Origin of the sequence: Rhodoluna sp. (assembly GCF_036721215.1) — a bacterium.
GTDB lineage: Bacteria > Actinomycetota > Actinomycetes > Actinomycetales > Microbacteriaceae > Rhodoluna.
This window is the reverse complement of the sequence record NZ_DAIMLM010000001.1, coordinates 170541-228211: the sequence shown is the minus strand read 5'-3', so window position 1 is coordinate 228211 and position 57671 is coordinate 170541. Positions and strand designations below refer to the sequence as shown.

56 protein-coding genes (1 of these 56 only partly in view) are annotated in these 57671 nt (G+C 47.6%); 30 read left to right on the top strand and 26 right to left on the bottom strand.

The genetic code is table 11. The features are described from left to right. Positions 1 to 43: 43 nt before the first annotated feature. Positions 44 to 994, bottom strand: coding sequence for a prephenate dehydratase (gene pheA / locus AC9UCN_RS01195; protein ID WP_509523011.1), 951 nt, complete (start codon positions 992 to 994; stop codon positions 44 to 46). A 227-nt stretch (positions 995 to 1221) separates the two neighbouring features. Between pheA and AC9UCN_RS01190 the strand changes: the two genes are divergently transcribed. The 3 genes from AC9UCN_RS01190 to AC9UCN_RS01180 are packed head-to-tail and all read left to right on the top strand — an operon-like array spanning position 1222 to position 4560. Continuing rightward, positions 1222 to 2181 carry a thiamine ABC transporter substrate-binding protein gene (locus AC9UCN_RS01190; protein WP_509523010.1) on the top strand — a complete coding sequence of 320 codons (960 nt, stop codon included), beginning with the start codon at positions 1222 to 1224 and terminating at the stop codon, positions 2179 to 2181. A 16-nt stretch (positions 2182 to 2197) separates the two neighbouring features. Further along, positions 2198 to 3763 (top strand): ABC transporter permease, encoded by a 1566-nt coding sequence (locus AC9UCN_RS01185; protein WP_509523008.1) that lies wholly within the window; start codon positions 2198 to 2200, stop codon positions 3761 to 3763. 38 nt (positions 3764 to 3801) lie between these two features. After that, positions 3802 to 4560 carry an FkbM family methyltransferase gene (locus AC9UCN_RS01180; protein ID WP_509523006.1) on the top strand — a complete coding sequence of 253 codons (759 nt, stop codon included), beginning with the start codon at positions 3802 to 3804 and terminating at the stop codon, positions 4558 to 4560. Here AC9UCN_RS01180 and AC9UCN_RS01175 read toward each other — a convergent pair. Continuing rightward, positions 4545 to 5405, bottom strand: coding sequence for a DNA-methyltransferase (locus AC9UCN_RS01175; RefSeq protein WP_509523004.1), 861 nt, complete (start codon positions 5403 to 5405; stop codon positions 4545 to 4547). The two genes, AC9UCN_RS01180 and AC9UCN_RS01175, sit on opposite strands and share 16 nt — an antisense overlap. Here AC9UCN_RS01175 and AC9UCN_RS01170 point away from each other — a divergent pair. Further along, positions 5404 to 5739, top strand: coding sequence for a GNAT family N-acetyltransferase (locus AC9UCN_RS01170; RefSeq protein WP_509523002.1), 336 nt, complete (start codon positions 5404 to 5406; stop codon positions 5737 to 5739). The two genes, AC9UCN_RS01175 and AC9UCN_RS01170, sit on opposite strands and share 2 nt — an antisense overlap. Here the strand turns inward: AC9UCN_RS01170 and AC9UCN_RS01165 are convergent. The 4 genes from AC9UCN_RS01165 to rfbH form a co-directional block, all read right to left on the bottom strand. Next, entirely contained in the window at positions 5736 to 6599 is an 864-nt protein-coding gene (locus tag AC9UCN_RS01165; protein ID WP_509523000.1) for an alpha/beta fold hydrolase, read from the bottom strand. The genes AC9UCN_RS01170 and AC9UCN_RS01165 overlap by 4 nt on opposite strands. Positions 6600 to 6648: 49 nt before the next feature. Beyond that, positions 6649 to 7575, bottom strand: coding sequence for a transketolase family protein (locus AC9UCN_RS01160; RefSeq protein WP_509522998.1), 927 nt, complete (start codon positions 7573 to 7575; stop codon positions 6649 to 6651). Next, positions 7575 to 8393 (bottom strand): transketolase, encoded by an 819-nt coding sequence (locus tag AC9UCN_RS01155; RefSeq protein WP_509522997.1) that lies wholly within the window; start codon positions 8391 to 8393, stop codon positions 7575 to 7577. The genes AC9UCN_RS01160 and AC9UCN_RS01155 overlap by 1 nt, the downstream gene beginning before the upstream one ends. A 115-nt stretch (positions 8394 to 8508) precedes the next feature. After that, positions 8509 to 9816: a lipopolysaccharide biosynthesis protein RfbH gene (gene rfbH / locus AC9UCN_RS01150; protein WP_509522995.1), complete on the bottom strand. Its 1308-nt coding sequence runs from the start codon at positions 9814 to 9816 to the stop codon at positions 8509 to 8511. Positions 9817 to 9957: 141 nt separating this feature from the next. Between rfbH and rfbG the strand changes: the two genes are divergently transcribed. Beyond that, positions 9958 to 11037, top strand: a complete 1080-nt coding sequence (gene rfbG, locus AC9UCN_RS01145) for a CDP-glucose 4,6-dehydratase (protein ID WP_509522993.1) — start codon at positions 9958 to 9960, stop codon at positions 11035 to 11037. Between the two features lie 9 nt (positions 11038 to 11046). After that, on the top strand, positions 11047 to 11817 hold the full coding sequence (gene rfbF, locus AC9UCN_RS01140) for a glucose-1-phosphate cytidylyltransferase (RefSeq protein ID WP_509522991.1): 771 nt from the start codon (positions 11047 to 11049) through the stop codon (positions 11815 to 11817). A 99-nt stretch (positions 11818 to 11916) separates the two neighbouring features. On the opposite strand, the gene AC9UCN_RS01135 is transcribed toward rfbF, so the two are convergent. Continuing rightward, positions 11917 to 12465 carry an acyl-CoA thioesterase gene (locus AC9UCN_RS01135; protein ID WP_509522989.1) on the bottom strand — a complete coding sequence of 183 codons (549 nt, stop codon included), beginning with the start codon at positions 12463 to 12465 and terminating at the stop codon, positions 11917 to 11919. After that, entirely contained in the window at positions 12466 to 14430 is a 1965-nt protein-coding gene (locus AC9UCN_RS01130; RefSeq protein ID WP_509522988.1) for a M13 family metallopeptidase, read from the bottom strand. A gap of 40 nt (positions 14431 to 14470) precedes the next feature. Between AC9UCN_RS01130 and trhO the strand changes: the two genes are divergently transcribed. Beyond that, on the top strand, positions 14471 to 15382 hold the full coding sequence (gene trhO, locus AC9UCN_RS01125; protein ID WP_509522986.1) for an oxygen-dependent tRNA uridine(34) hydroxylase TrhO: 912 nt from the start codon (positions 14471 to 14473) through the stop codon (positions 15380 to 15382). A gap of 29 nt (positions 15383 to 15411) precedes the next feature. Here trhO and AC9UCN_RS01120 read toward each other — a convergent pair whose 3' ends face one another. Next, complete coding sequence (locus tag AC9UCN_RS01120) at positions 15412 to 16377, bottom strand: O-fucosyltransferase family protein (RefSeq protein WP_509522984.1); 966 nt, start codon at positions 16375 to 16377, stop codon at positions 15412 to 15414. Positions 16378 to 16502: 125 nt separating this feature from the next. On the opposite strand from AC9UCN_RS01120, the gene AC9UCN_RS01115 reads away from it, so the two are divergent. Genes AC9UCN_RS01115 through pknB form a run of 7 tightly spaced genes read left to right on the top strand, consistent with a single transcriptional unit; the run spans position 16503 to position 25013 of the window. Beyond that, complete coding sequence (locus AC9UCN_RS01115; protein WP_509522983.1) at positions 16503 to 17171, top strand: FHA domain-containing protein; 669 nt, start codon at positions 16503 to 16505, stop codon at positions 17169 to 17171. Beyond that, a complete protein-coding gene (locus AC9UCN_RS01110) occupies positions 17168 to 17656 on the top strand; it encodes an FHA domain-containing protein FhaB/FipA (protein ID WP_509522981.1) in 489 nt (162 codons plus the stop codon). The genes AC9UCN_RS01115 and AC9UCN_RS01110 overlap by 4 nt, the downstream gene beginning before the upstream one ends. Positions 17657 to 17659: 3 nt before the next feature. Further along, positions 17660 to 18904, top strand: a complete 1245-nt coding sequence (locus AC9UCN_RS01105) for a PP2C family protein-serine/threonine phosphatase (protein WP_509522979.1) — start codon at positions 17660 to 17662, stop codon at positions 18902 to 18904. Further along, positions 18905 to 20281 (top strand): FtsW/RodA/SpoVE family cell cycle protein, encoded by a 1377-nt coding sequence (locus AC9UCN_RS01100; RefSeq protein ID WP_509522978.1) that lies wholly within the window; start codon positions 18905 to 18907, stop codon positions 20279 to 20281. Beyond that, positions 20278 to 21732, top strand: coding sequence for a peptidoglycan D,D-transpeptidase FtsI family protein (locus AC9UCN_RS01095; RefSeq protein ID WP_509522976.1), 1455 nt, complete (start codon positions 20278 to 20280; stop codon positions 21730 to 21732). The genes AC9UCN_RS01100 and AC9UCN_RS01095 overlap by 4 nt, the downstream gene beginning before the upstream one ends. Continuing rightward, entirely contained in the window at positions 21729 to 23126 is a 1398-nt protein-coding gene (locus tag AC9UCN_RS01090; RefSeq protein WP_509522975.1) for a protein kinase domain-containing protein, read from the top strand. The genes AC9UCN_RS01095 and AC9UCN_RS01090 overlap by 4 nt, the downstream gene beginning before the upstream one ends. Positions 23127 to 23174: 48 nt before the next feature. Next, positions 23175 to 25013, top strand: a complete 1839-nt coding sequence (gene pknB, locus AC9UCN_RS01085; RefSeq protein ID WP_509522973.1) for a Stk1 family PASTA domain-containing Ser/Thr kinase — start codon at positions 23175 to 23177, stop codon at positions 25011 to 25013. Positions 25014 to 25016: 3 nt separating this feature from the next. Here the strand turns inward: pknB and AC9UCN_RS01080 are convergent, their stop codons facing one another. Further along, the gene (locus tag AC9UCN_RS01080) at positions 25017 to 25652 is read right to left on the bottom strand and encodes an anthranilate synthase component II (protein ID WP_509522971.1); all 636 of its coding nucleotides are present in this window, start codon (positions 25650 to 25652) and stop codon (positions 25017 to 25019) included. Between the two features lie 32 nt (positions 25653 to 25684). Between AC9UCN_RS01080 and AC9UCN_RS01075 the strand changes: the two genes are divergently transcribed. Next, entirely contained in the window at positions 25685 to 26002 is a 318-nt protein-coding gene (locus AC9UCN_RS01075) for a cell division protein CrgA (protein ID WP_509522970.1), read from the top strand. A 4-nt stretch (positions 26003 to 26006) separates the two neighbouring features. On the opposite strand, the gene AC9UCN_RS01070 is transcribed toward AC9UCN_RS01075, so the two are convergent. Genes AC9UCN_RS01070 through hutU form a run of 5 tightly spaced genes read right to left on the bottom strand, consistent with a single transcriptional unit; the run spans position 26007 to position 31577 of the window. Beyond that, positions 26007 to 26660: a rhomboid family intramembrane serine protease gene (locus AC9UCN_RS01070; RefSeq protein ID WP_509522969.1), complete on the bottom strand. Its 654-nt coding sequence runs from the start codon at positions 26658 to 26660 to the stop codon at positions 26007 to 26009. 9 nt (positions 26661 to 26669) lie between these two features. Further along, complete coding sequence (locus tag AC9UCN_RS01065; RefSeq protein ID WP_509522967.1) at positions 26670 to 27200, bottom strand: peptidylprolyl isomerase; 531 nt, start codon at positions 27198 to 27200, stop codon at positions 26670 to 26672. 42 nt (positions 27201 to 27242) lie between these two features. Next, positions 27243 to 28733: a histidine ammonia-lyase gene (hutH, locus tag AC9UCN_RS01060; protein ID WP_509522966.1), complete on the bottom strand. Its 1491-nt coding sequence runs from the start codon at positions 28731 to 28733 to the stop codon at positions 27243 to 27245. After that, positions 28730 to 29908, bottom strand: a complete 1179-nt coding sequence (hutI, locus tag AC9UCN_RS01055; RefSeq protein ID WP_509522964.1) for an imidazolonepropionase — start codon at positions 29906 to 29908, stop codon at positions 28730 to 28732. Before hutI ends, hutH begins: the two co-directional genes overlap by 4 nt. A gap of 4 nt (positions 29909 to 29912) precedes the next feature. Beyond that, positions 29913 to 31577: a urocanate hydratase gene (gene hutU / locus AC9UCN_RS01050; protein WP_509522962.1), complete on the bottom strand. Its 1665-nt coding sequence runs from the start codon at positions 31575 to 31577 to the stop codon at positions 29913 to 29915. Positions 31578 to 31671: 94 nt separating this feature from the next. Between hutU and AC9UCN_RS01045 the strand changes: the two genes are divergently transcribed. After that, positions 31672 to 32556: an arginase family protein gene (locus AC9UCN_RS01045; protein ID WP_509522960.1), complete on the top strand. Its 885-nt coding sequence runs from the start codon at positions 31672 to 31674 to the stop codon at positions 32554 to 32556. 11 nt (positions 32557 to 32567) lie between these two features. Here AC9UCN_RS01045 and AC9UCN_RS01040 read toward each other — a convergent pair whose 3' ends face one another. From AC9UCN_RS01040 to AC9UCN_RS01030, 3 genes are all read right to left on the bottom strand, one after another. Beyond that, positions 32568 to 33926 carry an aldehyde dehydrogenase family protein gene (locus AC9UCN_RS01040; RefSeq protein ID WP_509522959.1) on the bottom strand — a complete coding sequence of 453 codons (1359 nt, stop codon included), beginning with the start codon at positions 33924 to 33926 and terminating at the stop codon, positions 32568 to 32570. 94 nt (positions 33927 to 34020) lie between these two features. Next, complete coding sequence (locus tag AC9UCN_RS01035; RefSeq protein ID WP_509522958.1) at positions 34021 to 34272, bottom strand: hypothetical protein; 252 nt, start codon at positions 34270 to 34272, stop codon at positions 34021 to 34023. A gap of 71 nt (positions 34273 to 34343) precedes the next feature. After that, complete coding sequence (locus tag AC9UCN_RS01030) at positions 34344 to 35828, bottom strand: APC family permease (RefSeq protein ID WP_509522956.1); 1485 nt, start codon at positions 35826 to 35828, stop codon at positions 34344 to 34346. 167 nt (positions 35829 to 35995) lie between these two features. Between AC9UCN_RS01030 and AC9UCN_RS01025 the strand changes: the two genes are divergently transcribed. Beyond that, positions 35996 to 36808: an acetoacetate decarboxylase family protein gene (locus AC9UCN_RS01025; protein WP_509522954.1), complete on the top strand. Its 813-nt coding sequence runs from the start codon at positions 35996 to 35998 to the stop codon at positions 36806 to 36808. A 12-nt stretch (positions 36809 to 36820) separates the two neighbouring features. On the opposite strand, the gene AC9UCN_RS01020 is transcribed toward AC9UCN_RS01025, so the two are convergent. Further along, complete coding sequence (locus AC9UCN_RS01020) at positions 36821 to 38173, bottom strand: glutamine synthetase family protein (RefSeq protein ID WP_509522952.1); 1353 nt, start codon at positions 38171 to 38173, stop codon at positions 36821 to 36823. Between the two features lie 120 nt (positions 38174 to 38293). Here AC9UCN_RS01020 and AC9UCN_RS01015 point away from each other — a divergent pair, with 120 nt between their 5' ends. After that, positions 38294 to 39001 carry a type 1 glutamine amidotransferase gene (locus AC9UCN_RS01015; protein ID WP_509522950.1) on the top strand — a complete coding sequence of 236 codons (708 nt, stop codon included), beginning with the start codon at positions 38294 to 38296 and terminating at the stop codon, positions 38999 to 39001. Here the strand turns inward: AC9UCN_RS01015 and AC9UCN_RS01010 are convergent. Continuing rightward, the gene (locus AC9UCN_RS01010) at positions 38994 to 40229 is read right to left on the bottom strand and encodes a cytochrome P450 (RefSeq protein ID WP_509522948.1); all 1236 of its coding nucleotides are present in this window, start codon (positions 40227 to 40229) and stop codon (positions 38994 to 38996) included. The two genes, AC9UCN_RS01015 and AC9UCN_RS01010, sit on opposite strands and share 8 nt — an antisense overlap. Positions 40230 to 40383: 154 nt before the next feature. Here AC9UCN_RS01010 and AC9UCN_RS01005 point away from each other — a divergent pair, with 154 nt between their 5' ends. From AC9UCN_RS01005 to AC9UCN_RS00980, 6 genes are all read left to right on the top strand, one after another. Further along, the gene (locus AC9UCN_RS01005; protein WP_509522946.1) at positions 40384 to 40884 is read left to right on the top strand and encodes a MarR family winged helix-turn-helix transcriptional regulator; all 501 of its coding nucleotides are present in this window, start codon (positions 40384 to 40386) and stop codon (positions 40882 to 40884) included. A 92-nt stretch (positions 40885 to 40976) separates the two neighbouring features. Next, positions 40977 to 42443 (top strand): aldehyde dehydrogenase, encoded by a 1467-nt coding sequence (locus AC9UCN_RS01000; protein ID WP_509522944.1) that lies wholly within the window; start codon positions 40977 to 40979, stop codon positions 42441 to 42443. A 3-nt stretch (positions 42444 to 42446) separates the two neighbouring features. Continuing rightward, a complete protein-coding gene (locus AC9UCN_RS00995) occupies positions 42447 to 43355 on the top strand; it encodes a DODA-type extradiol aromatic ring-opening family dioxygenase (RefSeq protein WP_509522943.1) in 909 nt (302 codons plus the stop codon). Next, positions 43348 to 44226 carry a fumarylacetoacetate hydrolase family protein gene (locus AC9UCN_RS00990; protein ID WP_509522942.1) on the top strand — a complete coding sequence of 293 codons (879 nt, stop codon included), beginning with the start codon at positions 43348 to 43350 and terminating at the stop codon, positions 44224 to 44226. Before AC9UCN_RS00995 ends, AC9UCN_RS00990 begins: the two co-directional genes overlap by 8 nt. Next, entirely contained in the window at positions 44223 to 44414 is a 192-nt protein-coding gene (locus tag AC9UCN_RS00985) for a ferredoxin (protein ID WP_509522940.1), read from the top strand. The genes AC9UCN_RS00990 and AC9UCN_RS00985 overlap by 4 nt, the downstream gene beginning before the upstream one ends. Position 44415: 1 nt before the next feature. Then, entirely contained in the window at positions 44416 to 45615 is a 1200-nt protein-coding gene (locus tag AC9UCN_RS00980; RefSeq protein ID WP_509522938.1) for an NAD(P)/FAD-dependent oxidoreductase, read from the top strand. Here the strand turns inward: AC9UCN_RS00980 and AC9UCN_RS00975 are convergent. The 5 genes from AC9UCN_RS00975 to AC9UCN_RS00955 all read right to left on the bottom strand — a co-directional run bounded on the left by AC9UCN_RS00975 (position 45612) and on the right by AC9UCN_RS00955 (position 52331). Continuing rightward, positions 45612 to 47735, bottom strand: coding sequence for a 3-hydroxyacyl-CoA dehydrogenase NAD-binding domain-containing protein (locus AC9UCN_RS00975; protein ID WP_509522936.1), 2124 nt, complete (start codon positions 47733 to 47735; stop codon positions 45612 to 45614). The two genes, AC9UCN_RS00980 and AC9UCN_RS00975, sit on opposite strands and share 4 nt — an antisense overlap. Continuing rightward, positions 47735 to 48925 (bottom strand): thiolase family protein, encoded by a 1191-nt coding sequence (locus AC9UCN_RS00970; RefSeq protein ID WP_509522935.1) that lies wholly within the window; start codon positions 48923 to 48925, stop codon positions 47735 to 47737. The genes AC9UCN_RS00975 and AC9UCN_RS00970 overlap by 1 nt, the downstream gene beginning before the upstream one ends. Beyond that, a complete protein-coding gene (locus AC9UCN_RS00965; protein ID WP_509522933.1) occupies positions 48925 to 50895 on the bottom strand; it encodes an acyl-CoA dehydrogenase family protein in 1971 nt (656 codons plus the stop codon). The genes AC9UCN_RS00970 and AC9UCN_RS00965 overlap by 1 nt, the downstream gene beginning before the upstream one ends. A 152-nt stretch (positions 50896 to 51047) precedes the next feature. After that, positions 51048 to 51833, bottom strand: a complete 786-nt coding sequence (locus AC9UCN_RS00960; protein ID WP_509522932.1) for a crotonase/enoyl-CoA hydratase family protein — start codon at positions 51831 to 51833, stop codon at positions 51048 to 51050. Between the two features lie 15 nt (positions 51834 to 51848). Beyond that, the gene (locus AC9UCN_RS00955; RefSeq protein WP_509522930.1) at positions 51849 to 52331 is read right to left on the bottom strand and encodes a glutathione peroxidase; all 483 of its coding nucleotides are present in this window, start codon (positions 52329 to 52331) and stop codon (positions 51849 to 51851) included. A 61-nt stretch (positions 52332 to 52392) separates the two neighbouring features. Here AC9UCN_RS00955 and AC9UCN_RS00950 point away from each other — a divergent pair, with 61 nt between their 5' ends. From AC9UCN_RS00950 to AC9UCN_RS00940, 3 genes are all read left to right on the top strand, one after another. Beyond that, positions 52393 to 53592 carry a glycosyltransferase gene (locus tag AC9UCN_RS00950; protein WP_509522928.1) on the top strand — a complete coding sequence of 400 codons (1200 nt, stop codon included), beginning with the start codon at positions 52393 to 52395 and terminating at the stop codon, positions 53590 to 53592. Positions 53593 to 53689: 97 nt separating this feature from the next. After that, positions 53690 to 54661 (top strand): sodium-dependent bicarbonate transport family permease, encoded by a 972-nt coding sequence (locus AC9UCN_RS00945; protein WP_509522926.1) that lies wholly within the window; start codon positions 53690 to 53692, stop codon positions 54659 to 54661. Further along, entirely contained in the window at positions 54661 to 54957 is a 297-nt protein-coding gene (locus AC9UCN_RS00940) for a DUF3240 family protein (protein WP_509522924.1), read from the top strand. The genes AC9UCN_RS00945 and AC9UCN_RS00940 overlap by 1 nt, the downstream gene beginning before the upstream one ends. 117 nt (positions 54958 to 55074) lie before the next feature. On the opposite strand, the gene AC9UCN_RS00935 is transcribed toward AC9UCN_RS00940, so the two are convergent. Then, positions 55075 to 55248, bottom strand: a complete 174-nt coding sequence (locus AC9UCN_RS00935; protein WP_509522922.1) for a hypothetical protein — start codon at positions 55246 to 55248, stop codon at positions 55075 to 55077. A 74-nt stretch (positions 55249 to 55322) separates the two neighbouring features. On the opposite strand from AC9UCN_RS00935, the gene AC9UCN_RS00930 reads away from it, so the two are divergent. The 3 genes from AC9UCN_RS00930 to AC9UCN_RS00920 all read left to right on the top strand — a co-directional run. Then, positions 55323 to 56114 (top strand): glycosyltransferase family protein, encoded by a 792-nt coding sequence (locus AC9UCN_RS00930; protein WP_509522921.1) that lies wholly within the window; start codon positions 55323 to 55325, stop codon positions 56112 to 56114. A gap of 103 nt (positions 56115 to 56217) precedes the next feature. After that, on the top strand, positions 56218 to 57018 hold the full coding sequence (locus tag AC9UCN_RS00925; RefSeq protein ID WP_509522920.1) for an FkbM family methyltransferase: 801 nt from the start codon (positions 56218 to 56220) through the stop codon (positions 57016 to 57018). A 35-nt stretch (positions 57019 to 57053) separates the two neighbouring features. Further along, positions 57054 to 57671, top strand: partial view of an NAD-dependent epimerase/dehydratase family protein gene (locus tag AC9UCN_RS00920; protein WP_509522919.1) — the 5' portion only. The gene runs 303 nt beyond the window's last position; 618 of the gene's 921 nt are visible here — the first part of the coding sequence; the start codon lies at positions 57054 to 57056; the stop codon falls past the right edge of the window.

The window sequence follows — 57671 nt, the reverse complement described above, 5'->3', positions numbered from 1 at the left end:
CAAGAATACAAGCCAAGGGGCAAAGCTAGTTTAGGTTGCGTTACTAACGAGCTTTGCGAATGGCTTCCAGCCACTTCTTAGCTTCACCGTATTGCCCATTTGAGTTATTTCCAGATGGAGCAGTCTGTTGTTTGTCTGCTCTGGGGTATGAACCCAAGAAAATGACTTTAGGGCTGAATCTGTGAAGACCAGCCAAAGCCTCGCCAACTGAGTCATCCAACACGTGCCCTTCGGCATCGATGTTAAATCGATAACGACCTAGCCTGTCCCCAATTGGCCGTGATTCAATTCTCGTTAGGTTTACACCCCTAGTAGCAAATTGCTCAAGCATCTCAAGAAGCGATCCTGGTCTATCGGTAGGTAGCTCAACAATTACAGAGGTCTTATCGGCTCCGGTTGGTTTAGATAAATCCCCCGCAAGGCCAATTTGAATGAACCTGGTCTGTGCATTTTTGTTCTCACCGATATTCTTCGCGAGAGTAGTGAGCTTGAAGTGGTTCGTGATTGTTGGTGCGGCTATTGCCGCATCAGCGTAGGCGCTTTGCAAAAGATCCTTGGCCGCAGAAGCAGTCGAAGTAGTTGGAAGGTGCACGTGACCTGGAAGTTTCTCGAGTAACCACTTTCTGCTCTGTGCATAGGCAACCGGGTGGGTGGCTATGGTCTTTACGCTAGAAAGTTTTGTTCCCGGCCTGGCTACCAAGTTGAAGGTAACTGGCACTAGGTATTCTCCATAGATTCGAATCAGTTCTGTTCCAGCTAGGGCATCAAGCGTTGCTGATACCCCACCCTCAATCGAATTTTCAACTGGAACAACCGCTCTGGTTACTTTTCCAGACAAAACAAGTTCAATTGCGTCGGCGACATGGTTCACAGGAACCTGCTTTGCTCCCTTTGCCTGCTTGATCTGCGAAAGTGCGATTTCGGTGAAAGTTCCTGCTGGTCCAAGGAAGGCGTAGGAAGCTTTCGCTGGTTGCTTGTTGCGCTCAGGTGACATGTATAAAGGTTAATCCCCAAGCACCGCCTTGGGTAGGTCGCTACGGAAAAAAAGCTACCGCGAGCAAAAATGACTCTAGAATTGGAGTCAACACGGGAGTTTGGTGAAACCAGACTGAGAGGGAGACTTTATAGTCTTCGACCGTCGAACCTGATCTTGGGTAATGCCAGCGCAGGGAGGACACTCATAAATCCCGTGCCCAACTAGTTACACGTAAGGGGCACGAAATGAAAAGAATCGCACTTCTAGCACTAAGCGCAGTCTTGATCTTCACAGGCTGCGCACCAACCACACAGGCCCAGGTCGTGACCCTGGTGGCCCACGACTCATTTGCTATCTCGGATGAGTCAATAGCAGAGTTTGAACAGCAATCAGGCTTCAAGCTCGAGATCGTTAGAGCCGGTGATGCAGGTAGCGTAACTAACCGGCTTGTATTGACCAAAGACTCTCCTATTGGAGATGTGGTGTTTGGAATAGACAACACCTTCCGGGGTATAGCCGATGAAAACACCCTCATTTACGGGTCTCTATCGGAAGTGACCTATTCGGATGTTTGCTTCAATTACGACAGGGTTTGGTTTGAAGAAAACAATCTAACTCCACCTACTAGCTGGAGAGATCTAACTTTGCCGGCCTATGAAGGTCTGACGGTAGTTAGTAATCCGCTGACTTCTTCCCCGGGTCTTGCTTTTCTGGCAACCACAGTTGCTGCTTTTGGAGAAGACGGTTTCGAGGCTTTCTGGCAACAGCTAAGAGATAACAAAGTCAAAGTTGCTACTGGTTGGGAAGAGGCTTACTTTACTGAGTTCTCTGGTTCCGCAGGTAAAGGAAACTACCCTGTTGTTCTTAGCTATAGCTCCTCACCAGCTGCAGAGGTTAGAGAAGATGGGATCTCTCAAACTGTGCCGCTTCTAGATGAGTGCTTCCGACAAATTGAGTACGTTGGCATCTTGCAGGGTGCAAGCAATCCTGCGGGAGCAAAAGAACTTGTTGAGTTTTTACTGTCGGTTTCTTTTCAGTCAACAATGCCGGGACTCATGTATGTGTATCCAGCGAATCCCGAAGCAGTTGTACCTACCGAATGGGCGCAGTTTGGTCCACCAGCTAAATCCACGATTGGTAAAAGTTTGGATATTGCAAATAACAGAGTTAGCTGGCAGGACAAGTGGTCTGTAATCTTTGACTAGAAAAATACTGTGGTTGGTGCCCCTCGTTTTTGTCGGGCTAGTTTTCTACTGGCCGGTCACTGAAGTTTCGCTGCTTGGATTATCTGGTGACTGGTTAGCGAGACTGGTTGAGCCAAAGATATTAGAGGTTGTTTGGTTCACAATCTGGCAGGCTGCATTGTCGACGGTCATTACCGTAGTAATCGCGATCCCCGGTGCATACCTTTTATATAGAAGGTCTTTCCCTGGGCAGCAACTTGTTAGAGCCCTGATAACCGTGCCCTTTGTGCTGCCAAGCATCGTGGTGGCGGTTGGGTTCACGGTGTTTCGAAATTTCCATGAGTTTTACCAAGGGCTTGGGCTTACTTTCCTTGCAGATCCGGTCTATTGGATTATTGCGGCCCACGTATTTGTGAACTACTCCATAGCCGTCAAGACCATAGGCGGGGTCTGGGCAACCATTGATGCTGACATCGAAGCAGCCGCTGAGCTTGATGGAGCCGGAAGGGTCAAAACACTCGTCGCGATATCTCTGCCCCAGCTCAAGCCAGCCATCTATTCGGCAACAGCTTTGATTTTTCTTTTTTCAGCAACATCTTTTGGCATTGTTCTGGTTCTTGGAGGTGGGCAAGTACAAACCATTGAAACTGCGATCTACTTTGCCGCAACCCAGAGACTAGATCTTGAGCTAGCTGCCGCGTTGGTCTTAGTTCAGACCCTGATAACCGCTTTCGCTTTCTTGGTGGGTACCAAACTTGCCAAGGGTAGCTTTGGTCTCGAGCAGGTATTTGAGGGGTCACGAAAGCCAAAGGTTGATCGCAGAGATTTGTTGGCACTTGCAACAAGCGTTGTCATCTGGGTGGGTTTATTAGCAATGCCCTTGTTGCTTGTGCTAGTTAGAGCCTTTGAAGTTAGTGGCAACTTTGGTTTTGATAATTTTGTGAATCTTGGAACTCGGGGAGCCAGGAATCTTCTAAACATTACTTTTATTCATGCGGCCGCGAATTCATTGCGAAACATGGCGGTTGCAGCCGTAATCGCTTTTGTGTTGGGAACACTTATTTCCTGGTTACTTACTAGAACCGGATTCCGCTCACTGGATCTAGTGTTTCTACTTCCGCTTGGTGTTTCAAGTGTTGTATTGGGGTTTGGGTTTTTGGTGTCATTTGATGCTTCGTGGTTTCCCTTACGTTCGAGCTGGCTAATTGTTCCTCTAGCTCAAGCGCTTATCGCTCTTCCTATGGTCATTCGTTTAGTTCACCCAGCACTTGTGTCTCTTGGAAGAGAACCAATTGAGCAAGCTCAGTTAGACGGGGCAACAAGCTGGCAGAGTTGGAGATTTATCGAATCAAGAATGATACGAAGTGTTCTACTTACATCTCTTGGCTTTGCGGCAATTATTTCAATTGGGGAGTTTGGTGCAAGCAGTTTCCTAGCCAACGGTTCGCAGGCAACAATTCCCACTTTGCTCTTTAGGTTGATTTCTAGGCCAGGGGATCAAAACTACGGAATGGCAATGGCGGTCTCCGCGATCTTGATTGTTCTAAGCGCTGTTGTTGTGTTTTTAGTCTCTAGGGTTCCGAAAGAGAAGCTGTCGTCGTAAGGACTATGTAAATTATCTGCGGCTGGTAGATTCTTCTGGTGCCTATAATCAAAGAGCTTGCCGCCAAGGTCCTTCTGGCACTTGGCTATTCAATTAGCTCCAAGACCAAGAAGACGCTCATTCAAAGAATCTGGGGCTCGGGGCAGGAAATCTCAAGGGCTCAGGTTAACAAGCTCCTTCGACACTCAAAGAGTCAACTTGGACAGGATATTCTCGCTCTATCTGTCACGGGCTTGAAAAATCCCGGATTCTTTGTTGAGTTTGGAGCCGCAGACGGGGTGGCGCTAAGTAATAGTCATATTCTGGAAAAACAGTTCGGCTGGTCGGGAATTCTTTGTGAACCGAGTAAAAGTTGGCATCCGGCCTTAAGGAAAAATAGAAACTGCACAATAGACACTCGTTGTGTTTACTCGGCCTCTGGCCAGAAGATTAGCTTTTCAGAAAATTATCTAGGCGAGTTATCAGCAATTAGTGAGTATGCGGAACCGAATAGTCACGGGCTACTAAAAAGAACTACTTCTTCTTACGAAGTAGAGACAATTTCACTGCAAGATCTCTTGGTATCACATGGTGCCCCAAAATACATTGAGTTTCTTTCAATTGACACTGAAGGCAGCGAGTTTGAAATCCTGAAAAACTTTGATTTCCAAAGCTACCGGTTTGGTGCAATTTGCGTTGAGCACAATTTTGCAGACACCCGAGAAAAGATCAACAGTTTACTGTTGGCTAACGGATACCAGCAAATTCATGCAGATTTGTCAGATTTTGACGATTGGTACATTCAGCCCACAAACTGAAAGCTGCTTTTAGGTAGGCGGTCTTTTATAACCTGAATTGATTCAGGGTTTTGATCTACCAGGATAAATCTCCTGCCTAGTTCATTAGCCACAAAACCAGTGGTTCCAGAGCCTGCAAAGAAGTCCAAAACAACGTCTCCTGGTTTACTACTTGCCTGAATGATTCTTCTTAGAATCCCAACTGGCTTTTGGGTTGGATAACCTGTCTTTTCTTTACCTGTTGGGGAGACAATGGTGTGCCACCAAACGTCTGTGGGTAGTTTTCCTCTTTCAATCTTTTCTGGCGTAACAAGTCCTGGAGCCATGTAGGGCTCTCGATCTACTTCCTCGGAATTGAAGTAGTAGTTCTTTGAGTCTTTTACGTAAACCAAAATCGTGTCGTGCTTGGCGGGCCATCGACTCTTGGACTTTCCTCCATAGTCGTAGGCCCAGATGATTTCGTTCAAAAAGCAATCTGGTCCAAACAGGGAATCGAGTAACACTTTGGCGTAATGGGCTTCGCGATAATCCAGGTGCAAATAGAGAGTTCCTGAATTGACTAGAACCCGAAACGCTTCTTCGATTCTTGGTTCTAGAAACTCCCAGTAGTTGGCAAATTGATCGTCGTAGGACAGGACCGTGGATTTGACCGTCTCGTAGCGCTCTCCCTTGAATCCAATCCGGTTACCTGCGTTGTTTCTCTTGGTGGTTACCTTCGATCGCTGTTGCTCTCGGCCAGTATTGAAAGGCGGGTCAATATATACAAGTTGAACTGAAGAGTTGGGGATTAGCTTCAAAACGGTTAGATTGTCGCCCAAGTAGAGGGTGTTTTCCAAACTCACCATAGGAAGTAGATTAACAGCCATGGAACCAAAAGTTGAACACAACCAGCAGGCCAACCGCTATGAACTCTGGCTAGGAGATGATCGGGTTGGATTTGCTGATTACAGCCGTATACCCGGTGAGAGGCATTTTGTTCATACCGAAGTAAACCCCGAGCATCAAGGCAAGAACTATGCCGCTATTTTGATGCGTGAAGCATTTTTGGACATGCTTCAAAACTCAACGGACAAGGTTGTCCCAGTGTGCTCGTATGTTGTTACCTACATGCAACGTCACCCTGACACCCATGACTTACTGAAGGGTTCAATCGAGGAAGCTGTTGCCGCGTGCAAACTTCCTAGGAGAGAAGCAAACTAACCAATTCGTATGTTAATCCACTTGATTAGATCTTGGAGAATATCGTCCTTGTTTAGCTCGTTGTAAATCTCGTGCCGGGCATCGTGATAGATAAATAGCTCAATATCTTTGATCCCGGACTTCTTTCGATATGCCTCTACAAGTGCCTTGTTGGAATACTCACCGCCAATTGGATCGGCTTCACCCACTTGGACAAGAATTGGAAGATCACTTCTGACATTTTTTGATGGAGTGCCGAACAATTTCAAAGAGTTGGCAACGCCAAAAACTTGCATAGCTGCAGCTAGGAAAGTTAGCGGGTCAGCAACAAATTTCTTCTGAACTTCAACATCTCTTGAAAGCCACTCATAACCGGTTGATCCAGGTAGCTTCTTCCAAACCTTATTGAAATCTCCTGTTGCTAGATAACCAGGCATGGTTAGCGCACTACCTGAGAGCACAACCGCGTCATACAAATCTGACGATTTGTTTATGACTTTTTGCACGATAAATGAACCCCAACTGTGCCCAAGAAAAACAAGTGGCTTGCCTGGGTTTTCAGACTTGATGAGCTTTGAAAAATCTAGGACTTGCTTGAAAGTAGCATCCATGCCACCTTGCCCTAGGTTTCCAAGTTTTTTTATTTGCTTACGCTCTATTTGGCCAAGGCCGGTTTGGCCATGGCCTCTGTGATCGTCAGCGTAAACGCTAAAGCCTGCCCTGTTTAGAACCGCAGCCATCTGGTCATAGCGCCTGGCATGCTCGCCTAGCCCGTGAGCTATTTGAACAACGGCTCTGGGGTTGGCTACGGGCCACTCATAGAAGACAATGTCTACGCTAAACGGATCTGTGAAGGCTCTTTCTATAGGTAAATTTGTCACAATGCAAATCCTGTCTCTATAAGTAATTGGGTTTTGGTAACGCAGTGAGTCAAACTCTTTTCTCATCTTCCAGGAAATTCAAAATTTTGTTTTGAATCCCATTGCTGTCTATCCCAGCCAGGCTCCGAAGGTGTTCAGCAGATCCTGAGTCATGTCGCAATTCGTCCGCCAGGCCAATTCCCAAAATCTTTTTTGTTTGCCCTTTGCCTCGAAGGTATTCAAAAATAGCCGTATTAAAACCACCAACTAGTGAGTGTTCCTCTACAGATACAACATATTCGAAACTTTCTAACTCAAGGCCAGAAAGATCCATTGGCTTAATGACCGGGACTGAAACCACCTTTGCTCCAGCAAGTAATTGGGTTTTGGACTCCTCAACGGCCTTAAGTGCTTCTCCCGCAATTGAGCCTGTTGCTAACACAAGCAATTTTTCTCCGTCGCGAAGCGTGTAGGTTGGCTTAAGCACGTGCCCTCTATCTGGACCAATTTTTGGCTCAGCATTCTTACCTAGTCTTAAGTAGGTTGGTGAGGGTTCCTGAACAATTAGTTCAACAGCCGCTTCGACTTCTTGCGGGTCACAAGGTGACAATACTCTCATTCCAGGCAAAGCTCTCATTACGGCAAGGTCTTCCACCGCGTGGTGAGAATATCCAAGCGTTCCATAGGCTAGCCCGGCTCCTATTGACACTACGGTTACAGGGAGGTCTGGATAGCAAACATCATTTCTGATTTGCTCAAGACACCGAAAAGTGGGAAAGTTTGCTATTGAATAAACAAAAGGTAATTTCCCTGAATCAGCGAGTCCTGCTGCCATTCCCATCATGTTTTGCTCGGCAACTCCAGCGTTCAAAAATTGATTTGGGAATTCTTCTGCATAATTCTCCACTACGCCAAAGCCCAAGTCCCCGGTTAGTAAAAACACATTACTGTTTGCTCTTGCTACTTCCTCTAGCTTCCGTATGAATGCGTCTCTCACTATGTTTCACCAAGTTCTTCTAGTGCTAGAGAAAGAAACTCCCCCGATGGTGGTTTGTAGTGCCACGCTACAGAATTTTCCATAAATGAAACTCCATACCCTTTTGTCGTCTCACATATAACAACTTTGGGGGTTGTGCGGTTTTCGTAATCCCCAAAAACTGCAGTGCGAATTGATTCATGGTCATGTCCATTTACTACGTCCACACTCCAGCCAAATGCCTTCCATTTGTCAGCAAACGGCTCTAGGGCCACAGTGTCCTCAGTGCTCTTGAGTGATTGAAGCCTATTTCTGTCGATGAGGATAGTCAGGTTCTTCAAAACTAAATGAGAGGCAACTAGGGCTGCTTCCCAGTTACTGCCCTCGTCACATTCACCATCGGACAGAACTACAAAGAACCTTGTTTGCTCTCCTTGTATTTTTGCAGCCAGTGCTTTGCCAGCTGCAAATGGAAGTGCGTGGCCCAAGGACCCTGTTGAGTGATTTACCCCAGGAACTCCTCTCTTGTTTACGTGACCAATCAGTGGAGAATCATTCTTGCAATATGAGTCAAGCCACTCGAGTGGGAAGCACCCAGAATGAGCCATTACTGCATATGTTCCAGCGGCCGCGTGGCCTTTAGACACAAAAATAAGGGACTTACTATTCTCACTTTCAATATTCTTTAATCTTGTTTCGTGGTAGAGAACGGAAAGGATGTCAATTACCGAGAGCGAAGAGCCAACATGGGCTGCGCTAGCTTCAGCGGTCATCTTAATTGTGCTTACCCTAGCTTTTTGAGCCAAGGATTCCGAAGTTAAGTTCACCTGACTTGCCATTTCTGATTATTCTTTCTTTCACAATTATGGTGAGGAGGCATTAGTAACATTTTTCTGGTGAATAAAGCCATGACGATGATTCCCTATTGGAGACTTGGTGTCGGCTATCCATAAACTATCGACCCATAAATTCTGAGATCGAATGAGCGACATAGTCCAGCATTTCATTGGTTAGGCCTGGGTAAACTCCGACCCAGAAAGTTCTCAGCATAACGATATCCGTGTTTTGTAGATTGCCAACAACTCTAAAATCAACATTTCTATAGGCCGGCTGCTTCATTAGATTCCCCGCAAACATTAGCCTTGTTCCAATTTTTAGGGTTTCTAGATGGCGCAAGAGGTCTTCCCTGTTCACTGGGTGGGAGGGGTCAAGGGTGATTGGAAATCCAAACCAAGACGGCTCCGAGTTTTCTGTCGCCTTAGGAAGAATCAATCCTTCGACGGCTTTAAGTTTTTCATAGAGATAGTTAAAGTTTCTTCTTCGTGCCTCAATAAACGATTCCAACTTTGCGAGTTGGGTAACACCTAGAGCGGCTTGCATGTCTGTGGCCTTTAGGTTGTAACCGATATGCGAGTACGTGTATTTGTGGTCGTAGCCGACTGGTAAATCCCCAAGCTGCCAGCCAAACCTTTTCTGACACGTGTTGTCATGCCCAGTCTCGCAGTAACAGTCTCTTCCCCAGTCCCTAAATGATTCAACTTGCTTGGCTACAAGCGGAGACTTGCTAAAAACAGCACCACCTTCACCGGTGGTGATGTGGTGCGCTGGGTAAAAGCTAACTGTTGCGGTGTCTCCGAAGCTTCCTGTGCGCTTACCCTTATATGTGGAGCCCAGTGCGTCACAAGAGTCTTCGATCAACCAGAGGCCGTGCTTTTCGCAAAGTTCTTGAACCGTATCGAGGTCAAATGGATTTCCGAGAGTGTGTGCCATCATGATTGCTTTGGTCTTGGAGGAAATGGCTTCCCTGAGCATGTCAGGAAAAGCGTCATAGGTTTCCAGTTGGACATCAACAACAACTGGTCGAAGTCCATTCTGAATAATGGGATTCACTGTAGTTGGAAAACCCATAGCTACGGTCAGTACTTCATCGCCTGGCTTTAGTGCACGCTTGCCTAGTTTTGGGCTTGTTAGTGCACTGAGAGCGATCAGATTTGCACTCGAACCGCTATTTACAAAAAGAGTTTTTCTAGCTCCAACAAACTTTCCTAGTTTCCGTTGAAAATCTTCAGTAAACCTTCCAGCGGTTAGCCAGCCGTCAAGGCTTGAATCAACCAGGGATACGAAATCTGATGAGTCGAGAACTTTTCCGGAAACTGGGACTGGGGTTTCTCCAGCTTTGAATTCCGTTTTCGTTAGGTACGAGTCCGCATATGCCTTAGTTGCTTGAAGGGCTGCTTGCCTCAATGACTCTAAGTCACTCATTGCTGAACCCCGTGTTTCAATTAGCAGACCTTAATACTACAGATTCAGGATTGTGATTGAACTAGATTTAGGGTGGCTCCAGCTTCAGAGTGGTGCTAATTTTGAGGAAAGTCTTTCTAATTAGTGATGTTTGGGGTTATTTTGGCAAAAAGATTTGAAACCGAGCTCGCTGGCAAAAGAATCTTCTTGACCGGTCACACCGGGTTCACGGGCTCTTGGGCAAGCATCTGGCTAAACTCCATTGGCGCCCATGTCTTTGGGTACTCACTATCGCCTGAGACTTCCCCAAATTTGTATGACGAAGCAGGCGTAGCCGAACTTGTGCATGGAAAAATCGCTGACATCCGAGACTTTGATGATCTAAGAGATCAAATTAGAATGTTTCAGCCTGATCTTGTTCTCCACCTGGCGGCGCAACCCTTGGTTCGCAGGAGTTACCGAGTTCCGAGGGAGACTTTCGAAATTAACGCCCAAGGGACAGCAAACGTGTTGCAGGCAGCCCGGCTTGTTTCATCTATCAAAGGAGTTCTCTGTATAACCACTGACAAGGTTTATAAAAATCTTGAAACCGACTACCGGTATGTGGAGGGTGACGAGTTGGGAGGTAAAGATCCATACTCAGCGTCTAAGGCTGCTGCGGAGCTCATAATCTCAAGCTACCGAGATTCATTTAGAGTTGATGGTCCCACAAACCAGATCATTGCAGTGGCTAGAGGAGGAAATATTGTTGGTGGTGGGGATTGGTCTGAGGATAGATTGATTCCCGACTACATTCGTGCATTTCTTTCCGGTCAAGAAATGGAAGTAAGATTCCCAGAGTCAACCCGACCTTGGCAGCATGTGCTTTCTCTGATTGACGGTTACCTGTCGATTTTGGCTGGCATGTTGGGGCCAGAGCCCACAAGGTTTGATCGTGCATTTAACTTGGGCCCCATCGAAGAAAAGTCTTTCTCGGTATCTTCCGTACTTTCCTTGCTCGCTAAAGAGTTGCCTGGGGTCAAGATAAAGGAGCACGAATCAAAGCTGCATGAGGCTGGAAAACTTGGGCTCAACAGCGAACTGGCTACTGAAACATTTGGCTGGCAGCCGAGTTGGGATACCAATCAAGTCATAGAGAAAACAGCCTCTTGGTACAAAGAGTTCCTAGCCAACACCAAGCCAGCTCGGCAGCTTTGTCTTGACCAAATAGACTCATGGAAGCAATCAGAAATTAACGGTTAAAGGGGTTCAATGAAAGCTGTAATCTTTGCGGGCGGTTTAGGTACCCGAATTTCTGAGGAATCTGATCTAAGACCCAAGCCAATGGTAGAAATTGCCGATAGGCCGGTCCTGTGGCACATCATGAAAATGTACTCAAACCACGGCATAAATGAATTCATCATTTGCCTTGGTTACAAGGGATACATGATCAAAGAGTACTTTTACAACTATTACAGGCACACTTCAGATTTTCATATTGACTTAGCAACTGGTGAGTACAAGATACTTGACACGCAAACAGAGAGTTGGAAGATAACTTTTGTCGACACTGGGTTAGATACTCAGACCGGTGGCAGATTAAAGCGTGTTCAGAAATACATCGGAAATGAGACTTTTTGTCTTACCTACGGTGATGGTGTCTCAGATATACACATCTCGAAAGAGGTTGAATTTCACAAAGCCCACGGAAAGCTAGCTACCGTTGCCGCCGTTCAACCACCGGGCAGATTTGGAATACTAACTATGAACGAAGATGGTTTGGTGACTGACTTCAGAGAGAAGCGTGCGGAAGAAGTTGGTTGGGTTAATGGAGGGTTCTTTGTTCTCGAGCCTTCAGTTATCGATCTTGTTTCCGGTGATGAAACTATCTGGGAACGAGAGCCCTTGGAGCACTTAGCTAAAACCGGAAACCTAGCTTCTTTCAATCATTCAGGCTTTTGGCAGCCCATGGACACTTTGCGAGAAAAGAGGGTACTCGAGTCCCTAGCAGCCGATGGCACTCCTCCTTGGTTGAAGCACTAGACCACTAACTTGTCTAGGCGAGTTTGCCTTGGCTGTTTTGAATGAATTCCGAATTGGTTCAAAAGATTATTTGAACATCTGACAATTAATCCTTGCCGTTTAATCCCACTCGCTAGGCGCTTGCTCTCTACCCTTAGGTAAAGAGGAGGCTGCTGACCAGTTGGCAACCCATTGCGGGAGAATCGGCAGCGGTCCATTCCAAGGTGTGTACTCAAGGATCTCCTTGGGGGTAACGATGCCTCGGGATCTTTTCAAGAACCTGATTCTAACTACTGCTCTGGCGTAGATCTCCTTGCCAACCACAAATCTTTGTTCAAAATAGAAGGCCTCGTCAGTCCATCCAATAACTTTTGATTCCAGGTCGAAGGTTTGCCAAAGTTCTAGGGACTTTCTGAAGGTTATGTTCTCGGCTACTACCACTGGATACCAGCCAATTTTGTTCCACTTGTTCCATATACCGGTTCTCTTGCCGTGGTCGTAACGACCTAGATCCATGATGGTGAGAAAAACCCCGTTGTTCATGTGAGCGTAAATGTCAAGATCTGTTGGCCAAACTCTGAAGCGACGTTTAGCTACTCCATTTATCTGTATCTTGTTTCTAAATCTCCAGCTCATCAGCTGATAGATAACTCTGAGCCAAAGTTTCATTTACCAAATACTCACTCGCTTGGAATCTTCTAACCAAAGTTTGTCAGAAGGGCTTAGCTCAAAAGCTTCGTAGAAAGCGTCAATGTTTCGAACAATCTGGTTACACCGAAACTCGGGAGGTGAGTGTGGGTCGGTTGCTAGTCGTTGCAAGACCATTTCATCGCGTCCTTTAGTTCTCCAGGCTTGTGCCCAAGATAAAAATAGTCTTTGCTTTCCGGTTAGACCATCAATTAGCTCAGGCACTTTATCTCCCAGTGACATCAGATAAGCCTTGTAAGCAATTCCAAGTCCACCAAGATCTCCGATGTTCTCACCGATGGTGAGCTCGCCATTGACTTTATTGTCATCAGATAGCTGTTCAGGAGATAGCTCATTGAACTGAGTAATCAAACTAGAAGTTAGTTTTTCGAAAGCTGATCTATCTCCATCGCTCCACCAGCTAATGAGTGCACCATCGCCGTCATACTTTGATCCTTGGTCGTCAAAGCCGTGACCAATCTCGTGACCGATTACCGCTCCGATTGCCCCGAAGTTAACTGCATCGTCTGCATCCAGCGAGAAAAACGGTGGCTGCAAAATAGCTGCGGGGAAAACAATCTCGTTGAAACCAGGGTTGTAATAGGCGTTTACGGTTTGTGGGGTCATGAACCACTCGTCACGATCTAGCGGTGAGCCGATTTTCTTCATTTCACGATCAAGATTCCAAGAAGTGACGTTTTTCACGTTTGAGATCAAATCATTGCGATCGATTTTGATGCTCGAGTAGTCTTTCCACTTAACCGGGTAGCCGATTTTCGGTGTGAACTTGGTTAGCTTTACAAGGGCCTTTTTCTTGGTCTCATCGCTCATCCAAGAAAGATTCTCGATGCTGTCTTTATAAGCATCGATTAGATACTGAACCAACTCGTCCATACGTTTTTTGGCCTCAACTGGAAAGTACTTCTCAACGTAGATCTTTCCAACAGCCTCACCAAGCGAGCCCTCGACCAAGCTCACGGCTCGCTTCCAGCGAGCGCGGTTTACCGGCGCTCCTGTCAATGTTGTTCCGTAGAAACTAAATCTTTCTTCCACAAAATCTTGAGACAAATAGGCTGCTGCCTGGCTGATCAGTTTCCAGCTCATCCAAAGCTTGATGGCCTCTAGGTTTGATTCCGAGAAAGTGTCTTTCAGGGATTCAAAAAAGGACGGCATCATCACAATCGACTCGTTTAGAACTTTCGGGCTGATTTTTCCACCTTCAAACCACAGGTTCCAGTCAAAGGTAGTAGTTAGCTGTTTTAGCGAATCAAAATTTGTGAGGTTGTTCGTTTTCTCGGCATCTCTGGTTTCAACATTGTTCCAGTGATTTGAAGCCAACTTAGTTTCGAATTCAAAGATTGTTGCTGCTGCATCCTTAGCTGAATCTTCTCCCCATCCAGCTAGCTTCAACATTTTTTGAATGTGAACCACATATGCTGCGCGAATACTCTCGTGCTTTTCTTCGCGGTAATACGCCTCATCAGGAAGACCAAGGCCTCCTTGGTATAGGTTCACTAGGTATCTGGTTGGATCATTTGGGTCGTTGTCGACATACATTCCAAACAGCCCGCTGACTCCAGTTCTTTCAAACTCACCGAGCATTGTGGTGACCTCTGAAAGATTGGCGAGCGCCTTGATGCGGGCTAGATCACCTTCAATGGGTTTGGCGCCAAGAGCGTTGGCTTTTTCTTCGTCTAAGAAAGAGGCATAGAGGTCACCGATTTGCTGGCTGACTCCCGGTGTTGGGTTTGCGGAAGCCTCCTCCAGAATCAACTTGACGGCTTCCTCGGATGCGTCAGCAAGCATGTGGAAAGAGCCGTAGATGGCTTTATCTTCTGGGATCTCGGTGGTGTCTAGCCACTTGCCGTTGACATGCCTAAACAGGTCATCTTGGGGTCTGGTTGCTGGGCTCAGTGCTGTGGCGTCAATGCCTGGAGACAAATTCATTACTTCATCCTAGAAGGTTCTAGAGGCTAGGCTTTTTCATGTGGAACTCCAGAAAATAATCCTTTACTACGGCTTTGCCCCAGTGCCCGACCCGGAGGCTATGAAGCTTTGGCAGCGAACGTTGTGTGAATCTCTAGGCCTCAAGGGTCGAATTCTTATCTCCAAGCACGGCATCAATGGCACCTTGGGTGGCGACATGGCTGCACTAAAGAAGTACGCAAGAGCCACCAAGGAGTACCCGGGATTTAACCGCATCGATTTCAAGTGGTCAGATGGCACAGGTAATGACTTCCCAAGACTTCGGGTTCGCTCCAGAAAAGAGCTGGTTGCCTTCGGGGCACCAGAAGAGCTTCAGGTTGGACCTAGAGGAGTAATCGGCGGCGGTAAACACCTAAAGCCAGAAGAGGTAAATCAGCTAGTTCAAGATCGAGGCGATGACGTCGTCTTCTTTGATGGCCGGAATGCTTTTGAGGCAAAAATTGGAAAGTTCAAAAATGCTGTTGTGCCGGATGTTGAAACAACCCATGACTTTGTAAAAGAAATCGAATCCGGCAAGTTTGATCACTTAAAAGACAAACCTGTTGTCACCTACTGCACTGGCGGTATCCGCTGCGAGATTCTCTCTGTTGCAATGAAAAACCGTGGCTTTCAGGAGGTCTATCAGATCAAGGGTGGAATCGTTCGCTATGGAGAAGCGTTCGGTGATAAAGGCCTTTGGGAAGGTTCGCTCTATGTTTTTGATGACCGAATGGATATCGACTTTTCTCCAGACGCGAAAGTCATTGGTGTGTGTGAAGCGTGTGATGGTCCAGCCAAGAAATTCCGTGACTGCTCTTCGCTTTCTTGTAGAGATTTGATTTTGCTTTGCGACGAATGCGCGCAGGTTCCGGAGAATCTAGCCTGCAGCCCCTCACATACAAGAGGAAAGAGAATCGGCGCAACAGTCGGATAGCAAGCGTAAAAAGACAAGATTGTTTAGTCTTAGCGCTCTTGCGTTCTTACCTGCTTTAGCCCTTCGGTGCTCCCCCTAAACAGCACTTCCCAAAGTGCTCCGTTTCCGGTGTGAGTGACTACCTTTTTGCATTTCGAGACTAGAGACAAGATTGCAAGAAAAATCTGCCCCTGAATTTCGGGTTCCTTTGAATCACGTGTGTGCGCCCCAAGTGAACCACCGGGAGCTACAAGCTCATTGATAGTTGTCACAGCGTTCGGGAAAGCAGCTTCGAAGCCGACTATGACATCAGGTTCATCGGTTAGCAGCAAAATCCTCGGGTTATCCATCTCCTGCATGAACTGCCTCGTATGCGATATGAACTCTTTCAGGCTGGGAGTTTCTATTTCAGTTTGCTTGTCGGTACCTCTGTAGTGCACACCGATGGTTTCATCCAAATTGATCCCGTATTTTTCAACAAAGCCATCTGAGAACTTCACAACCTTTGGTGAAAGGCGAAAATACAAGCCAACAGTTTCTTGAACAGTCTTGAAAGGAATAGAAGCGTAGTCCTTACCCCACCAGTCATGAATGTCGTTGGGGTAGCTCTCGCTCTCAGCGGAAGCTAATTGAGACGAGTTCGTCTGCATTGGCGCTTGAAAAAAACTTTCCCAATTGTTTCTTAGTAGCCATTTCTTATAAAGACTCATGCCCATATTTGATTTGATTTTTGTGACTTCGCGACCTGATGCAGTGATGTCAGACAAGGTGACTGTGCTGCAAGACAAAAGTCCTGCGTTGTATGTGAGAAAATAGGTGTCTCTTACAAAAAAACCAAACTTTCCGGTTTGGAATTTAAGTAGCCCAGAAATTCCAGGTAACTTGGAAATCAAAGCAAGAATACTTACTGTAAGTTTTGCGATTCTGGTAAGAAAATAAGTCTTCATGTTCTGCCGGTACGTTCCCTCACGAATCGCGGAACGTACTTCATCTAGAAAAATCAGTATTTTCTTCATGTAGAGAATCCTAAATCAATCAAGTAAGCGCGTTTCGGGCAGAAATTAGGTGTTGTACCTTTTTTTACAGTTGATTACTGGTGATGTTGGTAAACTGGTAACTTACCGCCGAACAAGGGAATGTCTTGGGATTCTTAGATAAGTTCGAGAAAGGTCTTGAAAAGAAAGTCACTGGAATGTTTTCCAAAACTTTCAAATCAAGCCTAGAGCCAGTAGAGATAGCTTCGGCCATAAAGCAAGAAATGGATGCTAAGGCATCCATTCTTAGCCGCGATCGCATCCTGGTACCCAATAGCTACTTGGTTGAGCTAAGCCCCCAAGACCATGACCGGCTAAATGACCTAGGTGATCCTCTTATAGAAGAGCTCACCAAGCTTTGTTCGGAACACGCTAAGAACCAAAGATTCCAGTTCGGTGAAGTGCTGGAGATTTCCATTGCCCAAAATGCTACCTTGGCCTTGGGTCAGTTATCTGTAGTTGCCAGCAGCAAGAAGTTAAACATAGCCTGGGTGCCTGTTCTTGAGGTGGCTGGAGTAGGTCATTCCTTGGTTTCTTCCAAAACCACGGTTGGTAGAGATTCCACGGCAGACATCCAAATCGGGGACAATGGTCTAAGTAGAAAGCACTTTGAGATCCTTTGGGATGGCTCCAGCGCGGTTTTGCGAGATTTAGGGTCTACTAACGGAGTCAAAGTGAACGGTAGAAAGATTGACCAAGTGGTGCTCCAAAACGGAACCGCTTTTTCAGCAGGAAGAACTAATTTTCTGTTCAACGTGATAGCGAGGGCCAAGTGAGTGAATTAGCTTTATTTCTGGTTCGCACTGGTTTCCTGGCTTTGCTTTGGATCTTCATTTTCAGCATCATCTCAGTAATTAGAGCAGACCTCTTCGGACAGAAAGTCGTTTCCAAGGTTGCTTCTGCAAATCTTCCCAACGCATTTGTTCCCGCCTCTGGTTCAAACCAGGCTAGCGCCAAGCTTCCGCAACAAAAAGCCACCAAGATTGTGGTTACTGCCGGGGAAAAGATCGGCACTGAGATAGCGCTTTCTGGAAGACAACTAACTATTGGCCGGGCTGGCGACAGCGATTTGATTGTGGACGATGAATACACTTCCACCCATCACGCCAAGTTGGTATTCATAAATGGCGAATGGCTAGTTCAAGATCTTGATTCAACAAACGGGACTTTGCTGGATGGGAAGAAAATCACCACAACTGCCGTCGTTCCCCTAAACACTCAGGTCCGAGTGGGCCAGACTTCCTTCGAGCTAAGGGCCTAACTCTTGCCGATAAAGACAGTTTCATTTGCGGCCAGCGATATTGGTCGAGTTAGGTCCTCGAATCAAGACTCCGGATATGCCGGAGTAAATCTGTTTTTTGTTGCCGACGGGATGGGTGGTCACGCCGGGGGAGACATCGCTTCGGCAATTGCCTCGCAACACATTTCACTTGCCGACGAACCCTTAGCAACCAGCGCTGAAGCTGAACAGAAACTAATTGACTACATTTACCAAGCCAAGCAAAAAATTGATGCCAGCGTAAAGCAGCATCCGGCAATCACCGGAATGGGCACAACCCTTTCGGCGATGATGGTAACCGGCACCAAAGTCACTATTGCTCACATCGGTGACTCAAGAATTTATCTTGCCCGAGATGGTGTTGTGAAGCAGATCACCACCGACCACACCTTCGTACAAAGGCTGGTTGACACCGGTCGTATCAGTGAAGAAGAAGCTCTGGTGCATCCACGCCGAAGTGTGTTGATGCGAGTGCTCGGAGATATTGAGCAGTTCCCAGAAGTTGACATTGACACCTACGAAACCAAACCCGGTGATCGTTGGATGGCCTGCAGTGATGGACTCTCCGGCGTGGTCCCAGATCAGCTCATGAAAAACATCCTTCTAAGTAATGTCGACATCCAGGAAGCCGGTGAATTGCTTGTCGGCGAGGCTCTTGAGTTCGGTGCCCCAGACAACGTCACCGTTGTTCTAGTAGACGTTGTTGACGCCCAAAATGAAATTGAGTTTTCACCCGGCAGGATTTTGGTTGGCTCTGCAGCCAACGAAGTAGTAATCGAACAGCGCAAGGGTCTTCAGGTGCTGCGACTACTAAATCCACTAACGCTTCTTGAGCTCCTTCAAAAACCAGAAGACCCCGTTAGCTTTGCGCCGGAGTCAGAAGAGCTGCTAGAAAAAATCTTGAAAGAAACTAAGGGGCGCGTTCGAGCACGAAGATTTAGACAGATTGCTACCTACCTACTTCTGATTGCAGTGGCTAGCTACGGATTGTTCTTAGCTATTGAATACACACAAACCCGATACTTCGTTGCAATCAACGATGGCTACGTGGTTATCTTCAAGGGCATCAAAGAGGAACTCGGTCCCTTTAAGTTCTCAAGTGTCTATGAAGTAACTGATGTTTCAGTGGATTCACTTACCGACTTCCAGCGCGAAGCCCTCGAGCGCTCGATAACTGCGGAGTCGCCGGAAGAGGCCCAAAGAATCGTTTCTCAGCTTGGTGGTGAGTAGTTGAGCACTTTTACTGGCGCACTGCAAATTTCAAAGTTAGTCAAGATTGTTCCAAGAAGCAGAAACCTTGAAGCGCTGTTGTTGTTTTTTGCAGCTGGTCTAAATGCATTTGAACTGGCCCAAGTGCAGTTGTCAATTCTTGAGAAAATGACATTTGACTTATTCACCTATTGGCTACCGCCTGTGATTTTTGTGTTGGTAGTGCACTTAATCTTGCGCAAAAAAGCTTCAGAAGCAGATCCACTGATTCTCCCAATTGCGTTCGTTCTAAACGGATTAGGCATTTCAATGATCTACCGGCTGGATCTTGCAACCATTGCTTCGGGGGGAACCGAGCTGTTTGCTTTTAGGCAAGTGCTCTGGACTGCACTTGCTATGGGTGTAGCAGCAGCGGTTATCTACTTGATTCCATCGCAGCTTTTCTTGAGACGCTACGTATACACAGCTATGTTTGCTGGAATCTTGCTGTTGTTGCTTCCCATGCTTCCGGTGATTGGAACCACAATCAACGGTGCAACTCTTTGGATCTCACTTTTTGGCATTACCTTCCAACCAGGTGAACTTGCAAAAGTTGCACTAATTATCTTCTTTGCCGGTTACCTCGTGAACCACAAGGATTCCCTTGCGGTAGTTGGTAGAAAGGTTGCTGGAATTAGAATCCCTCGCGGTCGTGACCTTGGCCCAATTCTTTTGATTTGGCTCGCCAGTATTTTGGTTCTTGTTTTGCAGCGCGACCTTGGAACTAGCATTTTGTACTTCGGCTTGTTTTTGGTGATGATCTATGTCGCTACTGGAAGAGCCTTCTATGCCGGTATTGGCGTGGCTATGTTGGTTACCGGTGGCTTGGTAGCTTCCCGGGTCTTGGATTATGTATCCAGACGATTCGACACCTGGTTGAACCCGTTCGCTGCAGAAAACTATGACGCCGCGGGCGGTAGTTACCAGATCGTTCAGGGAATTTTTGGCATGTCTAATGGAAGCGTTTTTGGATCAGGACTTGGTGGTGGTGTTCCACAGCTGGTTCCACTAGCCGAAAGCGATTTCATTATTGCCAGCCTCGCGGAGGAGTTGGGGCTAATTGGATTCTTTGCGATTTTGGCACTGTACTTTTTGTTGGTTGCAAGGGGCCTAAAGATTGGCTTCAGCCACAGCGATGAATTTGCCAAGCTTTTGGCTGTTGGGTTTGCTTTTGTTATTGCCCTCCAGGTATTTGTGGTGATTGGAGGGGTAACAAGACTCTTGCCCCTAACCGGACTAACAACCCCGTTGCTCGCCGCTGGTGGTTCGTCCCTGTTTGCCAACTGGGTAATAATCGCGATGCTACTTCGACTCTCAGACTCGACAACCGATCACGCTTCTAAGTTGGTAATCCGATGATTAGAGAGCTCAAACGAGTTTCGCTAGTTGTGGCGACAATGTTTATTGCGCTGTTTATCTCGGCTTCTTTGATTCAAGCGGTGGACAGTGAGGCTTTAGCCGAAGACCCGAGAAACGTAAGAAGTTTGTATGAGGGCTACAAAACCCTTCGTGGACCGATTTTGGTTGATGGCAAGCCAATAGCAAGCTCGATTGAATCAGACGATGCTTACAAATATCTACGCGTTTATGAAGATCAGATGTATTCCTCGGTTACTGGCTATTTCTCTGTTTTTAGAGGAGCAACAGGTGTTGAGGCAGCACTTAACTCTTATCTTTCTGGACAAAGTTCCTCACAGTTTTTTGAGAAGTTCAACGCCGTGCTTTCGGGTAACCCAGTTTCTGGTGCAGCTGTTGAGCTAACTATTGATCCTGTCATGCAGCAAGCCGCTTGGGATGCTCTTGGGGATCTACAGGGTTCAGTAGTGGTTCTTGACCCAGCAACCGGAAACATCCTTGCGATGGTTTCTAAATCCGGTTTTGACGCCAACGAGCTGGCTGGCCACGACAACCAAGTCGTTGCTGATAACTACGCAAGATTAGAAGCTGACCCAACTAATCCACTAATCAACAAAGCAATTAGCGGAGACCTATATCACCCTGGATCGGTTTTCAAGCTAGTGGTGGCAGCCGCAGCACTGGAATCTGGTTTGTATACCAATGACTCGACATTGCAGAACCCAGTTTCGATTCAGCTTCCTGGATCAACTTCTGAAGTTTTTAATTCAACCCAACGCGCTTGCGGTAGTGGTGGCGCGACAGTTACCTTGCTTCAAGCGTTGTCTCTTAGTTGCAACATCCCATTTGTTGAGATTGGGTTAGATCTGGGTCAAGATCGATTACGCGCTCAGGCAGAACTTTTTGGGTTTGGCAAGGAACTAAGAATTCCGATGATGGTCACCCCGAGTTTCTTTCCTCCAGTGCTAGACGACGCTCAGCTCGCTTTGAGTTCTTTTGGTCAGTATGACGTTCGAGTAACACCACTTCAAATGGCAATGATCTCCTCAGCAATAGCAAACGGTGGGGTTCTCATGAAGCCAAACCTTATCGAAAGCGTCATTAGTCCAAACCTCTCGGTTATTGATGCGCCTCAACCTCAGGTGTTCTCACAACCGATTACCGCGGCAACGGCAGAGAGTATCAAGTTGATGATGATCGATTCCGTATCAAACGGTGTTGCTTCTAACGCGGAGATAGCCGACATAGAAGTTGCGGGTAAGACCGGAACTGCCGAAAACGGCGAGGGTATTAGGCCAACTCTTTGGTTCACCGGTTTTGCTCCAGCAACCAACCCAAGATTTGTAATTGCCGTGGTGATTGAAGACGGTGGTGGGAGAGACAGCGGCTACGGCGGAAATGCAACCGCCGCACCTGTTGCTAGAGAGTTTTTCCGGGTGGTGCTCGGTAAATGAAACCAGAAGCCGGACAGATTTATGGAAATAGATACCGACTAGTTGATCGCATTGCCATTGGAGGTATGGGTGAGGTTTGGCGAGCGCACGACGAGGTTATCCTCCGCGATGTCGCAATAAAAATCCTGAAGCCTGAGTTCATGGGTGATCCAGGCTTTTTAGAAAGATTCCGAGTTGAAGCTCGTCATGCCGCTCGAGTGGACCACGTTGGAATCGCCGATGTTTACGACTACGGAGAAGGTTCCGGTTCGGCTTATCTGGTTATGGAAATTGTCGCTGGAGACTCACTTGCGCGCATTATTGAAAAGCGAATTCGTCTTACCGAAATTGAAGTTCTAAGCATTGTTGAGCAAACTGCGAAAGCGCTTCACGCTGCCCACGAGGACGGACTTGTTCACCGAGACATCAAGCCAGGAAACTTACTTATTACGCCATCTGGAAAAGTTAAGATCACCGACTTTGGTATTGCCAGAGTTGCCGATCAAGTTGCCCTAACCGCAACTGGTCAAGTCATGGGCACAGTTCAATACCTATCCCCTGAGCAGGCCACAGGAAAGCCTGCCACGCCATCGACTGACATTTACTCACTGGGAATTGTTGCCTATGAAGCGCTAACTGGAAGAAGACCATTCACGGGGGAATCTCAAATGGTTATCGCGATGGCCCAGATCAATGACAAGCCACCGGCTATAGGTGACGACATAGACAAAAGGGTGCAAGAGCTGATTTTGTCTTGTATAGCCAAAAAACCAAATCAACGTCCTGGCAGTGCTCTTGATTTATCAAACAGGGCAAGAGCACTTAGGTTACAGCTTGAAGGCGTCTCGGCCACCGAAGTCTTTGATCCGCAAAGTGCTCCAGTGACAAGAGTGAATGACACTGCTACCGCACCAGACACCGAGCCAGTAGCGAAGTTGCCAGCTGTTTGGCCTTGGCTGGCGCTCATTGGAGTTTTAGTGGTAGCCGCGGGAGCCGTGATGATTGCAATTATTGTGAGCTTGGTTTCTGAACAGAACCCTTCGCCAAGCCCTTCTTCTATTTCAGTTTCCAAGCGACCAACCGAACCTGCTCCCGATAGACCAATTTCCACCGTCAGTGTTTTTTTGGCTGATGTTGTTGGCAAAAAAGTTATCGATGCAACGACATTTTTGACCCAACAGGGCCTTTTAGTGGAAGCTGTTGCAGGTGAGGCATTGGACCCAAGTGATCCACGAATTTTGGATGTTTACCAAGCCGAAGGTCTTGGTCAGGTAGCTGTTGGTTCCACTGTGAGAATTTTTTACTACATCCAAGGAGAAGCTGCACCGAGCCCTAGCCCGTCACCGACAGTATCTCCAAGTCCTAGCCCCACAGGTACGCAGAGCCCAAGTCCCGATTCCAGTGGAGGCGGCTAGTGAGATTGCGCTTGGTATTATTGAATAAGAAGAGTCGGGGAGAAACAATTGTCTGAGCAAGAACGCGTCTTGGCTGGCCGCTACAGAGTTGGCGAGCTAATTGGGCGCGGTGGTATGGCTGATGTTTTTGAGGGTGTCGACCTTCGCCTCGGACGCAAGGTGGCTATCAAGCTCCTAAAGTCTGATCTAGCTAATGACGAATCTTTCGAGTCTCGCTTTGCTAAAGAGGCCCAGGCCTCGGCAAAGATGGCACACCCAACTATCGTTCGCATTTACGATGCCGGCGAGGAGACTTCAACCGATTCAAACGGAAGCCAAATTAAGACTCCGTTCATAATTATGGAATACGTAAACGGGCGACTTCTTCGCGACATCATGCACGACAAGAAGCTAAGCCTGAAAGAAGCGGTTGACTTTGCCAAGGGGGTTCTTAGTGCTCTCGAGGTTTCTCACAAAGCCGGAATCATCCACCGGGACATAAAGGCTTCAAACATCATGATCACCAATGACGGCCAAGTAAAAGTAATGGACTTTGGCATCGCCAGGGCAATCGCAGATTCTTCGGAAACTCAGGCACACACCGCTGGAATTGTAGGAACAGCCCAGTACTTCTCGCCAGAGCAAGCTCGTGGAGAAGTTGTAGATTCTCGAACCGACCTTTATTCAATGGGTGTTTTGCTATACGAGATGTTGGCGGGAAGACCCCCATTCAAGGGTGACACTGCAGTATCGGTTGCTTACCAACACGTGAGCGAAAAAGTTCCGACTCCTTCTGAGCACAACCCAGAAATCACACCTGAACTTGATCGGGTTGTTCTAAACGCCTTGGCTAAAGACCGTGAAGAGCGTTTTCAAACTGCTGAAGAATTCCGTGAGCACCTGCTAGCAGCTGTTCGTGGGGAATCTCTTCCTAAAACAGGATTTACTCCAAAGACAACCGTTGTCTCAGAGCAGCAGGCGATGCCAACAGAGGTTATTGACTCTGTAAGCGCTGACGACTTCTTTAAAGAAGTAGGTATCGAAATTGCCGCTGGCGAGCCGACAACGACCATAACTGTTCGCGAACGAGTAACCAAAGAGCTACCCTCCCCTAAATTGCTGTGGGGTGTTGGATCTGGTGTTGCCGTAACGCTTGTTGGTTTGATTATTTGGCTAATTGCTCTGGGCGGGGCTTTTTCTCCGATCGATTCGAACAGTGCAACCGGTGTTGAAGTATCTGATGTAACTGGTGAGCTTTTTGCTGATGGAAGTCAGACTTTGAAAGACCAGGGTCTTTTGGTTCAAAGAGTGGCTGAAGTAAACGAGTCTGTAAAAGAAGGTCTAATCATCAGAACTGATCCACCGAGTGGTCGAAAGGTTCCAGCCGGAACCACCATCGATGTATACGTATCTTCTGGCAAATCCGAGTCTGCAGTTCCGCTGTTGTCCGGTCTAACTGAAGCAGAAGCTAAACAAGAGTTAGAAAAAGCTGGTTTGGTTCTTGGTGGAATCACGTCAGTAAACTCCGCGACAATAGCCAAGGGTGAGGTCATCGAATCTGTCCCAGCAGCTAACGAGCAGGTTACAGAGGGGTCTGCGGTAAAGCTTCTTGTCTCCGACGGTCAAGTATTGGTCCCATCCGTGGTTGGCATGGGGGCAACCGATGCAAGGCGTGCCATGGAGGGGACTGATGTTGGCTTCAACGTTTTGGTTCAACCATCAGCTACCTGTACTTCCGGGGGAGGCACCGCAGGAACCATAGTTGCCTCTCAGTCAATTCCGGCTGGTCTCGCAGCACAGAAGCAAACCATTACCTTGATTTTGAACTGTATTGCTGGTACCCCAACTCCAACAACTTCGCCATCACCGACGACATCACCAACAACGTCACCATCACCGACTCCTTAGAACCTAAAGCTTTATCATCGGCGTTAGCGTCTTAGCTTTTTCCGCGGCTCCTTTGAGTCCAATTGATTCGAGCCAGTTTCCAAGCATCTGGTAACCGCCTTCTGTTAGCACACTCTCCGGGTGGAACTGAACTCCGTAAATGGGTTTTGATAAGTGTTGTAGACCCATGATTACGCCACCTTTGGTGCGGCTGGTTACAACTAGATCTTTGGGCACCGTGTTATCGACAACTGCCAGAGAGTGATACCTAGTTGCCCTAAAGGATTTAGGGACATCTTTGAATACCAGGCTGTTGTCGTGTTCAACTTCACTAGTTTTACCATGCATTAGTTCTTCAGCGCTGGTAACGGTTGCCCCCATAGCCTCTGCGATGGCTTGGTGACCGAGGCAAACTCCAAAAACCGACTGATTGGTTTCCAGAGCAATTTGAACAACATTGATGCTGAGCCCAGCATCCTTGGGGGTTCCAGGTCCGGGGCTTATGAGCACTCCGTCGTACTTTTTCATCAGCTCTGGAAGCTCTTTTGCGCTAACGCCATCGTTTCTCACGACGTCGGTTGTGGCGCCAAGCTGCTGTAAATAGCCACTGAGCGTGTATACGAAGCTGTCATAGTTATCCAGCACGAGAATCTTGGTCATCTTATTCAAAGCCTACTTGTAGAATTATGACCATGCCTAAATTGACTGCGACCCCTGAAGACGACTCGTCGTTACCAAATAAGCGTTCCTTGAAGCTTCCTAAGCGCAAGCCGAAGATCGAAAAGGTAGCCAAGTCAAGAAACTCCGAAGATGCTCTAAACCCGGTTTGGTTCAAGCCTGTGATGTTTGGCTTCATGATTGTTGGGTTGTTCTGGATCATCACTTACTACGTCACCAGCGCACAGTTCCCACTAGGAGCTGCAACACCGCTGAATCTTTCCAACTGGAACATCTTGATTGGTTTTGGAATTGCCATGGTCGGCTTCATGATGTCGACTCGCTGGAAGTAAAACTCTAAGAAAACATCGGTCCTAACCGAAAAATCACTCCCGCAACAATCAGAGCAATAATCACAAGAAGCACTCCCAAGACTTGAATCTTTTGAGTTAGCGCTGACTTGTATCTTGTTCTGGCATAAACAGCAGTAACTGACATTCCGGCAAGTAAGCCACCTAGGTGACCTTGCCAAGAAATGCTCGGGAAGAAAAATCCAAACGCTAAGTTGACGGCAATAAGGGCAAGTAGCTGCCCGCTGTTATCACCGATGGTTCTAAGCATGATGAAGTAAGCACCCATCAAGCCAAAGAATGCTCCTGATGCTCCAACAACTGGGGTAACCGGGCTGCCGAGCCACAACACCATCGCTGATCCACCGATGATAGATATCAGATAAAGAGCTAAGAACCTGGCTGGACCAAGCATTGGTTCGATAACTCGACCAAAGATGTAGATCGAGTAGACGTTAATCAAAATGTGCCAAGGGCTATCTGGCGAGTGAACAAACCCTGCCGTGAGCATTCGCCAAGGCTCGATGGTTGTTAGTAGTGGTGCATACAGCAGTGTGTTCGTCACACCAGAGCCGGGAATTACCTGAGCTAGCCAAATCAGCAGATTGATCGAGATCAGCCAAACAGTAACTTTTGGCTGAGCCGATTTCAATCTTGCCAAGAGAAAACTCTAGAGAGTTTCGATTGAGATGGCCTCAATCACGACATCATCAAGGGGCTTGTCAGACGCATTTGTGTCAACAGCCTGAATCTTGTCCACAACCTTGCGGCTAGCTTCGTCGACAACATCACCGAAGATGGTGTGCTTTCCGTATAGCCAGGTGGTTGGTGCTGTGGTGATGAAAAACTGTGAGCCGTTGGTTCCAGGTCCCGCGTTAGCCATAGCTAGCTTGTATGGCTCGTTGAAGGTCAGTTCAGGGTGAATCTCGTCACCGAACTGGTAGCCAGGGCCACCCATGCCGGTTCCGGTTGGGTCTCCACCTTGGATCATGAAATCAGGAATTATGCGGTGAAAGATTACTCCGTTGTATAGCGGAGTACCTTTTGCCTGTGGGCCACGACTTGGGTGAACCCAGTCGATGGTTCCAGTTGCGAGACCTACGAAGTTCGCAACTGTCTTTGGCGCGTGAAGAGCGAAAAGGTTTACCTTGATTTCGCCGTGGTTAGTTTTAATTGAAGCAACATGTGTATGTGTAGTCATCCCTCTATTCTGGCATGAGACTAGATAACTTTGAAACTAAAACTAAGACCGCAGAAGGGTTTCAGCCGCTTCTAGCTCAGGAGCCAAGAATCTGTCCGGTCCAACACCTGGAACTACTTTTCGAAGCTTGGATAACATCTCTCCTGTGACCTTGGCGGGTTTTAGGGGTGCACGCATTTCTAATGCTCTAGCTGCTGTGACAAGTTCTACAGCTAGAACTCGACGAAGGTTGTCAGCTACTTTTCTAAGCTTTCTGCCCGCATGCCAACCCATTGATACGTGATCTTCCTGCATTGCAGAAGAAGGAATAGAATCAACGCTTGCGGGAACAGAGAGTCTCTTGTTTTCAGAAACTAGTGCAGCTTGGGTGTATTGAGCAATCATCAATCCTGAATCAACCCCAGCGTCACCTGCCAAGAAAGGACTTAGGCCACTCGAGCGATACTTATCGAGCATGCGATCGGTTCTGCGCTCAGAGATAGAAGACAGATCAGTTGCTGCAATAGCAAGGAAATCAAGAACATAGCCAACGGGCGCTCCATGGAAGTTTCCATTTGAGGTAACTTCGCCAGATTCCAAAACAACCGGATTGTCAATTGTTGAAGCTAGTTCACGGGTGGCAACAAGAGTTGCATGAGTGACGGTATCTCTAACGGCTCCTGCGACCTGCGGAGCACAGCGAAGCGAATAAGCATCTTGAACCTTGTCATCGCCTTCTCTGTGAGATGCAACAACTTCGGAGCCTGCAAGAGCCGCAAACATGTTCGCTGCACTCTTTGCTTGTCCTGGGTGAGGTCTCAGAGCTTCATGGAGTTCTGGTCTAAAGACCTGATCGGTTCCCATTTGCGCCTCAACGCTCATCGCGGCAATAACGTCCGCCTGGTCGCAAAGTTTTTCAAGATCAGCAAGAGCCAGAATCAGCATGCCGAGCATGCCGTCTGTTCCATTGATAAGTGCGAGGCCTTCCTTTTCCTGTAATTCGATTGGCTTGATGCCAACTTCTTTCAAAAGAGTCGGAACATCCTTTTCTATTCCGTCACTTCCAGTAGCTCTTCCCTCGCCCATCAAAACCATGGCACAGTGAGCTAGTGGGGCAAGGTCACCACTGCAACCAAGAGAGCCATACTCATGAACAATTGGCGTAATTCCAGAGTTCAGTAATTCGACATAGGTTTGTGCAACTACTGGTCTAACACCAGTTCTGCCACTAGCAAGAGTTTTGGTCCGAAGCAGCATAAGTGCCCGAACAACTTCTTTCTCCACTGGATCGCCCATACCGGCGGCGTGAGATCGGATTAGGGACTTCTGTAACTGGACTCTGTCTTCTGGAGCAATGTGCTTATTGGCAAGAGCACCAAATCCTGTTGAGATTCCATAAACCGGAGTTTCGGCTGCAGCTAATGATTCGATGTGTGCACGGGTAACTGCCATCTTCTCGAGTGCTTCTTCAGAAATTGTCAGCTTTTCTCCGTGTCTGGCAACTCTGACTACCTCGCCCATAGAAAGACCACTTGAATTTAGAGTTACGCTCACTTTTGCTCCTGATAGATAGATTTGCCAGATTTGAAAACTTGAGAAACTAAGTCAACACCTGGGCGATAGCCAAGGTGCAAATAGCTTGGTGCGTTCAAGACAACTAGGTCTGCGCTTTGGCCAACAGACAGGTATCCGATGTCGCTTCTGCGAAGCGCCTTCGCGCCACCCATGGTTGCTGACCACAGAGCCTGCTCTGGAGTGAATCCCATTTCTCTAATTGCAATTGCAATACAAAAAAGCATTGAAGTTGTGTAGCTGGAACCTGGATTGCAATCGGTAGCCAAGGCCACAGTCACGCCAGCATCAAACAACCTGGCCGCATTTGGATAAGTGGCTCTAGTTGAAAACTCGGCTCCCGGGACAAGAGTTGCAACAGTGTTTGATCCAGCAAGTGCTTCGATGTCTCTGTCTGAAAGGTGACTGCAGTGATCAGCCGAAGCACAATCCATTTCAACAGCTAGCTGAACTCCCCCGCCTTGAGTTAGCTGGTTGGCGTGAATGCGGGGCAATAGACCTTTGTCCTTACCTGCCTGCAGGATCTGCCTTGATTGATCAATGTCGAAGGCTCCCTGATCGCAGAACACATCAATCCACTTGGAGTGCGGCAATACCGATTCAAGCATTTCGCCAGTTACAAGTTCCACGTACTTATCTTCTTTGCCGGCATACTCGCTTGGAACAACGTGCGCTCCAAGAAAAGTAGTTTCGCTGGTGTGCTTGGAAGCAACCTCTAGTGCTCTGGTTTCGTCTGCAGTAGTGAGACCGTAACCTGATTTAGTTTCGAAGGTTGTAATTCCAGATCGTTGCATTTCCTGAAGAAGTCTGAGCATGTTTTGCTCGAGATCATCGTTGGTTGCTTCGCGGGTAGCTGCAACGGTTGATTTGATTCCGCCGGCGGAATATTTTTCGCCTTTCATGCGCGCTTTGAATTCAGCAGATCTTTCACCTGCGAACAAAAGATGAGCATGGGAATCAACAAATCCCGGAATTACCGCTTTGCCCTGCACGTCTATTTGCTGGTCGGTAGCTGGAGCTTGATTGGCATTTCCCACCCAAGCGATATTGCCATTTTCAACAACTAATGCAGCGTTTTCGATTTCGCCGAGGATGCCTGACCCAAGACTTTGGTCATTGGTGACCAAAGACCCAATGTTTGTTACTGCGATAGACATTTATTTATTCGGTGTCAAGCATAGGCACGTGAACGTGCTTTGCTCTTGCCACGCCTTGCGCTTCTGGGTAACCAGCATCTGCGTGTCTAATGACACCCATACCTGGATCGTTAGTCAGAACACGGTTCAGTTTTTCAGCGGCAAGGTCTGTTCCATCGGCAACGGAAACTTGTCCAGCGTGAATTGATCTTCCGATTCCAACACCACCACCGTGGTGAATAGAAACCCATGAAGCACCGGAAGCGATGTTGATCATGGCGTTTAGTAGTGGCCAGTCAGCAATTGCATCAGAGCCATCAAGCATTGCTTCCGACTCTCGGTAAGGGCTTGCAACCGATCCACAGTCCAAATGGTCGCGACCGATAACAATCGGAGCCGATACTTCGCCCTTTTTGACTAGGTCGTTAAATACCGCTCCAGCTTTATCTCTTTCGCCATAACCGAGCCAGCAGATTCTTGCAGGAAGACCTTGGAACTGAACTCGATCCTGAGCCATCTTGATCCAGCGGTGTAAGTGCTCGTTTTCTGGGAAAAGCTCCAAGATGGCCTGGTCGGTTCGGTAAATGTCCTTCTTGTCTCCAGAAAGCGCCACCCACCTAAATGGGCCCTTGCCTTCGCAGAACAATGGGCGGATGTATGCGGGGATAAAACCGGGGAACTTGAAGGCGTTTGAGTAACCACCTTTTCTAGCTTCATCTCTAATGGAGTTTCCGTAGTCAAAGACTTCGGCTCCCTTGGCCATAAAGCCAACCATGGCCTCCACATGTTTTGCCATGGACGCCTCAGCTCGCTGAGTGAATTCCTCAGGGCTACGTTCGGCATAGGAACGGGACTCTTCAACGCTGATTCCCTCAGGAATGTAATAAAGCGGATCGTGAGCAGATGTTTGATCAGTGACGATATCGATTGGAACATCGCGCTTTAGAAGCTCGGAAAAGATTGTTGCCGCGTTACCTGCAAGTCCAACAGAGATTGCTTTCTTCTCGGACTTGTAACGCACTACTCGTTCGATTGCATCGTCCAAGTTATCTGCCAGCTCATCCAGGTAGCGATCTTGAATTCTTCTGCGAAGACGTGATTCGTCGACATCAACAATCAGACAAGTTCCCTCGTTCATGGTTACCGCAAGGGGCTGTGCTCCACCCATACCACCACAACCACCAGTTAGGGTAAGTGTTCCAGCAAGTGTGCCACCAAATCTCTTTGCAGCAACCGCTGCAAATGTTTCGTAGGTTCCCTGCAGAATTCCTTGAGTTCCGATGTAGATCCAGGATCCCGCGGTCATCTGTCCATACATCGTGAGGCCTAGATGCTCAAGACGTCTAAATTCTGGCCAGTTAGCCCAGTCTCCAACCAAGTTGGAGTTCGCAAGCAAGACTCTTGGTGCCCACTCGTGAGTTCTAAAAACACCAACTGGTTTTCCGGACTGGACCAGCATGGTCTCGTCGTTTTCTAAGTGGGTGAGAGTCTTAACAATCGAATCAAAGCTGGCCCAGTTTCGAGCAGCTTTACCGCTACCGCCATAAACAATTAGTTCTTCTGGATACTCAGCAACTGCTGGATCTAAGTTGTTGTGGAGCATTCGGATAGCTGCTTCTTGACCCCAACCCTTCGCGGTCATAGTTGAGCCGGTGGCTGCGTGTAATGCGCCTCGGGTTGCTTGAGTCAATTGTTTCCTCCATCAACTTTGATGTTTTCTTGTGCCTGATAACAGGGTAATCTCAAATCAATTCGAGTATTACCCAGTCTGGATTGGAGCGGAAATGAGCGAAGATCCGCTTTGGCCAAGGGCCTCCAGCTGGCTAGCCCCAGCTGGCTCTCAGCGGGCTGAGCTTGGACTATTTGGGGTTCTAGCCTCTGAGACATCCATTTCCGCCACTGGAGCCAATGCAACCCCAGGAGAAATTAGAGTCGCGCTAGCTAGGTACTCAACTTTTAGCCACAGCCAGAACCACGATCTAAGAGCGCTGGGATTTCTAGATTTTGGGGACTCCGAAACTCCAGATTCAAAAGATGGTGAAGAAAGAACCAAAGCTCTTTCACACAAAGTCTCCACGCAAACAGATTTATCCATCGCACTCGGGGGCGATAACTCAATTACCTATGCCGTAATGTCTGGTGCCTTCGGTGAAGAGCTATCCTCTGCAGGACTAATAACCCTTGATGCCCATCACGACTTACGTGATGGAGTATCAAACGGTTCACCGGTTAGAAGATTGATTGAAGCTGGATTGCCTGGAACAAGTGTTGTTCAAATTGGGATTAATGATTTTTCTAACTCTCCTGACTATGCCAAGCGAGCAAAAGATTATGGAATTCATGTAATTCCTAGATCTGCACTTAGGAATAGGTCTGTTGAAAGCGTCTTCGGCGAAGCACTCGAGTTTCTTGGAGACAAGAAGTTGCATGTCGACATCGATATGGATGTTTGTGATCGGTCATTTGTTCCTGCTTGCCCCGCAGCCGCTCCTGGTGGAATATGTGCAGATGAGCTAAGGCAGTTTGCATTTGAAATTGGAAAAGCAAATCAAGTGAAATCTGTAGACATTACTGAGATTGATGCAATGGCAGATAGCGCCGATGGTAGAACGGTTCGACTCGGTGCACTCACTATTTTGGAGATTGCGAGCGGCTACCTCGGTCGATAGCGTTTTTTGCCCTAGCTATCTGAATTGAAGAAAACTACCTTTTCTTCTGTGAAGTGAAGAGGCGCGTCTGGACCCAGTTCACGACCCATGCCTGACTGCTTCATGCCACCAAATGGTGTGGTGTACCTAAGTGACGAATGAGAATTCACGGCAAGATTGCCACTTTGAACAGCTCTTGAGACCCGGATGCCTCGTCCTAGATCGCGTGTCCAAATCGAACCAGATAGACCGTACTCTGTCCCGTTTGCCAGCTCTATTGCCTCGGCTTCTGTATCAAACGCAAAGACGGTTACAACAGGTCCGAAGATCTCTTCCGCCATGCATCTATCGCTTGGGCTCTTTGCTAGGACAACGGTAGGAGCAAACCAAAAACCTTTTCCGGTTGGGGTACTACCCCGGAATGCCACGTCGGCCCCTTCAAGAAAACTACTGACGTTCTCTCTGTGCGCTTTGCTGACTAAAGGTCCAACTTCTGTTCCGCTAAGGCTTGGGTCTCCTACCTTTACTGCTTTGACTACAGGTTCCAAAGCTTCCATAAATTTGTCATAGACAGATCGCTGAACCAAAATTCTCGATCTTGCACAGCAATCCTGGCCGGCATTTTCAAAAACGGCATAAGGCGCAGTAGTTGCAGCCTTCGCAACATCAGCATCATCAAAGACGATGTTCGCGCTCTTGCCGCCAAGTTCTAGAGTTACGCGCTTGATTTGATCGGCGGCACCGCGCATGATGTGTTTGCCAACTGACGTGGAACCAGTGAAAACAATTTTCCCTACTCTTTCGTTGGTTACTAGGCGCTCTCCAACAACAGTTCCTTTTCCGTTAAGCACCTGAAACAAGTTTTCGGGTAATCCTGCTTCTAGTGCTAGCTCGGCTAAGCGCATTGAAGTAAGTGGTGTCCACTCAGCAGGCTTTAGAACCACTGCATTACCCGCTGCAATAGCTGGCGCCATTCCCCAACCTGCAATTGGCATTGGATAGTTCCAAGGGGTGATCATTCCAACCACTCCGATTGGTTCGTGGAACGTAACTGCAATTCCGCCGGCTACTGGTATTTGTTTGCCAATTAGTCGCTCCGGGGCTCCGGCGTAGTAATTCAAAACATCCCGAACGTTGTTCGCTTCATAGCGGGCCTGATCAATGGGGTGCCCAGAGTTTCTAACTTCGAGTTGGGCCAAGTTTTCATTGTCGGCATCAACAGCTGACGCGAAACGCCTAAGCAACATGGCTCGATCGCTGGGGGCTAGTGCTGCCCACTTCTCCTGGGCCTTTACGGCTCTATCGATCGCTTCATCGGTTTGCCTTGCGTCGAGGTGTTCGATGGTTTCCATCGACTCTTCGGTTGCCGGGTTTATAAGTGTGTAGCTCACTTTAGACTCTCAGACTGTACGGGTGGGGTTAAGGACTTCAAATGTTTCGAATCGCGATTTTATTCCAGTTAAACAACTGTGTTGGCAGGTTAATTTAGTTTTGAGACTCGCTTATCAGTAGTTTTGCGCGATGAACGGCTCTGACGAGTTCTTGCTGCCTGATACCCAGTTCCTGTGAAACATCGGAGTAGGTTCTTTTTTCGATAAGAATTCCAGTTGCAGCACCTACTAGGTCCTGAGGAAGATTCTGAATTTGCTTAGACAGCTTTTCAGGACTAAGCGAAGCAATTAATGAATCGTCAGCTTGCTCTTCAAATGTGACATCAAGGTCAAATTCTTTATCCACAATTATCCTTCCTGGAATCAACTGGGGGCCAAACTTAGCTGGCCCCCAGTTAATTTTTTTTCAGGCTCTTTCTACGCGAAGTCCTTGATCAGTGCAGCGTTCTTGGACTTGTTAGTGGAAGACACCACGAAGCCAATAGCGAATGCAATAAACGGGGACAACACTAGGAACCAGCCAAGTCCACTCAATGCCCAACCGGATTCAGGTAGCGATGGGTCGACTCCATCGGCAACAGTTCCGGCTAGCAAGTTGAAGCGAGACATAAGCATGTAAAGGCCTGCGATAAGAAGCACGATGGATAGTCCAGGTGCAATCTTGGAGTTCCACAGGTTACCGCCACCGTTTTTCTGGAAGTAGGCGATTACAGCAATAGAAACCAGAATCTCAACTCCCACAACAGCGATTACTGTGACACCACTCATCCAGCTAAACAGGTTCAGGAACGGATCCAACCCAGCTGCAGCAAATGCAATGATCACAACAGCTGCAATTACAGATGTAAGGATTGCACCATTTTGTGGAGCGCCAGCAGCGTTGGTCTTACCCAAGGCCGAAGGCATAACGCCACCGCGGCCCATAGCAAAGAAGTACCTTGCAGCAGCATTCTGGAACGCCAATAGTCCGGCGAACAAGCTGGTGACAACAAGTAGTGCCATGACCACAACAATTTCAGGTGACACGTACTCGGCTGCCAAGCTAAACAAAACAGCAGAAGGGTCGGCTAGTCCGCTTGAGCGCTCGACAACCTGGTCGATGATTGCACCAGCGCCCATGCCAGTAACCATGGCGAAGGAAACCACAGCGAACAAACCGCTGATGATTCCAATTGCCCAGTAGGTAGCTCTAGGGACATCGCGCTTTGGGTTTTTGGACTCTTCGCCATAGATTGCTGTTGCTTCGAATCCGATGAAGGATGCAAATGCAAATGCCAATGCAATTCCAGCTGTTCCAGCAAAGCCACCGGCAAAAACCAGTCCTAAGTCAAACGAAGCTGCTACGTTTACGCCTTCAGGTCCACCGTTCATCAAGATTGCAACAGCAGTCACAATTAGCGATAGCAGTTCCACAGCAAGCAGAACACCGAGAATTTTTGCTCCGATGTCTACGCTCAGAAGTGAAAGACCGGTGACAAGTAGCCAAGCAACTAGAGCCCAGACCCACCAAGCCAGATCCACACCGAACTGCGCCATGGTCAAGCCCATGGTCAATCCGAAGAATCCATAGATTGCTAGTTGAATAGTTACGTATCCAACAATCGCCGCATATGCAGAGCCGACTCCAGCGTTTACACCAAGGCCTTTTCCTACGTAGGCAAAGAACGCTCCGGCGTTAGTAACATTTTGACTCATAGCTGCATAACCGACTGAGAAAATAAGAAGTGTTATTCCAACTGCCAGATAGGCACCAGGGGTGGCTGCTCCATTTCCTAAGAGCATGGCTACCGGAACAGCTCCGGTCATTCCTACTAGTGGAGCACTAGCTGCCACCACGAAAAATACTATTCCCGCTACGCCGAGACGGCCTTTGCGCAGCGATGTACTTGATTCTTTGGCCATGAAATATGGCTCCTTTCTTCATTGAATGGAGAATCGTTTGTGTCGAAACGATATGACTAATCTTGCCCTAATCGGGACTTTGGTCAAGTTCTTAGTCCTACAAATTTTGTAGGAAATTTCTATAAATTAGCTCGTTTGTGCCCGAATGACTCTGTACCCTAGTGTCCATGAGCAATCTAAGAGGCTTTCTAGCCCCGAAAACCCCAAGTGGCAAAAGTGCCATTATCCCTGAGATGCCTTGGCTGTATTCGGGCACTCTACTTACAGTTGAGTACCTAACCGACGCCAAAAACGTAGCTGCGCTGCTTCCAGAAGGCGTCGAGTTAGCAGACGAGCAGCCTGGGGGTGTCGCAATCATTTGGGCCGACTGGCAGTCTTGTTCGACTTCTAAGGCTGAGCTGCTGGATCCAGTGCGATCACAGTATCTAGAAACATTTGTTGTTATTCGTTGCAAATACCAAGATGTGACTTATTCAAGATGTGTTGCAATTTGGGTTACAAAAGATTTTGCAATTGCCAGGGGTTGGTTCCAGGGCTACCCCAAGAAACTTGGAAACATTGCCGTCACTAGAGTTTTCAATAACGGTCAAGCAACACCGAAACTTGAGCCCGGAGCAAAACTTGGAGCCAGCGTTGCAGCCTACGATCACAGACTCGCAAGCGCGATTGTAACTTTGCGACAAGAGTCTGATAGCAACGGTTTTGTAAACGGTCACAAGATGCTTCACAGTCGCTGGATGCCATCCATTACTCCCGGAAAAGGAAACTCTTTAGATCAACTAGTTTCACTTGGTTCCAGTGATGCTGAAATCGGTGTGACTTGGAGTGGTGATGCAGAAATCGTTCTTGGAGACTCAGAGTGGGACGAATTGGGTTCAATTCTTCCGGTAGAAAAAGTCCTAGGTGGCTACTACCGCGAACTAGGAGTCACCTTTGCTGGTGGAACTCTTGTAGCAGACTTCTCTGATCCAACTGTCTAAAGTTTTTTTACTTTAGAAATCAGACATGTACTCTTTGACTTCCCAATCGGTAGTCTCGCGGGTGTTTGGATCAGAAACAGCTTCCTTGTAGCGACGGACTTCATCTCGCTTTAGAACATCAAACACTTCGACAATTGGTCCTTGAAGTATGCCTCTAAGGACAGTGTCTTTCTGCAAAGCATCAAGGGCTTCTTCCAGGCTCATCGGAAGCACTGGTGCCGACTCGTTCTCGTAAGACATACCGACAACTGGCTCAGGTGCTTCTAGCTTGTTGAGGATTCCATCAAGACCAGCAGCCAGAATTGCAGCTGTCATCAAATAGGGATTTGCGGCACCATCGGCAACTCTTACTTCAAGCCTGGTTCCAGATCCTCGCTCAGGCGGGATTCGAATCATTGCCGAACGATTGTCGAGTCCCCAGTTGGCCCGGTAGGGAGCCAATGTGTCGGGACCCAGGCGCTTGAACGCATTGATTGTTGGGTTGCAAATTGCAGTCAGGGCGTGAGCGTGTTTTAGGATTCCTGCAATCATGTTCTTGCCAACAGCGCTTAACTGCTCACCACCATCGTGCATGACGTTCTTGCCCTTTAGGTCTTCGACTGAGAAGTGTAGGTGGAATCCGCTTCCACCCTCATCGCTCCAAGGCTTGCCGCAGAAGGTCGCGTGCTGACCGGCACGAGCAACGACTTCTTTGATGGTGGTTTTCATTAGAAGGGTTCTATCCGCTGCGTCAAGAGCTGGGCCGTGCCAGAAATTAATTTCATATTGGCTTGGACTGAATTCGTGATTACCGGCAAAGATTCCGATGTTCATCTGATCAAGCATTCTCAAGAGGTGCAGAAAGGTTCCCTTCGGGTCTGTAACAGAACCCGTGGTGTAAGCCTGACCTGTTCTCTCAATAGCTCTTTTGTATTTGCCGTTTTCATCCTTCTCGGCGATGTAGAACTCCAGTTCGGGGCCGACGATGGGGTTAAGCCCCAGGTCTTGATATTTCTGGACCATGAGTTCAAGGATATTTCTCGGTGACAAAAGGTTTTTTGATCCGTCCGGATTATTTGCTCCCGCGACCACATAAGCCACGCCTGGTTCCCAGGGAAGTTCTCGCCAAGATTCTGGAACGATCTGAGAAATGAAGTCTTGCAGCCCGTCACTAATGATGTTTTGTGCATCCAGCACGTCGCCGCCTGTTGTTGTTACCCAGATCCCCTGGCAGAAAGCAGGGCCACCGTGGGAAATCTGGTCCAGTTGGGAAACCAATATGTCCTTGGCTCGGACCAATCCGATGATGTCCAGATATACGACTCTCAGCACATCTATGTTGGCTGCCTTGAGTTCTTTTTGCAGTTGCTCCAGTGACTTACTCATTTGCTACTCCTTTGTGGCAAAGATGGAACTCTTGAATCGTTTGGTATCTAATGAGATATACTAAAGCCAACAAGCGCCAACTCGGAAACTTTTTTACAAATCGTTTTGGGGAGAGTGATTATGAAAGCCCTGTTTATTCAGCACGATCACGTTAGCCCTATCGGGCCAGTGGGCGAACGGCTATCCCAGCATGGCTTCGAATTAGAGACTCGGCTTGTAGTGCCTGAGGACAGCTTTGAAAACCCCAACGTTGCCTTCGAGTTTCCAGACATAGATAATTACGACCTGATAATTCCCCTTGGGGCGCCCTGGGGCGCTTGGGATGACGCCTGTATTGGTAACTGGCTGCAACCAGAGTTGGCGTGGATCAAAAATGCCGTTGAGTCGAACAAGCCTGTTCTAGGGATTTGCTTTGGTGGACAGCTGGTTGCAAGAGCACTTGGCGGCTCCGTTACTAGGGCACCTAAGCCAGAAATCGGCTGGACCTACATTTGGTCTGAAGAACCCGGGCTTGTTTCAAACGGTCCATGGTTCCAATTTCACTACGACCAATGGTTGCTGCCAGCCGGCGTCAAAGAAATTGCACGCAACCCTGTTTCCTCACAAGCTTTTGTTGTGAATAAAACTTTAGGCGTCCAATTTCACCCGGAACTCGATTCCGCTGGCCTAAAAGGTTGGCTTGACTGGGGTGGAGCAAAAAAAGTCGAAGAGGATGGCCAAGACCCAAGCGTCATGATGAGGCAGACAATCGCCGAAAACGAGGCTGCTAAACAAAGGACATTTGAATTAGTTGATAACTTTCTTTCGAAAGTTGCCAAGCTTATCTGAGATGTACCTTGACCGGCATTCTCTTTATGCCGTGCACAAAGTTTGATCTCAGGTAGTCAATTTGTCCAGTTAACTCCACGCGGTCAATTCTGGAAATTAAGTCTTCAAACATAATCCGCATTTCGATTCGTGCCAGAGCATTGCCAAGGCACATGTGAGGTCCGCCACGACCAAAGGTCATGTGCTCATTTGGGTTTCTGGTGACATCCATCTTGTTAGGGTCAGAGAATATCTCTGAGTCTCTGTTTCCCGATGCAAACCAAGGTAGTACCTTCTGGCCCTCCTTGATTTTCACACCATTAATTTCAACATCTTTGGTGGTTGTCCTGCGGAAGTGATAAACCGGAGACGCAAACCTAAGAAACTCTTCAACCGCCCAAGGTATTAACTCTGGATTCTCCTGAAGCAAGGCAAGCTGCTCTGGGTTTCTAATTAGGTTGTTCATAGTGTGAGAAATCGTGTGACGAGTGGTTTCGTTTCCCGCCACAACCAAAAGTAAGAAGTTGGTGTTGAAGTCTCTTTCAGACATTGGAATACCGTCTGATGGAACACCGTCTGCCAATACTGAAACTAAATCTTTTCGACCTTTGCCTCTTCGTTCAGCGGCTAGGGCCTGGCCATATTCGAAAACCTCTAATGCAGCTGGTGACCTAAACGGAACGAGTCGATACTTCTCAGACTCCGGATCCTCCATCAATACGTCTGCGTGCTCGGGGTCGGTGTTACCAATCATTCGGTTTCCCCAGTCAATTAGTTGACCAGTATCCTCATCCGGAACATCCAGTATTCGAGCCAGGACTCGGATTGGGAAGTCTGCGCTGACATCCTCCACGAAATCAAATTCGCCTTTGGCGAATGCGTTGTCGAGTGTTGTTGCAGTTAGTCCTCTTAGAAATGATTCGTACTTACTTACCGCTTGTGGAGTGAATTCACCTTGGAGCATTCTTCTTAGAGCACGGTGGCGAAGTCCATCGGTTTCAAGAAGTGATCGTCGAGCTTGTTCTTGTTCAGCGTCAACTTCTTCAAGGTTTGTGAATCGCTCTGAAGTAAATGTTTCGGAGTCACGCAAAACTTTGACAATGTCGTTGTATCGCATGATTGACCAAAACCCATGGTTGGGAGCAGCCTCTTCAGAAAAGTGTGGCTTTCCGGTAGCCCTCACATCAGCAAACGCATCCCATGGGGCACCTTTGGAGAAAAGATCAAGGTCGGCAAAGTTATAACTCATCGTTGAGCTCACTCTCAGTAGAGATTGTTTGGACGCTAATAATCTACACATTGCCCTGAGCTTTTGAAACAAATTACCCAAAAGTAACGAGCAAAACTTTCTCTTGCTCGGCTATTGTCGTAGCTAGATAGCTAATAACGATGCGGAGAATTTGATGTCTGGAGCTCACACCCTCAATGAGACGGAGCGGCAGGTCGAAAACAAGCTCTCGGGCATGACCTTGGACTTTGACTCCATGGCTGCAGTAAGTAACATCTTCCGCGCTGCCAATGCCACTAGGAACTACTTGGAGAGGACTGTACTTGCTCCTCATGGGCTTTCCTGGACTGGCTTTGTTGTGCTTTGGGTGTCATGGATTTGGGAGCCCATAGAAACAAGGGTTATCGCTCAAGAAGGTGGCTTTTCGAAGGCTACCCTTACGGGTGTATTGCAAACCCTTGAAGGCAAGGGTTACCTCAAGAGAGACCCTGGTTCTGGGGATAAACGATTGGTGATTGTTACCTTGACCCCAAAGGGTAGAAATCTCATGAAGAAGCTTTTTCCCGATTTCAACGCCCACGAGCAGAAGGTTCTGAGTGGGTTTAACAAGGCTGAAAAAAGGGAATTGACAATAGCGCTCAGGAAAATAACTTCCTTTACCGAGTCCCAGGACTAGAGTCACCGGATCGTTACAAATTGCTGTTGGCCTAAGGGGTGCGGGTAGTTTATTGTATTGTTAGTATCCGAACGAATTGCAAAGGGGCAATTGTGACTGAAGCTGTTCAGCTGGCGGGCCTTACGGTAGACACCCGTCACTTCATCGGTGGCAAGCGAATAGCTTCTTCCGATACGCTGGACGATTTTTCTCCAATCGATGGCACTTTGCTTGCGAAGATTTCTAGAGGTGGGCAGCACGAGGCTGACTTAGCGGTAGCGGCAGCTCGCGGTGCTTTCCCCGAGTGGTCAAAAATTGGGCCTAAAAAACGCGGTGAACTACTACACCGATTAGCTGATTTGGTGGAAGAAAACCTTGAACCACTAGCGAATCTCGAAACTCTAGACAACGGATCATTGCTTAGATCTCACATTCGTGGAGTTATGCCGAGAGTTGCTCTAAACCTTCGATTCTTTGCCGACTGGGCAATTAATGATCTGCATCATGACAGTTGGGAAACACGGGGACATACCAACAATATTTCCTGGGACCCTTCAGGTGTTGCGGTGTTGATCACACCCTGGAATGCACCGCTCATGCTTGCCACCTGGAAAATTGGTCCTGCATTGGCTGCTGGAGACACAGTTGTTCTAAAGCCAGCGGAGTGGACACCACTGTCTGCTTCATTCTTCGCAGACCTAACAGTAAAAGCTGGTTTTCCAGCTGGGGTGTTCAATGTAGTGCAAGGTCTTGGAGCTGAGGTAGGTAACGCACTGGTTTCCCACCCGGGTATCTCAAGAATCTCTTTTACCGGCTCTGTTCCAACTGCCAAAAAGATTGCTCACGCGGCTGCTGATAACCTGACACCTGTTTCTTTCGAGCTTGGGGGTAAGTCACCAACAATTGTGATGCATGATGCAGATCTTGATCTTGCCGCGACGCTAGCGATTGAGCAATACGATAACGCAGGCCAAGTTTGTCTGTCTGGAACCAGATTGCTGGTGCATGAATCGGTTGCCGAGGAGTTCTCTAAGAAATTTCAGGAAAAAGGCTCAGCTCTCAAACAAGGTGACCCCAGAGACCCTGCTACCGACATCGGACCCCAGATTCACCCTGTTCATTTTGAGAGAATCAAGGGGTTCGTAGACCGCGCCAAGAAGGAAGGGTTTAAGGTCGTTATGGGTGGGGAGCCAAACAGTGAATTAGGTGGGTTGTTTTTCCGACCAACACTGATTTCTAACCCTCCACTAGGCTCTGAAATCGTGACTTCCGAAATATTTGGACCAGTCCTCACGATGCAGACTTTCAAAACAGACGAGCAGTTGATTGAGATGGCAAACAACACCGAGTTTGGCTTGGCCGCTGTTATTGTTTCCGGTAATCGCGAGCACGCAAAACGAATTGCTGATGAAGTTGTTGCTGGGACCATTTGGGTGAACTGCTTCTTTGTTCGAGACCTAAAAGCTCCTTTCGGTGGCTCCAAGAAATCCGGAATCGGCCGCGAGGGTGGCAATTGGTCCTTTGATTTTTATGCAGATGTAAAAAACACAGTAATTTCACCTAATGGATGGAAGGAATAAGAAATGGGAAAAGTAGTTGGGGCTGCAATTTTGGCTCACGTACCAACAATTATGCTGCCCGAGAAAGTTCGCTATGACCTAAATGATGGCAAAGAGATTAGCTTGGTGCCAGGCCTAAAGAAATTACGCAAAGAAGTAATGGAGACCTTGGATTACGACACAGTGGTTGTCTTAGACAGTCACTGGGCCACCACTGTTGAATTTGTTATAACAGCTCAAGCGGAACGCTCTGGTTTATTCACTTCCGAAGAGCTACCTAGAGGTATGTCCCAGGTTCCCTATGCGTTCAAAGGTGATCCAGAACTTGCTATGGCCGCTGCGAAATACGATGAAAAGAACGGAACCTGGATTACACCAATTAGTGATCCACATCTTCCAATTTTTTACGCAACCGTAAACTTGTGGCACTACCTGGGCCGAGGTCTCGACAAGAAGTGGGTTTCTATTTCTGTATGCCAGACCGCAACAGCTGAAGATTTCCTGCGTGCCGGTCGGGCACTTGGGGAAGCAATTCGCGATACCGATCGCAAGGTTTTGCTGTTAGCTTCCGGTGCGCTATCCCACACTTTCTACAAACTTCGTGAGCTTCGTAAGCACGAGTCATCTGACCCTAGTCATATCTATTCGGAAGGTGCGCGTCTTGCCGATCTTGAGCGTATTGAATGGATGAAGCAGGGCGACCACGCCCGAATCTTGGACACCATGGATGATTTCAAGAAGTTCAAACCTGAGGCAAACTTCAGCCACTGGTTGACTATGGCTGGTGCAACAGGTGAGGGCGATAACACCGCCAAGGGCGTTATGTACTCCGAGTACGAAAACTCCATTGGCACAGGACAGGTTCACGTTTACTTCCCTGAGCCTGAAGGCGGTTTCCCGAGACCTAAGGACCTGGTTCTATCCCGTGACTGAATATAGAAGGATTCTGCTCGAGGGGGCAGCCGTTCAAGTAATTCGCGAAGGCGAGGAGCTTATGGCTGCCGATGGCCGCAGAGTAAAGATCGCTGAAGCGATTCACTTGGCGCCATCTGAACCAACCAAGATTCTTGCGGTGCACCTAAATTACCGATCTCGAAGCGACGAGTTCATGACCAAGCTACCGGATGCCCCGACTTACTTTCATAAACCAATTACCGCTTTGAATTCCCATAACGGTCACGTCGTAAGGCCTGAGCGCTGCAAGTGGTTGAACTATGAGGGTGAGATTGTGATCATCATAGGAAGAACTTGCAAGAACATCTCACCCGATGATGCCGGTCAATACATTGCTGGATACTCAGTTGGCAACGACTACGGTCTTCATGACTTTAGAGACACAGACGCCGGATCAATGCTTCGCGTAAAGGGAGCAGACACCCTTGCTCCTGTTGGACCCGGTTTGGTCACCGATTGGGATTTCCGAAACAAATACATTCGAACCTATGTCAACGGCGAACTAAAGCAAGAAGACAACACCAAGAACATGGAATGGGACATGAACTATTTGGTTGCCGATCTTGCAAGAACAATAACTTTGGTTCCTGGAGACATGATCTTCTCGGGGACACCAGCAAACTCCCGCCCGGTCAAACCAGGCGATGTAGTTGATGTTGAAGTCGAAGGACTTGGTCGACTCAGCAATACAATCGTTCACGGTCCATCCCCAATTAGATCTGATGTCGGAGCCCAGCCAACTGAGAGCGAAGAGGTTATTTCAACCGCTATGGGTGGCGACTGGGAATTCCGCGGCATTAGAACTCCATCCAAAGACCTTTACCCTTCAAGAATCGAGGAGAAGAAATGATCAAAGTTGAAGTTGATATGACCAAATGCCAACACTACGGACAGTGTGTTTTTGAGGCTCCAAAGGTTTTTAGGCTCAATGAAGAAGACAAGCTGGAGTATGTTGCTGAGGTAGAAGATTCTGAGCTTGACAACGTAGAAGCCGCTGTAGACATTTGCCCAATGCAGGCCATTCGCATCGTTTCGTAAATTGGGCGAGCCTGTAGTTATTGTCGGTGCATCTTTAGCTGGTCTAAGGTGCGCTGAAGCGCTGCGGCGAAATAAGTACCTCGGGCCGATAAAGATAATTGGTGATGAACCCCATCTTCCCTATAACCGTCCGCCGCTTTCGAAAGATTTGCTATCTTCTGACACCGGAATTGACGAGGTTCTATTCCCTCTTAAGGATTCGATTTCCGATGTTGACTGGGTACTTCAAACTGCTGTTTCGAGTGTGGACACCAAAGCTCAGGTCGTAACAGATCTGTCTGGCACAAAACATCCCTATTCATATTTAGTAATCGCTACAGGTCTTCGGCCAAAACCACTACCAGTTGATTCAAATGGTATTTCGGGTGTTCACGTCCTAAGAACAATAGATGATGCAATTAGCCTTCGAGGATCCCTTTTTGCAGGTGCCAGGGTTCTGATACTGGGCTCAGGATTTATTGGATGTGAGGTGGCCGCAACAGCAATAAAGAAGGGTTGCGAGGTAAGAGTGGTTTCCAGGTACCACGAACCGATTGAGCACGCCCTTGGAAAAACACTTTCTTCTGAAGTAAAGAAGCGTCACATCGAAAAAGGCGTGAAGTTCGTCAGCGGAGCTTCAGTGTTTGGGCTTATAGGCGACGGTGCTTTAGAGCGAGTAATTTTGGATTCTGGAGTCATTTACGACGCTGATGTATTAGTTGTTGCTATTGGATCTCTTCCAAATACTGAATGGCTTAGTGGTTCTGGAATCGATATCACTGATGGTGTATTGGTGGATTCGACGATGCGAGCTATCGATGAGTCAGGAAACGCGTTACCAAATGTTTTTGCAATTGGCGACGTTGCAAGGTACCCAAACGCGTTATTTGATCAAATACCTAGACGTGTCGAGCACTGGAATCTTCCCAGTGAGACTGCTAAACGTGCAGCCGAGGTAATTGTCGCTGATCATGAAGGTGGCAGTCTCGACGAGGTTGTTGCCAAAACATTTGCCCCACTCCCATCCTTCTGGTCTGATCAGTACGAAATGAATATCCTCTCCTTCGGTATGACGTATCTCGCTGATGACAGCAAGCTAGTCGCGGGGGAGATTTCTGGTGACTGTGTATTCGAGTACTACCGCCAAGGAGAGCTGGTGGGGGTTTGTGGAATAGGCATGAGGCCTTTAGTTCAAAGCTATAGAACTAAATTTGAGATTTAGCTCCGGACTCCCCTAATTTGTGGGTTATGAAAAGTCTTTCCAAAAACCTTCTCTGAGGCACCTATTCGATCTAGGTAAGGTGTGATTCCACCGAGGTGGAATGGCCAAGCAGCTCCCATGATCATGCACAAATCAATGTCCTCAGCGCTGGAAACTACCTTCTCGTCAAGCATGAGCTTGATTTCCTTGGTTAGTCCAACAATTAGCTCATCGAAGACCTGATCCTTGGTTCTAGTTCTAGCTCGACCAGAAACAATCTTGATTGCCTCTGGGTCGTAGCCAGTCTTGTTGCCCTTGGAGTCCTTGGTTCTGATTCGACCCAATTTGGCTAACTGGTGCAGCGAGTCGGTCTTATAAAACCGCTCTGGTGCAAAGCCATACATCGAATCCAGAACATGGGCTCCAACCTGGAGGCCAACTAGCTCGAGCAAATCAAATGGGTTCATCGGCAAGCCAAGCGGAGCGATTGCGTCGGCTACCTCTTCGAATGGAATACCTTCGTCAACAGCCTTCATAGCCTCGCCAAGTAGATACCCAAGCAATCTGTTCACAACGAATCCCGTGCTGTCAGAGGTGATTACGGCAGTCTTCTTCAGGTCTTTTGCAACCCGCATAGCGGTTGCAACCGAGACATCGTTGCTCTTGGAAGCTTTTACTACCTCAACAAGTGGCATAACAGCTACCGGGTTGAAGAAGTGGAAGCCAACTAGACGCTCTGGGTTTTTTAGCACTTTTCCGATTTCATCTACCGACAAAGAAGACGTGTTGGTCGCCAAGATTGCATCTGGCCTAACTACTGCCTCTAAACGAGTAAACACATCGTGCTTAACTTTTAGCTCTTCAAACACTGCTTCGATTACCCAGTCGCAGTTACCAAAGGCGTTCAGATCCAGCGTTCCGCTTAGGTTTGCGCTGTAACGGTTGCGGTCGTCTACTGATAGGCGGCCCTTTTCAACAAGCTTGTCTAGTTCTGCACGGCAGTAAGCAAGTCCTTTGTCGACTCGGTCTTGTGACACATCTGTAATGACAACCGGAACCTGCAGTCTTCTCAAAAACAGGAGCGCGAATTGGCTAGCCATGAGTCCAGCACCAACAACTCCAACTTTTTGCACTTTGATGGCAAGTTTTGGATCCGGCGCACCATGTGGGTTTTTGGCGTGCTTTTGGACCAGGTTGAAAGCATAAATACTTGCACGGAACTGATCAGAAGCAATTAGCTTTTCTAGTTCTTCATCTTCGCGTTTGAAGCCCTGCTCCTTGGAGCTGAACTTGGCTTCACCTAGAAGATCTAGGGCAGCGTAGGGAGCAAGAGGAACTGAACCAATGTTTTGCTTCACCATTTTTCTGGCGATTGAAACAGCGGGTCCCCAGATAACTAAGCGTTCAAAAAGACCTGGTTTGTTTGGGCGAGATACTTTCTTGCCAGAAAGAACCTTGTCGGCCCAAACAACCGAGTCTTCAATGAATCTCTGAGGGTCAAACATGACATCAGCAATTCCAAGCTTTAGGGCATCTTGCGGGCTCAGCATGCGGTTTTGCTTCAAAGGATTTTCAATTACGACCTTCAGTGCGTTTCTAATTCCAATCAGGTTAGGAAGCAGGTAAGCCCCACCCCAACCAGGAAGCAGCCCAAGGAAAACTTCAGGTAGTGCAATTGCAGGTGCTGCAGAGTTCACGGTTCGGTAGTTGGCGTTTAGAGCAATCTCTAATCCGCCACCAAGAGCCAAACCGTTGATAAACACAAAAGTTGGAACTGGAAAGCTTCCAAGTTTGCCGAGTGCAAAGTGGCCGAGTTCAACTACAAGTCTTCCGGCGCGAGTTGATGGGATTGAACCAACTTTGGAAAGATCTGCTCCGGCAGCTAGGAAGTAGGGCTTGCCAGTTACAGCTAAACCTTGAATCTCGCCTTTCTTGGCACGCTGCTCTTGGACTTCGATAGTTTCGGAAAATTCCTTTAGAGTCAGCGGGCCAAGAGTAGACGGTCTGGTGTGATCTTTTTTGTTATCAAGGGTGATTAGTGCAAGGACTTTTCCAGAGGGAAGCTTTACATCCTGAACATACGAATGAGTTATTACCTCATCGGTATTTGACCACAGCTCGGAGAAGTGATCAAGTTTCATTAGCTTTTCTTTCCGTCGTAATTCTCGTTTTCCCATATGACGGTTCCACCCATGCCAAGACCAATACACATTGTTGTGATTCCATAACGAACATCTGGTCGCATCTCAAACTGGCGGGAAAGTTGGTTCATTAGTCGAACACCACTTGATGCCAACGGGTGACCAAAGGCGATTGCTCCACCCCAGGCGTTTACTCTTGCGTCGTCATCGGCAATCTTAAAGTGCTCCAAGAACGAAAGAACTTGAACCGCAAATGCTTCGTTGATTTCAAATAGTCCGATGTCGGAGATAGAAAGTCCAGCTTTTTTCAAAGCTTTCTCGGTTGCAGGAATGGGTCCAATTCCCATGATCTCTGGCTCAACACCTGCGAAAGCAAATGTCACCATCTTCATGCGTGGCTTCAGTCCATACTGCTTGACTGACTGGTCGCCAGCCAAAAGCGAAATGGTGGCGCCATCGGTCAAAGGAGAAGCGTTACCGGCGGTTACCCTACCGCTAGGGCGGAAAGGGGTCTTTAGATCTTTCATGCCCTCAACGGTTGAATCTGGGCGAAGTAATTCGTCCCTATCAACTACGCGCAGGCCCTCAGGGGTGGTTGCAGAAACAGAAACCAGGTCTTGCTGGATGTAATTCTTTTCGTAGGCTGCTGCAGCGCGCTTCTGGCTCTGCACAGCGTAAGCATCCGCGCGCTCTTTGGTTAGAACAGGGAAGCGGTCGTGAATCTTCTCTGCGGTGTTACCCATGTTTAGGGCATCTGGGTTCACTAGTTTTTCCGCAACGAAGCGTGGGTTTGGATCAGCATCGAAGCCCATAGGGTGTCTACCCATGTGCTCAACGCCTCCTGCAAGAACTAGGTCGTAGGCGCCAATGCCAATAGCCGAGCCAGTCATGGTGACAGCAGTCATTGCCCCAGCACACATCCGGTCAACTGCAAAGCCAGGAACTGTGTTTGGTAATCCTGCCAAAATGGCCGCGGTGCGGCCAATGGTTAGACCCTGGTCGCCAACCTGGGTGGTCGCAGCGATAGCAACATCATCGATTGCGTCTTTAGGTACCGATTGGTTTCTATCTAGCAAACCAATCATGGCCTTCACCACTAGATCATCAGCACGAGTGTTCCAGTAAACACCTTTTTCTCCTGCCTTACCGAATGGTGTTCGGACTCCATCTACGAAGTAGGTGTTCTGCATTATTTGGTCGCTTCCTTCTTTAGTGATTCGCGTCTTCTAGCTTCCGCTCCAAAGGCCAGGTCACTTCTAATTAGACCCTCAGTTAAGCCGAAGCAGTCAACTAAGTCTAGGGAGTGTGGCTTTAGCCTTCCAAGTAATCTGCCATCGATGTAGTCGGTTATTGCCTCAGCGCGGTGAGAGCTTAGCCTTCCATTGATCATGTACCAAGAAAGGTTCTCTTCCAGAAGGGTGAAGCCAAACAAGTCTCTGAGCCAAGTTAAAACCTTCTTGGTTTGAGGATCCTGAATCTTGTTTAGAGCAGAAGTGAACGCTTCCCACTGAATTAGTTCACCGTGAGCCTTAGCGGCCATGATTAGGTCATTCTGGTGACGGTTGAATAGTCGCTCTGATTCAATAGGATCTTTCTTTCCAGAATGACGCAGTTCATTGGCAAGCTTTGCGATCATGGTGTGGACGCGATCAGTTAGCAGCTGGTGCTGGTGCTCTTCCTCGCGAACAAAACCAATTGATCTAGCAGTTGAACCAAAGTCGGTGAACTTCTGAGCAATTCCGCGAAGACCCCCACGGTTAATTGCAACTTCACCGACTTGCTCAACAACATACTGAGCTAATGTTCCAAAATCAGGTGAAGCAAATGCCTTGGAGTAGTCACTTAAGAGTCTTTTGGCAACAAGCTGCAGAAGCACGTTGTTGTCACCTTCAAAGGTTGCATAGACATCTAGGTCTGCTCGCAAACCAACCATGCGGTGCTCGGCCATAAAGCCTTGACCTCCAGTTGCCTCGCGGCAAACCTGAATGATGTCCAGCGCATTCCAGGTTGAAAGAGCTTTAGATGCTGCGGCAACAGTTTCTAGATCCTGTCTGGTGGAATCAGTGTCGTTTCGACCGCTAAAGACTTCATCGAACTGTTCTAGAAGTTCCAAATGCGCAAATGCTTGGGCGTAAGTTCTAGCAAGAGCTGGAAGCAGTCTTCTTTGGTGGCGACCGTAGTCCATCAAAACATGCTCTGATCCATCATGAGTTGGGAACTGAGTTCTTTCGTGGGCATAACGAATAGCAATTGTTAGCGCAACCTTCTGGGCGTTTGTAACACCGCCAGTGATTGAAACTCTTCCCTGAACCAGGGTTCCGAGCATGGTGAAGAATCTTCTTCCCTTGGATTCAATTGGAGAGCTGTACGTTCCATCTTCTGCAACATTGCCGTAGCGGTTTAGTAACCACCTTCTTGGAATGCGAACATTGGTGAAGTGAAGTCTTCCGTTATCAACACCGTTTAGACCGCCCTTTACTCCATCGTCGTCACCGCCAACACCTGCTAAGAAATTTCCGCTGTTGTCGCGAAGAGGAACATAGAAAGCGTGAACACCGTGGTTTTCGCCCTTGGAAATCAGCTGCGCAAAGACAACAGCAGCTTTTGCGTGGATTGCAGCGTTACCGATGTAATCCTTCCAAGCGTGACGAGAAGGTGTGTGAATTACAAATTCTTGTGTTGCCTCGTCATAGGTTGCGGTTGTTCCGATGTTTGCAACATCGGAACCGTGACCGGTTTCGGTCATTGCAAATGAGCCCGGGGTTTCTAAGGTGACCACCGAAGGAAGTAGTTCTGCGTGGTGAGAATCTGTGCCGAGATATAGAATCGCGGCACCAAATAGTCCCCACTGGACTCCGTACTTGATCTGTAGTGAAGGGTCCGCAAGAATCAGTTCTTCGAATACCGTTAGTGATCCACCTGGATCAGCTGTTCCACCTGCGATAGCAGGAAAGCCATAAGCGGTGGAACCGTTTTTCACCAAGATCTTTAGTTGACCAAAGACGCGCTCACGGTGTTCGTGGTGAGTAAGTCCTGGGATTTGCCACATTTCGGGCTGTTCGCAAATTCGGCGGGTGTGTAGACGAATGTCTTTCCACTTCCCCAGCAGCATGTCCCCGACAAGGGTGGTGTCTACCTTTGGCAATATCTCGCTTTGCATTGCACACTCCTTCGTGTTGCTTTGATTGTAAGCACCGAGGAAATCATTCAATTTGAGGGTCAGATAAGTCTGTAATTAGCTACAAGCCCAGTAAATCCAAGGATTGCTTCTTTGTGTGAATCATACAAAAAACTTGGGTGTTTTTTGGAAGATCAATTTCCTTCAAAAGTAACTGGTGACTTAGAAAGATAGGCCTCCATCGCCCGTCTGGCGTCTTTTGATGCCGCTAGCCTGGCAAGGCGCTTTCCAATAAACGCGTCCTCAGCGCTTTCATCTATCAGCGCTGCTCTAGCCGAAGCCAAAGTTGCCTGCACCGCAAGCGGTGCTTGGGCAGCAATCTTTTCTGCTATCTCGAATGCACGATTTTTTTCGGTTCCAACTGGAACAACTTCATTGACTATTCCAAGACGAAGCGCAGTTGCTGCATCAAAAGAGTCTCCAGTGAGTAGGTATCTCATTGCGTTAGACCAGCCAGCTGATCTTGGCATTCTTTTTGTGGCTCCCCCAAATGGCAAAATACCACGTGACACTTCTAGTTGAGCAAACTTTGCGTTCTCGGCAGCAATTACAACTTCGCTGTTTAATGCAAGTTCAACACCGAGTGTGAAACAGGTTCCTTGGATTGCAATCACAACAGGTTTTGATACCGGCCTCGATTGAATTCCCCAAGGATCTAGTCCGCCTTCAGGAACCATGGCCAAACCATCGGCATTTAGTCGTGGAGCAACATCGGCAAGATCTAGCCCGGCAGTGAAGTGATCACCGTGAGCAAAAACAAGTCCAGCTCGAAGTTCTGGATCCAAATCTAATTTGCCGTAAGCCAAAGCAAGCAGTTGGAGCATTTCCATGTCCGCAGCGTTTAGTTTTTCGGGGCGATTTAGACCGATTAAAAGTATGTGATCTTTTTGCTCAACGGTTACTTTAGAAGTTGCATTCATTTTTGCCCAAAAATATTAGTTTGGTAAGTTTGCTTCGATCAACGAAACGATGTCAGAAGCATCTGGTTTCACTGTTGGTCTAAAGCGGTGAACTTGGCCGTTTGGAAGAATTAGAAACTTTTCAAAGTTCCAAGCAACCGGACCTGCCTTACCAGACTGATCTTTGGTCTTGACTAGCTCTTTGTAAAGCGGGTGCCTGTCTTTTCCGTTTACCTTTACCTTCTCGGTCATTGGAAAACTAACGCCCCAGGTTGTTGAGCAGTATTCTGCGATATCTTCTGATTTTTTAAGTTCTTGTAAGAATTGATTTGAAGGCATTCCTAGAACCGTGAAACCTCTGCTGCCATATTTTTGTTGAAGTGCTTCCAGAGCTTCGTATTGCGGAGCTAGGCCACACCTGGAAGCCACGTTGACAACTAGAACTACTTTTCCAGCGAATTGGGAAAAGCTAGCCACAGTGCCATCTAGCATGGTGAGTTCGGTTTCTTGAATGCTCATGTCTAGATTCTACGTCTGAAGCGGGTAGATTTATCTAGCCCAATAAAGCTCACTAGAAAAGGTGCTCTTGCACGTCGCATTGTTCATGGATCAGCATCCGCACTCTCTAGGCGGGGTTCAAACCTCAGTAATGCTGCAGACCAAGTATCTAAACCGCTCTGGTGTTCAGGTAACCATTTTTGCTCCCAAGTCAAAAAAAGCCCGTGTCGACGAAAACATTAAAGTTCTACCCTCTAACTACTCTCCTCTGGGCAGAGAGTACGCCATTGTCTGGTCACTTAGAAAAGCAGCTAGGTTCTGCGAAGAGGTTTACAAAGAACGAAGTTTTGACATCGTCCACGTTCAGGGTGACTTCGCAGCAGCCAGCCTAGGAGCCGCTCTAGCAAAAAGACATAACATCCCACTTGTCCATACCGAACACACCAACGTTGACGTTATGGCAAACAAGCTAATTGGAAAACCCTTGAAGATCATGTTTTTGAAGTTCTTCACTTGGCAATACGGTCATTTCCTAAAAATCAACAAGCGTCCAAGAGTCATAGACGCTTTTGACTACGCAAAATTCATCCTGCCCCAGGCAGATCTCGTTATAGCTCCTTCAAAGCACTACGCATCGCTGCTAGAAGAAAAGGGCGCCGCAACAAACATTGAGGCTAGTTTCACAGGTGTTGACGATGATGAAATACAGCAAATCAAAAGAACAGTCCCTGTTCCAAACAAACCTATTAGCTTCGTCTGGGCGGCAAGGATGCAGCCTGAAAAAAGACTCATTCAAACCATCGAAGCGTTTGCCAGATCGAAGGTCAAGGCCCACCTAACCATTTATGGTTTTGGTCCACTGGAGAAAGTAGCCAAGAACTTGGTTCGGGCAAGGCTTATTTCTAAGAGGGTCACTTTTAGAGGCCGAGTCCCACACAACGAGCTTTTACAAATCTTTGCCAACGCTGATGTGGTTATGCAAACCAGTATTGGTTTTGAAACCCAAGGGTTGACCGTTTACGAGTCACTGGCTGTTGGAACGCCCGTTTTGCTGTGTGACTCAAAGATTGCAGGAGAGCTTCCAAAGAAGACTTACTGGCTTGATAAGTCGGGAACCATCAAGAGCTTGTCAAAGACAATCAAAAAAGCCGCTGAAGATGTCTCCGAAGGAAGCAACAAGCGAGAGCTATTGGAGGACCCAACCTGGTTACTCCAAGGCGCGCTTACTCAGAAAATGATTGAGACATACAAGCAACTTATTGCGCAAAAGCAGTCCAAATAGTTTCCTCTTGATGCAAAGCAACCAATAGGGGCTGGTCCGCGGGGCAGCTAAGTAAACTAATTCAAATAGCAATAGTGGTTTGTTGAGGTAGAAAACTATGTTTCTAGAGGCAGCTCTAACTAACGCAACTTCAGCGCCTGTTTTGGCTTTCGTACTAGGACTTCTAGCTGTAGCGATTAAGTCTGATCTTCGACTACCTGAGGCTGTCTATCAAGGACTATCTATATACCTATTACTAGGTATCGGTATCAAAGGTGGAGTTGCCTTATCTGAGGCAAACCTTGCTGAGGTTTGGTTGCCAATCTTGGGAACCTTAGCTCTGGGTCTAGTAATTCCACTTCTTGCGTTCATTGTTTTAGGAACACTTACCAAACTAGACACTATAAATAAAGGTGCTCTTGCCGCGCACTACGGGTCAACTTCGCTGGTTACTTTCTCAGCGGCTCTAATCTTTGTCGAATCACAAAACATTTCTTACGAAGGCTACGTAACAACGCTGCTGGCGATCCTTGAGGTCCCAGGAATAGTTGTTGGTTTACTTTTGGCATCCAAAGGTCTAAACAGGGGTTTGAACTGGGGAGAATCCCTTAGAGAGATAGTTACCTCTAAATCAATTGTCTTACTAGCTGGTGGATTGGTTTTAGGTTATGCAACCGGTGCCAGTGGCTACGAAAGAATTGAGCCTCTCTTCGGTGGCCTCTTCACCGGTGTTCTTGCTTTGTTCTTACTCGAGATGGGTATCGTCGCTGGACGAAGACTTCCTGATGTCAAAAAGGCAGGTTTTGGACTAGTTCTCTTCAGCATCGGGTTCCCGATTCTCTCTGGTTCCCTTGGTGTTTTAGCTGGTGAACTAACCGGTTTGAGTCTCGGTGGAAGTGTGATCTTGGGCGTTCTTGCAGCCTCAGCTTCGTATATCGCAGCTCCTGCTGCGGTGAGGCTGGCTTTGCCGGAGGCTAGTCCTGGTGTATACCTGACAGCATCACTTGCTATTACGTTCCCGTTCAATTTGATTTTTGGAATTCCAATCATGTTTGCAATTGGTCAATTTATGGAAGGTTTGGGTATTTGATGTTTTCCAAGAGAAAGTTGCTAACGGTTGTCTGCGAGGGAGCGCTTGAGTCTAGGTTAATCAAGGATCTTATGGCCCTTGGGGCTAAGGGTTACACAGTGACCGACGCTCACGGCACCGGGCCAAGAAACCAAAGAAATGGTGATCTAGAGGGTGGAAACATTCGAATAGAGGTTGTAACCGATCAGGTCACACTAGAAAAAATCATTGAAAGATTGCAATCCGACTACTTCCCAAACTACGCAGTTAGCGTATGGGTAGCGGATGTAGAGGTGTTGCGCCAGGAGCGCTACTAGTACTTACTTAGTCGTTTTTCTTGCACTGGCAGCCATCGCCGCAGTTGCATCCATCTAGATTCATTTGCTTTCTCCTTCCCACAGCTCTGACGATACACCTATCTGGCTCTTTTGCAGTTAATTCTTATCGTTGCCTGTCTGGACTGACCAAAGCCAGGCTACTAAGCCTGCGAAGGTGAGAATTACGGCAACAAGAGCAACAAGATAAACATTGCCTTTGTATAAGTCATAGACAGAAACTAAGCCGAAGAACAGGGCTAGGTAGCCAAGAAGTATCAACTTGTTTCGCATTTTCAAATCATAGCCATTTCATGTAGCCACTAATCCCAAGGGCCGCAATTTATGGGCGGTGCTATCATGGTGAAATGCCTGCTGTGGGAGTTGTTGTTCCGACTATTGGAGAGCGCCCCCAGTACTTAGACATCACCCTAAAATCCATCCGCGAAGCTGGTGACAGCTACATTGTCCTTGTAGGTCGAAAAGGATTTGACTCTACCTCCTACCAAAAGCCGGGTTTGGTAGATCTTTACATTGACGAGCTTGAGACATCGGTACCCAAAAAGATCAACCAAGGATTTCGAGCGCTTCCAGAAAACATCGAATACATCACCTGGATAGGTGATGACGATCTTCTTTCGCCAGGGTCACTGAGTGTTGCAGTGGGTGCTCTTACTAAGCCCGAAAAGCCCGTTTTGGTTTTTGGCCACTGCCAATACATCGATTCTGAAGGAAATGATGTTCTCGTCAAGCGAAGCGGTGGCTGGGCAGTTCCACTACTTAGATTTGGTCCACAACTTATTCCACAGCCGAGTGCTGTCTTCAGGAGGGATGCCTTCGAGAGAGTAGGGGGGCTGTCGGACAAATTCGAGTTCGCTTTTGATTTTGACTTGTTTCTAAAGCTCTCAAAGCTTGGAAAAACCATCTTTGTTGACAAGATCCTTTCCAGCCACAGGTGGCACGCGACTTCCCTGACCTATAGCCGCAGGTGGGACTCAGTAAAGGAAGCTAGCCTAGTTCGGGTTCTAAACTTGCCCTCAGCTGCGAAACTCATATCTCCAATCTGGGAGATACCCATCATCATGGTCACGTTCTTAGCAGGTTACTTTCTGAGTAGGGGTTCCTTGACACCAACACCCAAACAACTCAAACCCGATTGATTTTAACCGCGTCTGCATGGCTTAGTGATCTCTAGTTTCTGCCAGAGTTTAAGTAGTTATGTGCCAAAGACTAATTTGTATAAATGATTGCTATGGTTAAACTATGAAGTTTGTAAAAAGAATAATCTCGTTTGTAATAAGTAAGTTCGGTTACGTAGTTTTAAGGACTTCCGAAGTGGGTCGAATGATAGAAGATTCTTATCCTAAGGCCTACTTGGATTTACTGGCTCAATTACCCTCGACCAGTTCGATTAAGGTTAGTGAAGCCCAAGAAATAATCTCAAACGCTAAGAGTCAAATTGGTCAAGACATTCTCGCTCTATGCGCCAATGGGCTTAAGTGGAATGGTTTTTTTGTTGAATTCGGGGCGTCAGATGGAGTTGAACTTAGTAACACTTTTATTTTAGAGAAGAAGTTTGGCTGGACGGGGATTCTTTGTGAACCTGGGAATATTTGGCATAAGGATTTAGCGAAAAACCGAAATTGTTTTATAGACACCCGCTGTGTGTGGAGCCAATCCGAAGAGTTGATTGATTTTGCGCAAGCCTCAAACGCATGGCTTTCAACAGTTGTTGATTTTCAAGGTTCGGATCTACATTCGGATCTAAGAGATAATTCCTCGATCTACCAGGTCAAGACCGTTTCTCTTCGAGATCTTTTGAGAACCTACAATGCCCCATTCGAAATTGATTTTCTCTCTATAGACACTGAGGGTAGTGAGTATTCGATCCTCCGAGATTTTGATTTTGGAGAGTATAAATTCAACGTAATTTGTGTTGAGCACAACTACACAAGTTCGAGAGATAAGTTGTTCGATTTGTTAGTAAGCAATGGCTATAAGCGGGTTTACAAGGAACTATCAAGATTTGATGACTGGTATGTAAGGTCTGAAAATCCCATGTAACTTTTCCTGGAATCGAACCAAGATAGATTTCATGTATGACTGTTAGGCAAGAGGCGCAAGAGCTCTGGCTCAAGAATGTGCGTTCGGATGATCGAGTGCTCGTGACGGGTGCTGGCGGGTGGTTTGGACGCACTGCGGTCACCATGACTAGGAAATCGGATCTTGAGCTACTAGCTACCGGATCCAAAGATCAAGAGATACAAATTGATGGACAAAGTCAGGCTGTCCATGGCCAAGATCTCGAGATTATTGCTGCGTTTAAGCCTACGGTTGTAATCGACACCGCTTTTGTAACTAGGGAAAGACTTCCTGTCCTTGGGCACAAAGCCTACGTCGAGATAAATCAAAAACTTATAGATCAGTCTCTGGCCATAGCTGCCCTGCCTTCGGTCAGAAAATACATTGGGTTCTCAAGTGGTGCAAGTGTGCACTTGGCCGGTCACACTTCTTTTTCTCTAGAGGAAAACCCATATGCTGCTCAAAAGCGCATTTACGAAAGCAAGGTTTCGGAGATTGCCGGGGCACTTCAATGTGATATTTCAATTGCAAGGGCTTGGAGCGTTACCGGTGCTTATTTTACGAAGCCACACACATTTGCATTTACTGATCTGATTACCCAGGCGAGGTTAGGTCTTATAGAGATAAGGGCAAAG

Bases quoted from the DNA above. Each gene is read 5' to 3' on its own strand.
- AC9UCN_RS00970 (WP_509522935.1), bottom strand. From the start codon at position 48,925: ATGCAGAACACCTACTTCGTAGATGGAGTCCGAACACCATTCGGTAAG.
- AC9UCN_RS01075 (WP_509522970.1), top strand. From the start codon at position 25,685: ATGCCTAAATTGACTGCGACCCCTGAAGACGACTCGTCGTTACCAAAT.
- AC9UCN_RS00940 (WP_509522924.1), top strand. From the start codon at position 54,661: ATGTTTTCCAAGAGAAAGTTGCTAACGGTTGTCTGCGAGGGAGCGCTT.
- AC9UCN_RS01030 (WP_509522956.1), bottom strand. From the start codon at position 35,828: ATGGCCAAAGAATCAAGTACATCGCTGCGCAAAGGCCGTCTCGGCGTA.
- AC9UCN_RS01020 (WP_509522952.1), bottom strand. From the start codon at position 38,173: ATGAGTAAGTCACTGGAGCAACTGCAAAAAGAACTCAAGGCAGCCAAC.
- AC9UCN_RS01065 (WP_509522967.1), bottom strand. From the start codon at position 27,200: ATGACTACACATACACATGTTGCTTCAATTAAAACTAACCACGGCGAA.
- AC9UCN_RS00975 (WP_509522936.1), bottom strand. From the start codon at position 47,735: ATGAAACTTGATCACTTCTCCGAGCTGTGGTCAAATACCGATGAGGTA.
- AC9UCN_RS01025 (WP_509522954.1), top strand. From the start codon at position 35,996: ATGAGCAATCTAAGAGGCTTTCTAGCCCCGAAAACCCCAAGTGGCAAA.
- AC9UCN_RS01155 (WP_509522997.1), bottom strand. From the start codon at position 8,393: ATGGCAAGTCAGGTGAACTTAACTTCGGAATCCTTGGCTCAAAAAGCT.
- rfbF (WP_509522991.1), top strand. From the start codon at position 11,047: ATGAAAGCTGTAATCTTTGCGGGCGGTTTAGGTACCCGAATTTCTGAG.
- rfbH (WP_509522995.1), bottom strand. From the start codon at position 9,816: ATGAGTGACTTAGAGTCATTGAGGCAAGCAGCCCTTCAAGCAACTAAG.
- AC9UCN_RS00965 (WP_509522933.1), bottom strand. From the start codon at position 50,895: ATGCAAAGCGAGATATTGCCAAAGGTAGACACCACCCTTGTCGGGGAC.
- AC9UCN_RS01175 (WP_509523004.1), bottom strand. From the start codon at position 5,405: ATGGCTGTTAATCTACTTCCTATGGTGAGTTTGGAAAACACCCTCTAC.
- pheA (WP_509523011.1), bottom strand. From the start codon at position 994: ATGTCACCTGAGCGCAACAAGCAACCAGCGAAAGCTTCCTACGCCTTC.
- AC9UCN_RS01170 (WP_509523002.1), top strand. From the start codon at position 5,404: ATGGAACCAAAAGTTGAACACAACCAGCAGGCCAACCGCTATGAACTC.
- AC9UCN_RS00995 (WP_509522943.1), top strand. From the start codon at position 42,447: ATGGGAAAAGTAGTTGGGGCTGCAATTTTGGCTCACGTACCAACAATT.
- AC9UCN_RS01010 (WP_509522948.1), bottom strand. From the start codon at position 40,229: ATGAGTTATAACTTTGCCGACCTTGATCTTTTCTCCAAAGGTGCCCCA.
- AC9UCN_RS00945 (WP_509522926.1), top strand. From the start codon at position 53,690: ATGTTTCTAGAGGCAGCTCTAACTAACGCAACTTCAGCGCCTGTTTTG.
- AC9UCN_RS01005 (WP_509522946.1), top strand. From the start codon at position 40,384: ATGTCTGGAGCTCACACCCTCAATGAGACGGAGCGGCAGGTCGAAAAC.
- AC9UCN_RS01120 (WP_509522984.1), bottom strand. From the start codon at position 16,377: ATGAAGAAAATACTGATTTTTCTAGATGAAGTACGTTCCGCGATTCGT.
- AC9UCN_RS00935 (WP_509522922.1), bottom strand. From the start codon at position 55,248: ATGCGAAACAAGTTGATACTTCTTGGCTACCTAGCCCTGTTCTTCGGC.
- AC9UCN_RS01135 (WP_509522989.1), bottom strand. From the start codon at position 12,465: ATGAAACTTTGGCTCAGAGTTATCTATCAGCTGATGAGCTGGAGATTT.
- AC9UCN_RS00925 (WP_509522920.1), top strand. From the start codon at position 56,218: ATGAAGTTTGTAAAAAGAATAATCTCGTTTGTAATAAGTAAGTTCGGT.
- AC9UCN_RS00930 (WP_509522921.1), top strand. From the start codon at position 55,323: ATGCCTGCTGTGGGAGTTGTTGTTCCGACTATTGGAGAGCGCCCCCAG.
- hutI (WP_509522964.1), bottom strand. From the start codon at position 29,908: ATGTCTATCGCAGTAACAAACATTGGGTCTTTGGTCACCAATGACCAA.
- AC9UCN_RS01190 (WP_509523010.1), top strand. From the start codon at position 1,222: ATGAAAAGAATCGCACTTCTAGCACTAAGCGCAGTCTTGATCTTCACA.
- AC9UCN_RS01080 (WP_509522971.1), bottom strand. From the start codon at position 25,652: ATGACCAAGATTCTCGTGCTGGATAACTATGACAGCTTCGTATACACG.
- AC9UCN_RS00955 (WP_509522930.1), bottom strand. From the start codon at position 52,331: ATGAGCATTCAAGAAACCGAACTCACCATGCTAGATGGCACTGTGGCT.
- AC9UCN_RS01015 (WP_509522950.1), top strand. From the start codon at position 38,294: ATGAAAGCCCTGTTTATTCAGCACGATCACGTTAGCCCTATCGGGCCA.
- AC9UCN_RS01095 (WP_509522976.1), top strand. From the start codon at position 20,278: ATGATTAGAGAGCTCAAACGAGTTTCGCTAGTTGTGGCGACAATGTTT.
- AC9UCN_RS01130 (WP_509522988.1), bottom strand. From the start codon at position 14,430: ATGAATTTGTCTCCAGGCATTGACGCCACAGCACTGAGCCCAGCAACC.
- AC9UCN_RS01045 (WP_509522960.1), top strand. From the start codon at position 31,672: ATGAGCGAAGATCCGCTTTGGCCAAGGGCCTCCAGCTGGCTAGCCCCA.
- AC9UCN_RS01090 (WP_509522975.1), top strand. From the start codon at position 21,729: ATGAAACCAGAAGCCGGACAGATTTATGGAAATAGATACCGACTAGTT.
- AC9UCN_RS00960 (WP_509522932.1), bottom strand. From the start codon at position 51,833: ATGAATGCAACTTCTAAAGTAACCGTTGAGCAAAAAGATCACATACTT.
- AC9UCN_RS00985 (WP_509522940.1), top strand. From the start codon at position 44,223: ATGATCAAAGTTGAAGTTGATATGACCAAATGCCAACACTACGGACAG.